The sequence below is a fragment of the Borreliella americana genome, from assembly GCF_021043605.1.
GTDB classification, from domain to species: domain Bacteria; phylum Spirochaetota; class Spirochaetia; order Borreliales; family Borreliaceae; genus Borreliella; species Borreliella americana.
Map to the genome: position 1 here is coordinate 1 of NZ_JAJNFB010000011.1, position 42,005 is coordinate 42,005.

40 protein-coding genes and 2 pseudogenes are annotated in these 42,005 nt (G+C 27.8%); 18 read left to right on the forward strand and 24 right to left on the reverse strand.

The window, feature by feature from the left end:
* Nucleotides 1-36: 36 nt before the first annotated feature.
* Both LRB30_RS05925 and LRB30_RS03845 read left to right on the forward strand, forming a co-directional pair.
* Nucleotides 37-553 (forward strand): annotated as a pseudogene (locus LRB30_RS05925) (UTP--glucose-1-phosphate uridylyltransferase); the annotation flags it as partial.
* Between the two features lie 242 nt (nucleotides 554-795).
* Nucleotides 796-1,569, forward strand: coding sequence for an OspD family protein (locus LRB30_RS03845; protein WP_231014544.1), 774 nt, complete (start codon nucleotides 796-798; stop codon nucleotides 1,567-1,569).
* A gap of 288 nt (nucleotides 1,570-1,857) precedes the next feature.
* Here the strand turns inward: LRB30_RS03845 and LRB30_RS03850 are convergent, their stop codons facing one another.
* Nucleotides 1,858-2,070 carry a hypothetical protein gene (locus tag LRB30_RS03850; RefSeq protein WP_231014543.1) on the reverse strand — a complete coding sequence of 71 codons (213 nt, stop codon included), beginning with the start codon at nucleotides 2,068-2,070 and terminating at the stop codon, nucleotides 1,858-1,860.
* Nucleotides 2,071-2,301: 231 nt separating this feature from the next.
* Here LRB30_RS03850 and LRB30_RS03855 point away from each other — a divergent pair.
* A pseudogene (locus tag LRB30_RS03855) lies at nucleotides 2,302-3,180 on the forward strand (S2/P23 family protein).
* A 973-nt stretch (nucleotides 3,181-4,153) separates the two neighbouring features.
* Nucleotides 4,154-4,732, forward strand: a complete 579-nt coding sequence (locus tag LRB30_RS03860; protein WP_231019607.1) for a hypothetical protein — start codon at nucleotides 4,154-4,156, stop codon at nucleotides 4,730-4,732.
* A 71-nt stretch (nucleotides 4,733-4,803) separates the two neighbouring features.
* On the opposite strand, the gene LRB30_RS03865 is transcribed toward LRB30_RS03860, so the two are convergent.
* Both LRB30_RS03865 and LRB30_RS03870 read right to left on the reverse strand, forming a co-directional pair.
* Nucleotides 4,804-5,832: a glycoside hydrolase family 3 N-terminal domain-containing protein gene (locus LRB30_RS03865; protein WP_231014695.1), complete on the reverse strand. Its 1,029-nt coding sequence runs from the start codon at nucleotides 5,830-5,832 to the stop codon at nucleotides 4,804-4,806.
* The gene (locus LRB30_RS03870) at nucleotides 5,820-7,286 is read right to left on the reverse strand and encodes a UTP--glucose-1-phosphate uridylyltransferase (protein WP_231019623.1); all 1,467 of its coding nucleotides are present in this window, start codon (nucleotides 7,284-7,286) and stop codon (nucleotides 5,820-5,822) included. The genes LRB30_RS03865 and LRB30_RS03870 overlap by 13 nt, the downstream gene beginning before the upstream one ends.
* A gap of 148 nt (nucleotides 7,287-7,434) precedes the next feature.
* On the opposite strand from LRB30_RS03870, the gene LRB30_RS03875 reads away from it, so the two are divergent.
* Nucleotides 7,435-9,228 (forward strand): phosphoglucomutase, encoded by a 1,794-nt coding sequence (locus LRB30_RS03875; RefSeq protein ID WP_231014545.1) that lies wholly within the window; start codon nucleotides 7,435-7,437, stop codon nucleotides 9,226-9,228.
* Nucleotides 9,229-9,290: 62 nt separating this feature from the next.
* Here the strand turns inward: LRB30_RS03875 and trpS are convergent, their stop codons facing one another.
* From trpS to LRB30_RS03890, 3 genes are read right to left on the reverse strand one after another with little or no spacing between them, the layout of a single operon-like run.
* Nucleotides 9,291-10,346, reverse strand: a complete 1,056-nt coding sequence (gene trpS, locus LRB30_RS03880; RefSeq protein ID WP_231019642.1) for a tryptophan--tRNA ligase — start codon at nucleotides 10,344-10,346, stop codon at nucleotides 9,291-9,293.
* 1 nt (nucleotide 10,347) lies between these two features.
* Nucleotides 10,348-11,436, reverse strand: a complete 1,089-nt coding sequence (locus LRB30_RS03885; RefSeq protein ID WP_231019650.1) for an AI-2E family transporter — start codon at nucleotides 11,434-11,436, stop codon at nucleotides 10,348-10,350.
* Between the two features lie 60 nt (nucleotides 11,437-11,496).
* Entirely contained in the window at nucleotides 11,497-12,354 is an 858-nt protein-coding gene (locus tag LRB30_RS03890) for an HAD family hydrolase (RefSeq protein ID WP_231019652.1), read from the reverse strand.
* Between the two features lie 104 nt (nucleotides 12,355-12,458).
* Between LRB30_RS03890 and cdaA the strand changes: the two genes are divergently transcribed.
* The 7 genes from cdaA to priA are packed head-to-tail and all read left to right on the forward strand — an operon-like array spanning nucleotide 12,459 to nucleotide 18,772.
* Complete coding sequence (gene cdaA, locus LRB30_RS03895; protein ID WP_231013945.1) at nucleotides 12,459-13,229, forward strand: diadenylate cyclase CdaA; 771 nt, start codon at nucleotides 12,459-12,461, stop codon at nucleotides 13,227-13,229.
* A gap of 4 nt (nucleotides 13,230-13,233) precedes the next feature.
* Nucleotides 13,234-14,238 carry a YbbR-like domain-containing protein gene (locus tag LRB30_RS03900; RefSeq protein WP_231013943.1) on the forward strand — a complete coding sequence of 335 codons (1,005 nt, stop codon included), beginning with the start codon at nucleotides 13,234-13,236 and terminating at the stop codon, nucleotides 14,236-14,238.
* On the forward strand, nucleotides 14,235-14,609 hold the full coding sequence (locus LRB30_RS03905) for a holo-ACP synthase (RefSeq protein WP_231019662.1): 375 nt from the start codon (nucleotides 14,235-14,237) through the stop codon (nucleotides 14,607-14,609). The genes LRB30_RS03900 and LRB30_RS03905 overlap by 4 nt, the downstream gene beginning before the upstream one ends.
* 3 nt (nucleotides 14,610-14,612) lie before the next feature.
* Nucleotides 14,613-15,452 (forward strand): DUF2225 domain-containing protein, encoded by an 840-nt coding sequence (locus LRB30_RS03910; protein ID WP_231013940.1) that lies wholly within the window; start codon nucleotides 14,613-14,615, stop codon nucleotides 15,450-15,452.
* Nucleotides 15,453-16,193: a tRNA pseudouridine(38-40) synthase TruA gene (truA, locus tag LRB30_RS03915; RefSeq protein WP_231013938.1), complete on the forward strand. Its 741-nt coding sequence runs from the start codon at nucleotides 15,453-15,455 to the stop codon at nucleotides 16,191-16,193.
* Nucleotides 16,186-16,785, forward strand: a complete 600-nt coding sequence (locus LRB30_RS03920; RefSeq protein ID WP_231019664.1) for a uracil-DNA glycosylase family protein — start codon at nucleotides 16,186-16,188, stop codon at nucleotides 16,783-16,785. The genes truA and LRB30_RS03920 overlap by 8 nt, the downstream gene beginning before the upstream one ends.
* The gene (gene priA / locus LRB30_RS03925; RefSeq protein ID WP_231019671.1) at nucleotides 16,778-18,772 is read left to right on the forward strand and encodes a replication restart helicase PriA; all 1,995 of its coding nucleotides are present in this window, start codon (nucleotides 16,778-16,780) and stop codon (nucleotides 18,770-18,772) included. The genes LRB30_RS03920 and priA overlap by 8 nt, the downstream gene beginning before the upstream one ends.
* On the opposite strand, the gene udk is transcribed toward priA, so the two are convergent.
* Both udk and LRB30_RS03935 read right to left on the reverse strand, forming a co-directional pair.
* Nucleotides 18,769-19,389 carry a uridine kinase gene (gene udk, locus LRB30_RS03930; protein ID WP_231013935.1) on the reverse strand — a complete coding sequence of 207 codons (621 nt, stop codon included), beginning with the start codon at nucleotides 19,387-19,389 and terminating at the stop codon, nucleotides 18,769-18,771. The genes priA and udk overlap by 4 nt on opposite strands.
* On the reverse strand, nucleotides 19,389-19,763 hold the full coding sequence (locus LRB30_RS03935) for a rhodanese-like domain-containing protein (protein WP_231013934.1): 375 nt from the start codon (nucleotides 19,761-19,763) through the stop codon (nucleotides 19,389-19,391). Before LRB30_RS03935 ends, udk begins: the two co-directional genes overlap by 1 nt.
* Nucleotides 19,764-19,891: 128 nt before the next feature.
* Here LRB30_RS03935 and LRB30_RS03940 point away from each other — a divergent pair, with 128 nt between their 5' ends.
* A complete protein-coding gene (locus LRB30_RS03940; RefSeq protein WP_231013933.1) occupies nucleotides 19,892-20,857 on the forward strand; it encodes a YitT family protein in 966 nt (321 codons plus the stop codon).
* Here LRB30_RS03940 and LRB30_RS03945 read toward each other — a convergent pair.
* The 6 genes from LRB30_RS03945 to ruvA all read right to left on the reverse strand — a co-directional run bounded on the left by LRB30_RS03945 (nucleotide 20,854) and on the right by ruvA (nucleotide 26,799).
* Nucleotides 20,854-21,834, reverse strand: a complete 981-nt coding sequence (locus tag LRB30_RS03945) for an RluA family pseudouridine synthase (protein WP_231013932.1) — start codon at nucleotides 21,832-21,834, stop codon at nucleotides 20,854-20,856. The two genes, LRB30_RS03940 and LRB30_RS03945, sit on opposite strands and share 4 nt — an antisense overlap.
* Before the next feature lie 4 nt (nucleotides 21,835-21,838).
* Nucleotides 21,839-22,351, reverse strand: coding sequence for a hypothetical protein (locus LRB30_RS03950; protein WP_231013930.1), 513 nt, complete (start codon nucleotides 22,349-22,351; stop codon nucleotides 21,839-21,841).
* 7 nt (nucleotides 22,352-22,358) lie between these two features.
* A complete protein-coding gene (locus tag LRB30_RS03955) occupies nucleotides 22,359-24,026 on the reverse strand; it encodes a diphosphate--fructose-6-phosphate 1-phosphotransferase (RefSeq protein WP_231013929.1) in 1,668 nt (555 codons plus the stop codon).
* A 71-nt stretch (nucleotides 24,027-24,097) separates the two neighbouring features.
* Nucleotides 24,098-25,138 carry a tRNA preQ1(34) S-adenosylmethionine ribosyltransferase-isomerase QueA gene (gene queA / locus LRB30_RS03960; protein ID WP_231013928.1) on the reverse strand — a complete coding sequence of 347 codons (1,041 nt, stop codon included), beginning with the start codon at nucleotides 25,136-25,138 and terminating at the stop codon, nucleotides 24,098-24,100.
* A complete protein-coding gene (ruvB, locus tag LRB30_RS03965) occupies nucleotides 25,113-26,159 on the reverse strand; it encodes a Holliday junction branch migration DNA helicase RuvB (protein WP_231013927.1) in 1,047 nt (348 codons plus the stop codon). Before ruvB ends, queA begins: the two co-directional genes overlap by 26 nt.
* A gap of 46 nt (nucleotides 26,160-26,205) precedes the next feature.
* Entirely contained in the window at nucleotides 26,206-26,799 is a 594-nt protein-coding gene (ruvA, locus tag LRB30_RS03970) for a Holliday junction branch migration protein RuvA (RefSeq protein WP_231013926.1), read from the reverse strand.
* A 79-nt stretch (nucleotides 26,800-26,878) separates the two neighbouring features.
* On the opposite strand from ruvA, the gene LRB30_RS03975 reads away from it, so the two are divergent.
* Nucleotides 26,879-28,018 (forward strand): PQQ-dependent sugar dehydrogenase, encoded by a 1,140-nt coding sequence (locus LRB30_RS03975; RefSeq protein WP_231013925.1) that lies wholly within the window; start codon nucleotides 26,879-26,881, stop codon nucleotides 28,016-28,018.
* A 6-nt stretch (nucleotides 28,019-28,024) separates the two neighbouring features.
* Here LRB30_RS03975 and LRB30_RS03980 read toward each other — a convergent pair whose 3' ends face one another.
* Nucleotides 28,025-28,756: a YebC/PmpR family DNA-binding transcriptional regulator gene (locus LRB30_RS03980; RefSeq protein ID WP_231013924.1), complete on the reverse strand. Its 732-nt coding sequence runs from the start codon at nucleotides 28,754-28,756 to the stop codon at nucleotides 28,025-28,027.
* Nucleotides 28,757-29,662: a bifunctional 5,10-methylenetetrahydrofolate dehydrogenase/5,10-methenyltetrahydrofolate cyclohydrolase gene (locus LRB30_RS03985; RefSeq protein WP_231013923.1), complete on the reverse strand. Its 906-nt coding sequence runs from the start codon at nucleotides 29,660-29,662 to the stop codon at nucleotides 28,757-28,759.
* Nucleotides 29,663-29,811: 149 nt separating this feature from the next.
* On the opposite strand from LRB30_RS03985, the gene LRB30_RS03990 reads away from it, so the two are divergent.
* Together LRB30_RS03990 and bamB are read left to right on the forward strand one after the other, a co-directional pair.
* Nucleotides 29,812-30,450 (forward strand): BB0027 family outer member beta-barrel protein, encoded by a 639-nt coding sequence (locus LRB30_RS03990; RefSeq protein WP_231019673.1) that lies wholly within the window; start codon nucleotides 29,812-29,814, stop codon nucleotides 30,448-30,450.
* Between the two features lie 7 nt (nucleotides 30,451-30,457).
* A complete protein-coding gene (gene bamB / locus LRB30_RS03995; protein WP_231013920.1) occupies nucleotides 30,458-31,507 on the forward strand; it encodes an outer membrane protein assembly factor BamB in 1,050 nt (349 codons plus the stop codon).
* Here the strand turns inward: bamB and LRB30_RS04000 are convergent.
* From LRB30_RS04000 to LRB30_RS04010, 3 genes are read right to left on the reverse strand one after another with little or no spacing between them, the layout of a single operon-like run.
* Nucleotides 31,493-31,924 carry a DUF188 domain-containing protein gene (locus LRB30_RS04000; protein WP_231013918.1) on the reverse strand — a complete coding sequence of 144 codons (432 nt, stop codon included), beginning with the start codon at nucleotides 31,922-31,924 and terminating at the stop codon, nucleotides 31,493-31,495. The two genes, bamB and LRB30_RS04000, sit on opposite strands and share 15 nt — an antisense overlap.
* The gene (gene lepB, locus LRB30_RS04005; RefSeq protein ID WP_231013917.1) at nucleotides 31,914-32,549 is read right to left on the reverse strand and encodes a signal peptidase I; all 636 of its coding nucleotides are present in this window, start codon (nucleotides 32,547-32,549) and stop codon (nucleotides 31,914-31,916) included. The genes LRB30_RS04000 and lepB overlap by 11 nt, the downstream gene beginning before the upstream one ends.
* 1 nt (nucleotide 32,550) lies before the next feature.
* A complete protein-coding gene (locus tag LRB30_RS04010) occupies nucleotides 32,551-33,531 on the reverse strand; it encodes a S26 family signal peptidase (RefSeq protein WP_231013916.1) in 981 nt (326 codons plus the stop codon).
* A 70-nt stretch (nucleotides 33,532-33,601) separates the two neighbouring features.
* On the opposite strand from LRB30_RS04010, the gene LRB30_RS04015 reads away from it, so the two are divergent.
* Both LRB30_RS04015 and smpB read left to right on the forward strand, forming a co-directional pair.
* A complete protein-coding gene (locus LRB30_RS04015; RefSeq protein WP_231013915.1) occupies nucleotides 33,602-35,077 on the forward strand; it encodes an SUMF1/EgtB/PvdO family nonheme iron enzyme in 1,476 nt (491 codons plus the stop codon).
* Nucleotides 35,078-35,079: 2 nt separating this feature from the next.
* Nucleotides 35,080-35,532, forward strand: coding sequence for an SsrA-binding protein SmpB (gene smpB / locus LRB30_RS04020; protein ID WP_231019685.1), 453 nt, complete (start codon nucleotides 35,080-35,082; stop codon nucleotides 35,530-35,532).
* A 69-nt stretch (nucleotides 35,533-35,601) separates the two neighbouring features.
* On the opposite strand, the gene LRB30_RS04025 is transcribed toward smpB, so the two are convergent.
* The 5 genes from LRB30_RS04025 to LRB30_RS04045 form a co-directional block, all read right to left on the reverse strand.
* Nucleotides 35,602-36,141: a P13 family porin gene (locus tag LRB30_RS04025; RefSeq protein WP_231014586.1), complete on the reverse strand. Its 540-nt coding sequence runs from the start codon at nucleotides 36,139-36,141 to the stop codon at nucleotides 35,602-35,604.
* 67 nt (nucleotides 36,142-36,208) lie between these two features.
* Nucleotides 36,209-38,089 (reverse strand): DNA topoisomerase IV subunit A, encoded by a 1,881-nt coding sequence (locus LRB30_RS04030; protein ID WP_231019696.1) that lies wholly within the window; start codon nucleotides 38,087-38,089, stop codon nucleotides 36,209-36,211.
* Between the two features lies 1 nt (nucleotide 38,090).
* Nucleotides 38,091-39,890, reverse strand: a complete 1,800-nt coding sequence (locus tag LRB30_RS04035; RefSeq protein ID WP_231014588.1) for a DNA topoisomerase IV subunit B — start codon at nucleotides 39,888-39,890, stop codon at nucleotides 38,091-38,093.
* 20 nt (nucleotides 39,891-39,910) lie between these two features.
* A complete protein-coding gene (locus tag LRB30_RS04040) occupies nucleotides 39,911-40,648 on the reverse strand; it encodes a 1-acyl-sn-glycerol-3-phosphate acyltransferase (protein WP_231014589.1) in 738 nt (245 codons plus the stop codon).
* Between the two features lie 8 nt (nucleotides 40,649-40,656).
* The coding region (locus LRB30_RS04045) for a pallilysin-related adhesin (protein WP_231019706.1) at nucleotides 40,657-42,005 on the reverse strand (1,349 nt) is incomplete at its 5' end.

Below are 42,005 nucleotides of genomic sequence, written 5' to 3' on the forward strand. Positions count from 1 at the left end.
AGGTTTAGTTGAAGATAGTTGAAGATAAGATAATTTAAAAAATATTTTTGTGATTTTTATAAATTTTATCACCCCCTTAAGAAGGTGATTGTTATATTTTTCCTTCTTAGATCTTGAAAATTTAGGACTAATTCTTTTTCCATATATTTCTTTTAGAATCTTAAATGGTGACTTTGCAATATAAGTTATGTTGATTTAGCTAAAAACAGGGCATTAAATGAAGATTTATATATGCTGTATGAATCTAAAATACTTGAATTTAAAGAAAAATTTGGAGAATTTCCAAAGGGATAACACCAGCTTATATTAACAAAGATGGTAGTTTTGGATTTTTATTTTTGGCTTTGAAAATTAGGCACCTTTTAATCGTTGTTAAAAAGGTGTGAGGCATGAATCTTTTATGGTAGAAGATTGAGCTCTCAATATTTCAAATGACTAGTTACAAAACGGATAAATTTATTTCAAAATTTTTGGATGATTTATTTGCAGATAATTTGATTAAAAGTGAATTTTTGCAACTTTTAAAAAAGAAGATATTTTTTCGGTTGTTCAGATGAAATAATATAAGAAATGCCTATTAGAATTATAGAACAAGATAAAGAGATTAGTAAATATGTTTGCTTTGTTATCAAAAGATTATGGTTTGCTGCGTGAGTGTCTCGCTATTGTTTTCTTAGACTTAGTTAGCCAAGATAAATAAAAATTAGACAAATAATATTAATTATATTTTAATATAAATTATTATCTTATATATGATATAATGTAATACGTTATGTTTATTATAGGAGTATGAATATGGAAAAATTAATAAAAATACTACTGTCAAGTTTATTTTTATTGCTCTCAATATCTTGTGTTCATGATAAACAAGAATTATCATCAACATCTGATTTAAATAATCAAAAAGGACATTTAGATAATGAAGGCGTAAATTCAAAAGATTACGAATCAAAAAAACAGAGTATATTAAGTGAGTTAAATCAGTTATTAGGACAAACTATAAATTCACTACAAGTAGCCAAACATATAACAGATAATTTAAATGTATTAGATGGGGAAAATAAAGTTGTAGAAACAGTTATAAGTGCAGTTAATTTAATTTCATCTGCTGCAAGTCAGGTAAAAGGTGCAACAAAAAATATGCATGATTTAGCTCAAATGGCAGAAATAGATTTAGAAAAAATAAAGAAATCCAGTGATAAAGCAATACTTGCATCTAACGTTGCAAAAGAAGCATATAACCTTAATAAAGCAGCAGAACAAAACATGCGAAAACTATATAAAGAACAAGAAGAGCAACTAAAAACACAAAAAGCCGAACCAGATTCTAATGAAATAAGACAAACTAAAGCTGATGTAGAAATAGCTTGGAAATCTACAGTAAAAGCAAAAGATGGGCTAATTGATGTAGAAAATGCAATCAAAGAAGCATTGGATAAAATAAAGACAGAAACTACGAACAACACAAAGCTTGCAGATATAAAAGAAGTGGCGGAGTTAACATTACAAATAGCTAAGAATGCAAAGGAAATAGCGCAAGAAGTTGCAACCTTGTTAAATAATACTTAAATAAATAAAAGAGAGATGGAAAAGGAAGAAAGAACAATTTGTACTAGCTTATCCTTCCTCTAGCTCTTGTGTTTTTATACAACTTTTTTTTAAAAGGCAAATCTGCTAAAATTAATTACTTTTGTCGGCTTTAGGACATCTGATTAGAACAGATGAAATTAGGCCTCGATTTTATTGATATTTTTACTTCTTCTGGAGGAATAAAAAAGGATTAACGTTATTTTATTTTAGATTTTGCCTTCAAATTAAGAATAAAAGTATAAATAGAACTATACGTTGATCATAAGACTAAGGTTTTTTGAGCTTGTAGATGTTTATAGGTTTTCTTGCGGTTTTATCTAACTCTATTTTTTTTTGCACTTTGGATTCTAATGTTTCCATTCTTTTTTTAAGTTCTTCTAAAGTTTTTACTATTTTTTTTTGATTGACTTCTAAAATTTTGATTTTTTCGATAAAACTGGGTTTTATAATACATACCTCAGTATTTTGACTGTAGATCATAAAAAAATATTTTCAACTTGATTGAATAACTTCGGTGTCTTAGTATTGAGTATTCAAATTCTTAACTTTTTACGAAATTGCTAACGGTTAACATAATATCTCAAAAAACTTGGGTAAGAAAGTGTTATTAATTAATGCTCCACAAAATCTTTTGTCTTTTATTTAAAAATATTTCTGATATAATGAAAAATATTTTATAAATTTTTGAAATCAAGTTAATGGAGAGGTCTCATGAAAAAAGACATACGTATTTTGAATATATTTTTATATATATCATTATTTTATTTTTATTCGTGTTTTTTAATACCTCCACCTCCAAAATCTTCAAAAATAATCAGTATCAAAACCGAAATTTTTGATTTTAAGACAGTTGGAGAAAGGATTGAAGAATATAATAACAAAAATATTAAAGAAGGTGATAAAAATACCTGCTTTAATTCAAGAGAGTCTGAATCAAGCAAAATAAAAGAAGGAGAGGTGTTTGAATTTCTTACAGGGCGTTATGTTACATGGGCAAAATCTGCCAATTTAAATGATATAAAAGATAAGCACAACAGCCTAATTAAAGATCTTGAGGGACTTAAGTACTCTTATATTTTTTCACCTATCCGGTTCAAAACTCTTTCATGGTTTAGCTATAGTCATACTACTTATAGCATTAATGACAATAATTATAAAATATTTGGTCAAGAAATACCTATAGACAAGATAATAGCATTCGAGTCAACTGAAGAATTCGAAAAAAAATATGAAGTTATAAATCTAAAATTAGATTCTGAGGAATCAAATGTTAATTTTGAACAATATAGAACTGGTTTTGCTAAAATCCGCTTAAAAGAGGTTTCTAAGGAACCTTAATACATTTATTCATATAATTTTGGAGTTTTTGACAATTCTTTAACTCACCATTTTAAACTCTTTTACGACAAAAGTAAATGTAACTATATGCTTGCATATCTTACTATAAAAGATAAACAAACTAACGAAAATAAAACTTACGAAATAATACTAAATCTAAAGCTATTTAATGACACTATAAAATTATTATTTGCCAAGTATTCAAATTTATCGAACTATAAATTAAAACTTCCTATTATCGATCTTGAATAAAAAAAAGATCGTAAGAAAAGTAAAAAATTATAATTAATAAAACAAAAAACAAAGAAAAGCAAAGGCAAAAATAACAGAAACAATAAACATGGGTTTTCAATAACTTTGGGTCAACCAGTTAAGATCCCCCCATTACCAGACATCACATATCATCGTGTATATGTACACCAACTTTTAATATTTTGAGTTATATTTTAATACTAGTTGTTTAACTTTAGGAGCGGCAATTGTTGAATAAAAAATCTACTATCATATTTGCAGTTATTGTATTGATTCAAATGTTGATAAGTTGTAATTCATTGTATAAAAAAGATGCCAAAGATTTTCAAAAGATAGATACCGTTTTCAATAGTAATGCCATGTACGAAACTAAAATAGATATACCACCAATTATAACTAAACGAATTATACTAATTGAAAAATTTCCAAGGAATCGCAAATTATATTGATATCCTCCATATATATACGGTTGCTTTTTTTGCTTTTATATTTCATTACGGCTTCAATATATAATTTGGAAAAGGTGTTAGCCATAATAAATCAAAGGTAAAATCAGCTAGATCTATTGAAGAAGCTAAAACTTGCTAGAGGTGGTGCAAGATTTGTTTCAAACAGGCCAACATATATACCAAACTTGGTGGGAGTATGTTGTCTAGCAAGTTTGGTCAATATAAGTTGATAAAGAATAATAACCCCCCCTGCCCCGATAAGACGAAAATCTGCGTAAACTTGAGGCTAAAATTTTGCAGAAGCAGAAAAGGTTGCCAGATTACAAAAAAGCGAAAGGAATACAATGGGATTCAGAATGGCCAAGTAGATACACAAAAAAAAATAAAAAAAAAGGAATTGAAATAAAAAGCCAATCAATTCAATCAATCGAAACTAATAACTAATTATTACTTAGAAATTAGAAATTAGCAGTACTTTTCATTATTTGTTGGTTTGTATATAATTATATACAAACCAACAAATAATGAAAAGTACTGCTAATTTCTTAATCTTTTTATTAATATGTAGTGTTAATTTATTTTGTTTTCAAAACAAATTAACTACTTTTAGCTGGAAATTCCCCAAAGAGGATATAATAAAAAAAAAAATGAGAATAGGCATAATTTATCATAATTATATAAATCCTATCTTTTACAATGAAAACTACAAATACATTGCATTTATCGGAATATTGACATCTTATAATGAATGGATTGAAATACAATTCATCCCTATAAATTTTTTTACTATCCCAACAAATAAAAATTTTATTTCAAATGCTTATTTCAATTTAGCTTTCACTATTTACATTGCTAAATATTCAATTTTAACTGATACACTTAATATAAAATTCCTTATTGGAACACAAGTTGATTTAACCCTAAGAACTACTATATTTATAGGAAAAACAACCAATGCATTTCTCTATCCAATTCTTCCCCTAATTGCCTTCAAATTTGAAATTGATTTCATACCTAATAATTATAGTATTTATTATAAATTATCAACTTCTTTTAAAGAATTCGTTCTTTTAGATCTAGGAATTTCTATATTTATACCATAAATTATTTATGGTATTATGATAATTTAATGCAAATTGCAAAAGACACAAAACAAATCTTTAAAACAATTTCACTAAGGAATAAGGACCACATTGATACCCGAACTTAAAGACTTTTTAATAGCATTTTCAATATTAGAAAAACTTCTTGTAATTGCTCCCATATCATAAGAATCTGTCATCATTATACTAGTAATATTTAAATTTTCTCTTATAATATTAACAATATTTTTAGACATGCTAGTTATATCTTTAGAAATTTTAGGAACATTTACATGCCCAATCATAATAAATTTAGCAGCTCTACCAAAAACAAATGGAACAAAATTATTTAACATTAAAAAGCTTTTACTATAAGGCAAAAATGCTAAATATTTATGTGTATCTATGATTGTTCCCCCTAATCCAGGAAAATGTTTGATGGCCGAAAATACTCCATGATTCTGCATTCCATCAATAAAAGCTTCTACCATAAGTCCGATATTATAAGCAGAATATCCTCCGAATGTCCTATTTAATAAAGGAATATGTGGTGCAAATTTTATATCGGCAACTGGAGCCATATTTAAATTAATACCTAGTCTACGCAATTGCTTAGCAAGAACTTCACCAATTTTATAAATAAGATGCAAATCTTTAACACCTCCCACATGCTCCATAGCTGGAAAATTATAAACCCCCATTTTTTTATTTTCACCAGCCCTACTAACTATCCCTCCCTCCTCATCAATAGCAATAAAAATATTACGGCCAATATGACTCTTTATTGTACTAATCAATTCTTTTGTCTGCTGAGCATCTTTTAAATTTTCTCTAAATAAAATTATACCAATCGGATTAATCTTTTTTATTCTATTAATATCATCAACATTAAGCCCTTGAACATTCTTTAAATTTGTTAGATTTCTAATCCCAATAAATAAGTTTCTATCTTTTAAAATAGTTTGAAAATCTGATTCACCCAAAAATTTTATTAAATCTATAAGATCTGATTTATCCTTGTTAAAATATTCATAATCTATTTCCGGCAAAGATCCTATTGCAAATAAATTTAACCAAAAAAAGCTAAAAAATAAAAAATATAAAGTTTTCAAAAAGTCCATTTATATAACCCACAAAGTAAACCATAATCTTTTGATAACAAATCAGAAAGAACGCTATAATTCTTAGTAAAATTATCGACCTTCTTCTTACAATAATATCCGCATCTATCTTCAAGATCACTATTAAGCAACATATCAATAAATAATTTCGCAGGAATAAATCTTTTATTTCTATCAACCGTTAAAATTAATGGATTTTCCATTAATTTTAACACTTCCCACGTTATTTGCTCAACCGAAATATATTTACCAATTTCTTTATCTTGCTTTACAATTCTAATGGGCATTTTTTCTATTATTTCATCAATATTTTTTATCAAATACTCTAAATTAAAAAGTCCAGTTGCACAATTAAATAATAGTCTATTTCCCTTATTTTCAAACTCTTGTACAATATCTGAAGAAATCCCCCCTCCAATATCAACACAAGTTAAACGATTCTCACCATTTACTGCCAATACCCCCCCCTTAAAATCTGCCTTGCTTTTAAAACTAAATTCAAACCCAGAAGAATAATTGGTCAAAGCCATTACAGCAAGTGCTTTAAAATTAATTGTAAATCCTATATTATCAACATTACCGATATATACAAATCTTTTACCAGATTCATAAAGCTTCAAATAAATATCTTTTAAAATTTTAAAATTTTGACCATGACCAGCAGGCAAGGCCAAAATAGAATTAGCATTTTTATTATTTTTAAGAGTAAAATATTGATAATTAGAGTTATTCAGTTTTTCATAACAATAAACTAAAGGTTGAACAGCTGTGAAAACATCTTCTTTTTTAAGATTACAAAAATTTACACTTTTAATCAAATTATCTGCAAATAAATCATCCAAAAATTTTGAAATAAATTTATCCGTTTTGTAACTAGTCATTTGAAATATTGAAGGCTTGATCATTTTGCCATAAACAGATTCATATCTTTTAGCAACCATTAAAAGATGCCTAATTTTCAAAGACAAAAATGAAAATCCAAAACTACCATCTTTGTTAATATAAGCTGGTGTTATCCCCTTTGGAAATTCTCCAAATTTTTCTTTAAATTCAAGTATTTTAGATTCATACAGCATATATAAATCTTCATTTAATGCCCTGTTTTTAGCTAAATCAAAATAACTTGTTGCAGAGCCCCCATTTAAGATTCCAAAAGAAAGGTATGGAAAAAGCATTAAACCTAAATTTTCAAGATCATATGAAGAAAAAATATAACAATCACCTTCTTCTGATTGCAAAAATTTAGAAAGATCATGAAAATATTTTTTTAAATTATCTTCAACCAAGCCTTTGTCGAACTTAAACCTCAAAATTTTATCCGAAATATTCAAAATATTTTTATGGTTATCGCAAGGAAAATATTTAATGGATTCAAAAGTATTAGGACAAATCTCACCGGAATTAAGTTTTTCAAGTATCATTTCAGAAAAAATTTCATCAACTTTAACATTCATCAGTTAAAACCAAAACCCTTAAAAAAAGCTTATTAATATAAGCAAAAAAATAAATTTTTGAGTATAATAAAATAAGTGACCATATTATTGCTATAATTATTTAATTATAGCAATAATATGGCTAGAATATCAATGAGAAGAAATTTACATGTTTAAACAATATTCACTTAACATGAAAAATTTTAAAAAAGCTTTTAATGAGATGATATTTTCTCCTTCAGGATTTAGAAAAGTTTTTGCAAAATCAAAAAATGAAGATTCAACAGAAACTGAAATAAATAATGAAGATAAAGCGCTAATAGCGCTAATAATCTTCACAATATCAAATTATTTCAAAAATGAATCTAAGCCCTATATTGGATTGGGATTAGATTCAAGACCAACTGGCAACATTATTGCAGAAATAACAATAAAAATATTAATAACAAACAAAGCAAAGATTAGGTTTTTTGGAATACTTCCAATAACTGAAATTTTAGCTTATACAAAAAACAACAAAGATTCAAAAGGATTTATTTACATTTCCGCAAGCCATAATCCAACAGGGTACAATGGAATAAAAATGGGATTAAACGATGGCGGTGTACTAAATTCTGCAAAAGCCCATGAAATAATACAACAAATTAAAAACAATAGCCAAAATGAAAAGCTAATAAACCATTTGGTTAACACTCTAAACAAATTTGATAAAGATAAATCTCATTTAGAGCATTATAATAAAATAATAAAATTAGAAAGAAAAAATAAAAACCAATCTTATGAGGCTTATAAAGCATTAATACACGAAATAGAATATGAAAACAATATTAACAATAAAAATATTGAAATTTTAAAGAAAAGAATAATAAAAAATCCAATTGGAATAATAGCAGAAATGAACGGAAGTTCCAGAATTAATTCAATAGATAAAGAATTGATAGGATCTTTGGGATTGAAAGTAGAATTATATAATGACGAAATAGGTATTTTTAAGCACAATATTATTCCTGAAGGAAAATCTTTAAATGAATGTAAAAAGCTGCTACAAAATAAATATATACAAGACAATTCTTTTGAGCTAGGATACGTACCAGATTGTGATGGAGATAGGGGCAATTTAGTGTTTATAGATAAAGCCACAAACACCGCAAATATCATCGAAGCACAAAAAATATTTGCACTTGTAGTAATTTCAGAGCTTAGCTATCTTTATTACATAGGAATAAAAAATAACATAGCAATAGTAACCAATGATGCAACATCTCTAAATATTGAAAAAATTGCAAATTTTTTCAACGCCAAAGTTTATAGAGTAGAGGTTGGAGAAGCTAATATAACAGAAATGGCAGATGATTTAAGGGCCCAGGGATTGATTGTAAAAATCTCAGGAGAGGGATCAAATGGAGGCTGCATAATCCATCCTTCAAGGGTAAGAGACCCAATTACTACGATACTTAGTATCGTAAAATTATTAAAAATGAAAGAACTTTACCAAATATGGTGTAAATTGTCCAAAAACCACTATAAAGAAAAATACGACTTAAAAGATATTTTAAATACAACAAATTTCTATAGTAATGTAATAGTATCATCCAAGAAAGCCAATTTAACAAATCTAAAAATAGAAAATCAAGAAATTTTAAAAAGCAATTATGAAAATCTATTGATTAAAGAGATAAAGAGCAATAAATTATTTCAAGAATTATCAATAGTTGATTATGAAATCATTAACTATGAAGGGAAAAAACAACCTAAGATTAGAACAGGAGATTCTTCGGGCGGATTAAAGGTATTGCTAAAAACCAATAAAGAAATTGTTGCAACCTTATGGATGAGAATCTCAAAGACAGAACCAGTAACAAGAGTACTCAGCGAAGTTATTTATACAAAAAGAAACATTTTGTTCAAACTACTAGAATTTAACAAAAGACTAATAAAAAAGGCAAACTTTCCTAATAATTAATATTGTTTGATTTAAATAATAAGTTAATCACTAATATAAGTCTAGCATAAAATCAATAATTTTTATTCTTCATTTTTTAATTTTTTCTCAGCACTATATTTTATTCCATTCCAAGTTTTTGAAAGTCCTATTAAATCCTTAACATCTTTTACTACTTTATTTGCAATAAACCTTGCCTTGCTAGTACCATCAAAAATAATTTCATCAATGTAATCTTTTTTTTTGGCTTCATAAAAACTTCTTTTCTCTCTTATTGGTTTTAAAAAGCTATTCAAAGCTAAAAACAATTTTTTCTTAACCTCAACATCACCTACTTTACCCTTCTTATACCTACTTTTAAGATCTTCAACTTCTTCATGATTACTATTAAAAAAGCTATGATATATAAAAACGGGATTGCCTTCAACATTACCAGGAATGTCCGCCCTTATTCTATTTGGATCTGTATACATAGACATAATTTTTTTTTCTAATAAATTTTCATCATCATTTAAAAAAATTGCATTATTAAGACTCTTACTCATTTTACTTTTGCCGTAAATACCCACCAAAGGACGAAAATCTGTGAAAACAGATTCGGGTATTGGGAAAAAATTATTTTTGTACAAATGGTTAAACCTTCTTGCAAGCTCTCTTGCAAATTCAATATGAGATTCATTATCACGCCCAACGGGAACTAAATTTGCCTTTGTCATTAAAATATCTGCGCTCATAAGAACAGGATACCCCAAAAGACCATAAGGAATTTCTTTAAGTCCAGCCGCAATGCTCATGTCTTTTATACTTGGAATCCTTTGCAAGCGCGCAACAGTAACAATCATTGAAAATATTAAATGAAGCTCAAAAAGCTCAGGTATGGCTGATTGCAGATATATACTAACCTTATCGGGATTAATTCCACAAGCAAGATAATCTAAAACCATTTCTCTAACGTTATAAGGTATTGTATTGATGCTCTTCAAGTCAGGCTTTGTAGTCAAAGTATGTAAATCGGCTATAATAAAATATGTTTCATACTCTTCTTGAAATTTTAACCGATTTACTACAGATCCCACATAGTGTCCTAAATGAAGAGCGCCAGTAGGCCTATCTCCCGTAAGCATAACCTTTCTTTTCAAATTAAATCTCCTTACCTTTACCCGAAATATGGCCAATATTACTTAAAATCTCAGAGCCACCTAAAAATACAGAAAAAGACTTAAGCCAACTCACATTGTCAACTATTACCTTTACAATAACAGTAAAAGGATAAGATATTAAAAGACCAACGATACCCCAAAGCCATCCCCAAAAAAACAAAAAACATAAGAGCAAAAATGGTGAAATATCAAGTCTTTTACCCTGCATTTTTGGCTCAAGAATATTTCCAATCAACATTTGAATAGAAGTATTATATATAAAAATATAAAGTACTATGTTTAAATTCGGATAAAATTGAATTAAAGATGTTATTACAATAAAAAACACAGCTAATATGGACCCAATGCTGGGAATAAAATTGAAAACAAAGGAAAGAACTGCCCAAACAAGAGGAAAATCTTGCCCAAACAAAGTTAATCCAATAAATACTAAAATGCCTGTTAAGCAACTCACAAGAATTTTTATTCCCAAATATTTGCCAATTTGGTTATTAATGGTATCTAAAGCCCCAATAAATCTAGTAGATACTGGCTTTTTAAAAGCTTTATCAAGTTTAATTTCAAAAACATGTATTTCTGAAAGCATAAAATACAACAACAAAAAAACTACTACTAAACTGCTTGTAAATCCGATAATCTCATTATAAGCTCTTGTTAGAAATGGATAAATGTACTCAGAGAAATTCATATTATTAATAACAGAACTATCAATTTTATATCTACCAAGCACATCTTTCATAATAAATGCTAATTGATTTTGATAGTAGGGTAATTGCTTCATTAAAACAGTAACGCTGTAATAAACAAAACTAAAAATCAAATAAGAAAAAGAAAATAATAAAAAAAATATAATAAAAACTATTAAAAATTTTGGAACTTTGAATCTTGCTAAAAAAGTATAAACGGGATAAACCAAAAATCCCAACACTATGGAAATAGCTAAAGGTTTAAATACGGCTTCTGCTATTTTAAAAGCCCCAATAAATATTAAAACTATGACAATACAATAAAAAACAGATTCCACTCTCCAAGGTTTTAACCCTTGATTTGTATTTAAATCTTCAAGCATATTACCCTCTTTTAGTTTTTTTACTGTTTCTGTTAACTAAACAAAAGTAAGCTATGTGAATCATGCGCTCAAGCAAATTTTCTCCATTATCCAATTATACAATTTAGTACCCTTACTATAATTAGCCTCAGCAAAATCTCCAACTCTATTCTCATAAAATAATTTTTTTGCATTTTTATCATTTCCATGATACACCGTCAAAGTATTTCCAAAATGTTTCAAAATATTATTTAAGATCTCAAATGCCGGAATATCGCTAAATCCATCTGCAATGTAAAATATATTTTTAAAAGGAATTTGTCTTTTACTCTTTGGCACTCTTTCATTAATCTTCTCATAAGACCCTTTATTGATTTCAAAAATCACTCTGGTTTTTATTGTATGATCTACAAAGTAGCAAACACTGTTTAAAATCTTATTTTTAGAAAATTTATCATCTCTGAGCTCGTAAAAAGGCATTAAATAAGAATCTATAAACTCACATGCCCACACTTTGCTCACATAAGGCGCAATTTTGCTTCCCAAAATCATTTGCCTAAACCCGCTTGAAACAATGTAAATTTTAACCTGCGAATTATTATTTTCCAACTTTTTATTTATTTCAGATATTTCATCAAATAAACCAATAACCCCTTCAAAAAATCTCAACTTAGCACCCAAATTAAATAATACTCTATTATCTAGATTTTCAAAAAATCCTTCCCTTACGTAGGTTAAAAAATGGGATAAATATATCATTTCATTAGAAATTATATTATAACCATTTTGCCTATAAACATACTCTAAACCTTCAACTTTTCTCCAAAAGGAACAAGAATCAACACAATACTCATCAAATAGTACTTGCTGCATATTACCATAAATAAGAGTATTATCAAAATCAAATATTAAGGCTATAATATTTTCCCTTTCATTCATAAACAATTTAATTTAAATAATTACAAACTGTGCTTATTTGTATATTTTATATTATACTAATATAGGTTAATAAGTATAGTGTTTTCATATTGAGTAGAAAATTTATGATAGACATAAATGATTTAAATCAAATAAAAGATACTTTTTCAAGAATCTTAGATCTAAGCTTAATTAGCATCCTAGTATACTACATATATAAAAACGTAATCAATTCTTATTCTACAAATCTATTAAAAGGAATGTTAATCATCATTTCTATAGGAATTGTCTCATATTATTTAAATCTCTATACTATTAGTTGGCTGTTAAATTATATAGCCAATATATTACCAATAGCAATAGTCATACTTTTTAATCAAGAAATAAAAAAAATAATAATGCAAATTGGAAATTTCAATTTAGCCTTTAAGCTCTCAAATAAAAAAGAAGAAACTTTGAAAGTTATTTCTGAAATCTTAAAAGCAGTCAAACACCTATCTGAAAACAAATCTGGCAGCCTGATATGCATTGAAAAAAAAATACAGTTGGAACAAATAATAAACAAAGGAACTAAAATTGATGCGCTAATATCTAGTGAACTGCTAATATCACTATTTGAACGCGAAACTCCCCTTCACGACGGAGCCGTAATAATTAGTAAAAATAAATTAAAATATGCAGGCTCATTTTTACCATTATCTAATGTTGATTCTATTAGCAAAGCATTTGGAACAAGGCATAGAGCAGGACTTGGAATTTCTGAAAACTCCGATGCAATAACAATAATAACCTCCGAAGAAACTGGGTCTATTTCTATTACAATCAATGCAAAATTGGAATACAATTTAAGCTTAAATGAAATTAGAAATAAGTTAAATCTCGAACTAATAGAGTAAAATAATGAAAATAGGCAAAAAAATAATAAATATAATAAAGTTGCTATTTGATGATTGGCAAAACAAAGCTATTTCCATTTTAATAGCTATTCTAATGCTTGTGGCATTTAATTTCAATAAAATAGAATCAATAACAACTGAAAAAGAATTCAAAATTGCCTTAAATGATCAAATAGCTCTTGGAAAAATTCCAGAATTTAGTAAAGTCAAGATTACAATAAAAGTCAACAAAGATGACTTAAAATACCTTGATCTTAATAAAATAATATTATTTATTGAAGCATCGAACATAAAGATTCCTGGAAACTATAAACTACCAATAAAAATAAAAAATCTTAACTCAATACACATTGCAGAATATAAGCTTTCAAAAACAAATGTGTTGCTAAATCTTGATAACAAAGTCTCTAAATTAGTTAAAATAGAACCTAAGTTTAAACTTATAGAAAAAGATAGCAAGGGGGAATATTTTATTGCAAAATACAATATATTACCTGAGAATTTATTAGTATATGGACCTGAACAAGAGCTCAAAAAAATAAACACCATTCAAACCAACGTAAAAGAATTTGACACAAGAACCTTATTTGTATCAGATTATCTTGAAGTAGTTCCACCAAACCCTCTAGTTATGTTTGAAAAAAGTCATGTAGTGGTAAATATTTACTTAAACAAAAAATATTCAAATACAACAATAAAATCTCCTAATCTTATTTTTAATAATCTTAAAAATGGCCTTGAAATTAAAGATAAAGAAAAAATAATAAACCCAGAAAATAAAATGTTTGTAAAAATAAAAACAAGACTTTCTGAAAAACAAATTAAAGCTCACATAAACAATCAAAATATAAGCTTTGCTTTTGATTTAGCAGATATAAAAACTCCCGGGACTTATAACATTGCTACAAATATCATTCTTAAAGAGAATATCAATGAAACAGAAATATATGATTATGAACCCAAAAAAATAAAACTAGAAATAATTGAAAGCTCAGAGGCCAAACCATGAAATCAATAGGATGTGATATAATAAAGGTAGAAAGATTTAAAAATTTCTTAGAAAATAAAAAAAAAATGGAGAGGTTCTTTACACATAACGAAATTGAAAATTTTAAATTAAAAGGGGGTAGCATTATAGAAAGTTTAGCTGGAAAATTTGCAGCTAAAGAATCTTTAATCAAAGCATTAAGTCCGCTGTTGCAATATAAAATAAATTATACCCTTAAAGATATTGAGGTAATAAAATCCTTAAAAGGAAATGTGGGGTTTTGTTTGCATAATGAGGTTGAAAAATTTGCAATAAAGATGAATTTAAAGCTATACCTAACAATATCCCATGAAAAGGAGTACGCTATTGCATTTGCAATAGTAGAAAATTAATTCATGAAAAAAATATCATATTTTACAAAAGAAAAAATCGAATGTTCTTTATGCTCTTTTAAATTTCAAAAAGAAGAATTTTTTACTGGAAGCAGCAGATTAATAGCTGGCGAGTTGAAAATTGATCTAAAAAGAGAATATATAAAAAACGACAAATATGGCAACATTTATCCTAGAATATATTCTATAACAGTATGCCCAAAATGTTACTTTGCAGCATTCCCAAGCGAATTTAATTCAATCCCTAAAAACAAGAAAGAAATTTTGCAAAATAAAAAATCCGAAAGAAAAAAAATAAATGAGATTTTTGACAACATGATCAACTTCAGTAAACCCAGAACATTAAAAGAAGGAGCTGCAAGCTATATTCTTGCCATGCTATGTTATGAGCATCTGGAAAAGAATTATAACCCCACATTAAATCAAGCAAAATCGGCAATAAGAGCTGCTTGGACATTTGGAGACCTTGAAAAAGAAGAACCAAACAAAAACTACAATTATCTTCAGAAAATATTTTACCACAAAGCTGCATATCTTTATAAACTAGTTATTGAAAAAGATAAAGACAATTCAGAACCTGTTAGTGCATCAACCATATTTGGCCCAGATACAGATAAAAATTATGGCTATGATAGTGTACTATACTTATCCGGTCTTCTAGAATACTTTTATGGAAATAAAGACAATAAAGAATACAGATATAAACAATTAAACGACATAAAAACCACTCTTTCTAAAATAGCAGGCATGGGTAAATTTTCAAAAGAAAAGCCTTCAATACTTTTAGATAAAATCAAAGAAGTTTACTTTAAAATATCAAAGGAAATGAAAACTCTTAAGTAAATGAAAAAAATATTAGCCGAAATCGCTTACGACGGATCTATATACCATGGATTTCAAATACAACCAACAAAGCCTACAGTTCAAGGAGAAATTGAAAAAGCTCTAATGAAAATCAACAAAAAAAAAGTAAAAATTCATTCATCCGGAAGAACAGATAAAGGCGTTCATGCAAAAAGGCAAATAATAACTTTTAATATAATCATTAATATTCAGCTAAACAATCTAAAAAAAGCACTAAATGCAATCTTATCAAAAAACAGTATAAAAATACTAAAGCTTAAGTATGTGAAAAATTCATTTCATCCACGTTTTAACGCTCAAAAAAGAAAATATAGCTATTTTATACTAAACAGCGATAACTACTATCCCTGGGAAGGCTATCGAGCTCACTATGTAAATAAAAAACTAAACATAAACAATTTAAACCAAATGGCTAAAACATTGATTGGAAACCATGATTTTACCACATTTTCATGCATAAAAGATGAAAGCAAATCTAAATTTAGGCATATACATTGTGCCAAATTTAAAAAAAGAGGAAAATATATTATTTTCGAAATAATAGGATCTTCTTTTTTGTGGAAAATGGTAAGATCAATAATAGGCACAATGTTGGACATTGAAATAAAAAAAGAATCAATTTCTACTTTTGAAACAATACTAAAATCAAAAAATAGAAACCTTGTAAGAACAACTGCGCCTGCAAATGCTTTATTTTTAGAAAGAGTTTACTATGAATAATAGTATTTTAACTAAAAAACTTTTTTTTCTTAAAATATTGACAAATAATATCGAAGGCAAAATTACAGAAAATTTTGAAGAAATAAACAATGAAATTAAACAAAAAATAGAAAAGGCTAAAAACACTAAAATTTATCAAAAAAACGAAAATATCAAAAAACCTACAAAAGTACCTTTAGAAAACAAAAATTCAACAAACATATTGTTAAACAATAGTTTACAAGAAAAAAGTATCAACGATCATATCATAATATATGTAAACAAAAACTATCTCAACGAGCCTTCAAAAGACATTATAACAAAATGGTTCAAAAGCATAAACATATACAATTATAAAATAATAGATACTATTGAATCACTTAACTTAGAAATCAGCAACAAAAATCCTAAAGCAATTTTATCTTGCGAAGAAATAGATTTTTTCTTAAATCAACCACTAAGAATTCAAATTGTAAGAGGAATAGAGCTAAGATTTAAAGGCATTCCATTGGTTTTCACATATCTTCCTGCAAATCAAATAAAAAATCCAGAATTAAAAAAAGAAATATGGCAAGATTTAAAAATAATAAAAGGCATAATAAAATATGGTTGAACGTTATCATTCAACTTATTACTATGAAATCGCAATAAATATTCCGTTAAATAAACTTTTTTTTTACAGATTTAACTTAAATCTAGAAATTGGAATAAGAGTAATGGTTAATTTTAATGGCTCCAATAAAATTGGAATAATTATTAAAAAATATTTTGAAAACGAATTTAATGGAAAATTTGAATTCAAAATAAAAGAAATTATTAAAATAATAGATACAACTAAAATAATAACAGAACATAGCATTAATTTAGCACATTGGATTAGTAAAAAAACATTTTCGGGATTTGGAGAAACTTTATTCTTTGGGTTGCCCAAAAATTCAAACACTAAAAAAAATCAAACATTACCTTCAATAAATGAGCTAATAAATGAGCATTCGGATCATAAAAAATGCCTTCAGCTAAACAGCGAACAACAAAATATTTTCAAAGAAATTATCGAGGCAGAAAAAACTAATGTTTTTTATCTTTTTGGAATACCTGGATCTGGAAAAACTGAAATATTTATCAAACTGTGCGAATACTATTTAGCACTAGAACAACAAGTACTTTTTTTGATTCCTGAAATATCATTGGGATATCAAATAATAAAAAGAATAAAATACGCATTAAATATGCACCATAAAATTTATGAATATAACTCTAAAGTTACAAATTCTAATAAAAATTTAATATGGAATAAAGTTAAAAATGGAGAAAGTTTGGTTGTCATTGGAATCAAAAGTGTTTTAATGCTGCCTTTCACTAAATTAAAATTAATAATTATGGACGAAGAACACGAAACTACATACAAATCTGAAAATATTCCAAGATTCCACTCAAGACACATATCATTTTTTTTACAAAAAAAATTTAATGCTAAATTTGTTATGGGAAGCGCAACACCTTCTCTTGAAGCATACCATGCAATGAAAAATAACCAAATAAAAAAAATAATAATGCAAAACAAATTCTCTCAAAGCAAAATAGAAGCTATAAAAATAATAAATATGAAAAAAGAACCTAGCACAATTTCATCAGAGCTATTATACAGTATACAAAAAAGTTTAAATGAAAAAAGACAAGCTTTGATTTTCATTAATAAAAGAGGATATCTAAAAAATCTAGAATGCAACGAATGTGGGCATACAATTTGTTGTCCAAATTGCTCATTTGGCTTGATTTACCATAAAAAAGAAAACAAACTTTTATGCCACTATTGTAGTTATAAAACAAAAACAGCAAGCCATTGCCCTCAATGTGAATCAAAAGACATTAAATACAAAACTTATGGAATTCAACTTGTTGAAAAAGAATTAAAAAAATTTTTGCCAAATGCAAAAATTGCAAGAATAGATTCTGATATTGCAAAAATAGAAAATATAGATTCAATAAAAAAGTTCGAAAATAAAGAAATAGACATACTTGTTGGAACACAAATCATTGCAAAAGGATTCAATTTTGAAAATATAAAAACACTAGGTATAATCAACGCAGACATTGGGATGGGACTGCCTGATTTTAGAAGTAGTGAAAGAATTTTTACAACACTCTCACAAATTATGGGAAGAGCTGCAAGATTCAAAAATGACAACACAATTATTATACAAACAAAAAATCCTAATTATTATGCCATAAAATATGCTTATAAAAGCCAATATGAACAATTTTACGAACAAGAACTAGATATAAGAAAAAAATTGAACTACCCTCCGTTTAACAAAATTATTAGAATAATATTTAGAAGCAAAAATGAAGAATCGGTTAAACAAAAATGTTGGGAATTTTTTGAAAAATCTAAAGAATTTTTGCAAGAAGGAATTGAACACTTGGGCCCATCAGAAGCTATTATGAAGAAAATATCTAAAAATTACAGATATAATATAATATACTTATCAAAATCCTACAGCCTGCTTGAAAAACTAGTTAACAAGACAAGAGAAAAGGTAAAAATGACAAATACTGTTTATATTGAAATAGATTATTACCCAATATCATTAATTTAGATAAAATCTAATCCCTCTTTACTTAAAGACTTAAGAAACGTTGAAAGCACATAAAGTGCTTTATCATTGTGACCTCCCTCAGGAATAATAAGATCAGCATATTCTTTTGTAGGCTCAATAAATCTATAATAACCCCATCTAGTGGTATTTAAATACTGATCAATCACCGACTCTACAGTACGTCCTCTTTTGGAAACATCTCTTCTTAAGCGCCTAATAAATCTAATATCATTTGGAGTATCAATATATATTTTAAGATCTATTAAATTTCTTATTCTCTCTTCAACAAAAATCATAATACCCTCAACAATAACAACAGGGGTTGGAACAACCAAAACCGTTTTAAGCTGTCTTTTGTGATTAATAAAATCGTAAAGGGGCATATCTATTGGACTATTTTCTTTTAAATTTTTTAAATGCTCATAAAACAAATTATTATCAAAAGCATCCGGATGATCAAAATTTACCTTAGAAAATTCATGTTCATAATCACCCACACTCTTATAATAATTATCTTGAGAAATAAGGACAAATTCTGGAATAAACTCACTAATCTTGCTTACAACCGTAGTTTTTCCGCTTCCAGAACCACCAGATATCCCAATAATCTTAGCCATCAACCAACTTCTTTTTTTTTAGCTTGTGGCATGTCTTTCAAGGTACCAGCAACAAACACATTCTTAAATCCCATGCTTTTTAAAACTTTTTTAGCCTCGTAAGACTTATTAAAGCTTTTACCATAAACAATTATTTGAGAATCAAAATCGCCTAATTTATCCTTTTTAGCAAATAAATTATTAAAAGGAATGTTAATTGATTTTAAATAATGAGATTTATTATATTCTTTAGGAGATCGAATATCCAAAATTTTTGCTCCATTTTGGATTTTTTCCAACAAAAACATATTAGCTCTTTTCATCCTAAGAATAATAAAAAACCAAATATAAAAAAAAAGCACAACTATTAATACTACAAATCTTGCATAATTCATCGCCATAGTTTCATGAACATGATATCAAAAAAAATAAAAAAAGTGAATCAAATTGTTTTTTTTGCAAAATTAATATAGAATTCAAGTAAATTACTAGCTTGTAGCTTAAAAGTAACTCTAGCATTAAAATGAAAAAGAAAAAAAAGATACGTTGTCGTAGAATTAAAAAAAAACTCAAACTATTATTAATAATACTAATAAAAAAATTAAAGACTATAACTAAAAATCCTAAATTAATATTTGATAGCACAATGCAAATAACTTTAGGCTCTGCATTAATGGCAATTTCCACCAATGTTTTGTATATTCCTCATGGACTTCTTAGTGGGGGAATTGGAGGCATTTCATTAATGCTACATTATCTGTTAAGCTTCAATTTGGGATGGACAATATTTGCATTAAACATACCATTATTTCTTATTGGAATAAAATTTTTAAACATAACATTTATAATTCAAAGTTGGATTTCAATGGGATTATATTCTATTATAATAAACTACTCCCAGTTTTTACAAAATAAAATACATCTTAACGATATGATGCTTGTATCAATATTAGCTGGACTTATTTCTGGACTTGGGCTTGGGCTAATCTTTAAGGGCAAAGGATCTTCAGGGGGATCAGATATAATTGCTATGATTATTAAAGAAAAATATTCAATAAGTATTGGAACAACAAACTTCATAGTTAATTTGATGGTATTAATACTTGCAACCTTTTTCTTTAATATTGAAATCGCCCTTTATACACTAATAGCATCATTTGTAACATCTATAATGACAGACAAAACAAGCACTGGATTTGGCAATCAAAAAGCAATATTAATCATTTCGGATAAAGGAAAAGAAATAGCTTATCTTCTTACAAACAAGTTAAAATTAGGCGCTACATTAATAGACGGAAAAGGAGCTTGGGCAGGAACAGAAAAAACTATAGTATTTATAGTAGTTCCAATAATGCGTTTATCAAGAATTAAATATATATCACAAAAAGTTGATCCAAATTGTTTCATTACTGTTATTAACACTAATGAAATCACTGGAGGCAAAATAATAACTGATCCAATATCATTAAAACAAGAAATTTCAAATTAAAAATCTCTTAAGAAGAGAACCAAATTATCAATAATCAAATTCAATTCATCGCTCTTGTAAAAATTTGACAAAAAAATAACAAATCTTTTAGGAAATTCAGAAATGAATTTACTAAAAGAATTTTTTCCAATATCAATTTCAAGCTTATAAGAATGAAGCATCAACGTGATTTTTTTTAAACTGCCGTCTACTCTGCCATAAACTTCATCTCCCAATATTGGAAAATTAAGATATCTCATATGAACTCTCAATTGATGCGTACGGCCAGTTTTAGGCTTTAAAGCTAAAAGAGAATATTCCCCAAAATTGAGCAACAACCTATATTCTGTTAATGCTTTTTTACCCCTATCTTTAGAAACACTAAATTTTTTCCTATTGTGTTTATCTCTATCTATAAAAGATTCAATACTTCCAAAAAAACTATTAAAATTACCCTTAACAATTGCAATGTAAACTTTATTTGTCCTTTTGTCTTTAAACTGCTGAGCTAAAAAGCTTAACGTGCTAATGTTTTTTGCACAAATTAGAACTCCGGAGGTATCTTTATCTAATCTATGAACAATTCCGGGTCTAATTTTTTCTTCATTAAAATTAATTTTCAAGCTTTTTACATGATATAAAAGAAAATTTACAACAGTATCATTCCAATGCGAAATTCCAGGATGACTCAAAATTCCTTGTGGTTTATTCAAAACAACAACATTAGAATCTTCATAAATTATAGCAATAGGGATATTACTCGGCCTAAGGTAATCAATTTGATTGCCTTCCTCGTCAAATTCAATTAGTATTTCATCATCTTTAAAAACAGGCTTGGACAATTTTATTTTCAAAAATTTTCCATTACTCTTTTTAAACGCCTCTACATTTCTTCTTTTAATCTGGCTTCTAGTAAAAACTTCCAAATTGCTTGATAGGTAAAGATCCAATCTTAGAGCATTTTCTTTAACAGTAAATTCTTTTTTTAGTCTTATCATATAATTAAAGAAAATAATCAATCAAAGCAATAGTTAGTGCAACTATTGCACTAATAGAAGCGGATACAATAAATTTTTTATAAATCTCATCTTTTGAAAAACTAGGACCATTTGAAAAAGGATATGGAGCGTAATTTGAATTCATTCCGCTATAAAAATAATAGCTCACATCAAAAAAAAACAAACTTAAAAATAAAACTATTGGAAAAGACCCAATACTAATAGCTGAAAACCTAAACAAATCTTTTGCTGATTTTGACTCAAGATCATTCTCAAGATTTAAAGCTTTATTCTCTTGAATATTTTTATAAAGAAAAGAATCGTCATTATCAGCAACAGACATATTATTATTTTTTTGATGAGAAATAAAATTGCCACTGGAAGTTAATTTATCTTGCAATGGCAAACTCTTAGCAATACTTAACTTTAAATAATTAAAATTGGGCTTGAAATAATCAAGTGAATTTGAATAAACATTCAAAACACTAAAGAATAACAACAAGCTTCTAATAAGCATAAACTTTCTACTTTACTGATTCTAACTTTAAAGTCTCAGTTATTTCATCAACAATCTCAGAAGAACCAAAATACTGCACAGGACCTGGACATAAATATAAATTATTCAAAGCCCACTTATCACGATTTTTAACAAACTCTTTAAATGGCCTTCCTTCTAAATCAACTAGAGTTTTTTTTATAACAGGCTTTTTCTCTCCATACCTTTCTTCCATGTTCATCAACATTGTTAGAGGCACTCCTCCTGCAATCCAGTGTGTTGGTTTCAAATTTAAATTTTTTATACAAGACATATAGCCTGTAAGGCCATTTAAAATAAGAACAACAGCATTATATCCCAAACTATAACAATAATCACTATCAAAATTAGAAGGAAAAGCACTTCTACCTTCATAGCCAAAGAAATGATCAACTGGAGTAAAACTCCCCTTATATTCTCCCCTTTTTTTCAACTCATTTAATCTTGATTGAACCATTTCAATAAACAATTTTTCAGTAGGAACTCTTGAAACATTAAAATTCCCATGAGGATCTCTTTCCAAAATTGAATTCACAAGTTCAAATTGAATAAACAAAGGCAAAGACAAATAAACTCCCTTCATATAATCACTAAGCTTGGCAACAAAAACTTCTTTCATTCCTTCAATATTAAGCCCCTTAAACTCACCTTCATTTTTATCAAAAATATCACATAATTCAACCATTAAAGACTTAACTTCTGGAATAAACTCAATAAGCCCTTCAGGAACTACAACTATTCCAAAATTATCTCCATTTAAAGATCTCTTTAAAATAACAAACACCATTTCATCAACAATTTCAGACAAAGTCTTCTTTTTAGCCAAAACCTCCTCAGACACAATGCAAATGTTTGGATGAGTTTTTAAAGCACATTCTAAAGCAACATGAGATGCACTCCTACCCATAAGTTTGACAAAATGCCAATGTTTTTTAGTTGACATGGCATCTCTACATAAATTACCTATCATCTCGGAATAAATTTTTGTAGCAGAATCAAACCCAAATGAAATTTCAACATGATAATTCTTAAGATCAGCATCAATTGTCTTTGGAACTCCAATAACTTGAATATTCTCTCCTTTCTTTTTGAAATACTCAGCAAGAATAGCAGCATTGGTATTTGAATCATCACCACCAATAATAATAATTGCATTAAGATTGTTTTCTTTGGCAACAAATAAGACTTTCTTATAATGTTCTTCCGTTTCTATTTTTGTTCTTCCAGAAGATACAATATCAAACCCCCCGGTATTTCTATAAGAATTTACTAAACTTTCAGTAAGTTCAATTTTGTCATTTTCCAAAAGGCCTAAAGGCCCCCCTTTAAACCCAAAAATCTTTGAATTTGGATTAAATTTTTTTATTGCATCAAAAACGCCAGATATAACATTATGCCCCCCAGGAGCAGGCCCCCCAGAAAGAATAATTCCAATATTTAAAGCTTTTGAAAAAGACAAACTGGACTTTCTCTCGGTAAAACTTACAATTGGCAACCCATAAGTATTCTTAAAAAATTCTTTTAACGCCTGTCTATCTTGAATTGCTTCGGTCTTTTCTCCATAAACTAAACTAATATTATTAAAATCTTCTTTTAAAATATTTGGCAATTTAGGAACATACTTTTGCCTTTCTTGTTTAAAAAGAGAAGTATTCATACATTTTCCTCCTAATGATTTAAATTAAGCCCTATCATAACTTAAATATTAAAATAATTCACAACTAATATCTATATATGATTTAAAACTAACATAGCATCACCATAAGAAAAAAATTTATAACCTGTATTTATAGCTTCTTCATAAGAACTAAACACAAAATCTTTGCCTGCAAATGAAGCGACCAACATCAAAAGAGTAGATTGTGGTGTGTGGAAATTTGTAAAAAGCATGTCAACAAACTTGAAACAATAGTTCTTGCCAGGATAAATAAAAAGATTTGTACTTTGCTGACCTGTTTTAAACTTCTTAAGTTTATTATCATAAGATGACTCTAAAGCCCTAAGAGTTGTAGTACCAATTGATAAAATTTTTTTACCAAGAAATTTTGCATTCTCCAATCTATTAGCCACACAATCTTTTATTAAAAAAGTTTCAAAATGCATATTGTGTTCTTCAACTTTTTTTGATCTTACGGGAAGAAAAGTACCAAGCCCCACATGAAGAGTAATAAAATCATATTCAATATTGTTCTTTTCAAAAATAGAAAACAAATCTCTGCTGAAGTGCAACCCTGCAGTCGCAGAAGCTGCAGAGCCAATATATTTAGAATAAACAGTTTGATACCGATCTTCATCTATTTTCTCATAATCTCTTTTAATGTAAGGAGGTATGGGAACAAAGCCATGTTTTTCAAAATAATCTTCTCCAATATCAACATCAAATTTTAAAACAATCTCACTACTATTTTTTGACAAAATTTCACCTATTATTCCTTCAGGAAATTTGTAAAGATTGCCAACAATTTGCTTTTTAGACTTAGAAATAAGCGCAGTAAACACATTAGTGTCAATTCTATCTAAAATTAAAAATTCAATATTACTGCCCATCTCTGATTCTGCATACATTCTTGATTTTCTAACTTTTGAATTATTAAAAATAATAAAAGTATCACTATTTATATATTTTAAAATATTGTTTACAGAATCTTCATGGTAAATTTTTTGCAATTTAGGATCTAGTACCATTAGCCTTGAAGATCCTCTTTTTTCACTTGGATATTGAGCTATTAAAGAATAGGGCAAATTAAAATGAAACTCTTTGGTTCTCATTAATACCATCCTCTTTCATCTCTAAGTTTAAGTGAAGATACGCAAACTCAGTAGCTTTACGACCTCTGTGAGTTCTACTGATAAATCCCTTCATAATTAAATAAGGCTCATAAAAGTCTTCAAGAGAATCTGCCGTTTCCCCTACAGAAATAGCTAAAGTATCAACACCTACAGGTCCTCCATTAAATTTCAATATTAAACTTCTTAAAATATTTCTATCTTGCTCATCAAGGCCTTCTCCATCAATTCTAAGCATTTCAAGCCCAATTGAAACAATATCACTTGTAATAACCAAACTTCCAGTTACTTGAGCAATATCTCTTATTCGTCTTAGCAATCTATTTGCTATTCGAGGAGTCCCTCTTGAACTTCTTGCAAGAAGAAAAGCAGCATCCTCTTCTATTTCAATATTTAAAATAACAGAATTTCTCTTTATTATCTCAACAAGCTCTATTTCGCTGTAAAGTTCAAATCTTGCAGTAATTCCAAATCTCGCATAAAGTGGAGATGTTACTTTTCCCGGTTTAGTAGTAGCTCCAATCAATGTGAATTTTGGAAGTGGCATTCGAACGGTTCTTGCATTAGCTCCTTGCCCTATTACCCAATCCAGCTCATAATCTTCCATGGCAATACAAAGCATTTCTTCTATTATTGGCCTGAGCCTATGTATTTCATCAATAAATAAAACACTCTTCTCATCAAGACCTGTTAAAATACCAATAATATCTTTGGGTTTGTCAAAAGCTGGCGCTGAAGTAATCTTAATCGAAGCATTCATCTCAAAGGCAATGATACTTGCAAGAGTAGTTTTCCCAAGACCCGGTGGGCCACTTAAAAACACATGATCTAGGGCTTCATCTCTCTCTTTAGAAGCTCTTATAAAAATGCTAAGGGTTTCTTTAACATTAACCTGACCTTTAAAATCTTCAAAAACTTTAGGCCTAAGCTCATTTTCACTCTTATCATATAAATAATTTTCATTAGAGCTTAAAAAGCTTATACTACTATTTTCGTCTTTCATAAACACACCCCTTAAAACCTATTTTATAACCACAAAAAACTAACAATTAATTCGAAATTCTTTTTAAAACCTCCTTAAATAAAAACTGCTCCTTTTCAGAATCTTTTAAATTTGAAAATTCAGCTAAATTGAAAGCCTCTCTAATCTTGCTATTAACAATTTTTCTATCAAATCCCATACTAACAATTGATTCTTCTAATTCTTTAAATCTAAAAAGACTGGTAGATTCAAGCTCACTATTAATCAAAAGCTTGCCTTGAAGATGTAAAAACATTTTACCAGCCATTTTTTTGCCAATGCCTTTGATTTTAGAAACAAGTTCAACATCCTCTCTATCAATAGCCTCCTTAAACTCATTATACCTTATATTGGATAACACTCTTAAAGCGGCTCTTGGGCCTATTCCGCTTACTCCAATAAGCCCTTTAAAGATCTCCCTTTCATCTGAATTTAAAAATCCAAAAAGTTTTAACTCATTTTCTCTCGTATAAAGATAAGTAAATAATTCAACTTTGTCTGACAAATTAAAATTATCAAGGCAAAATGCACTAACTGAAAGTTCAAATTCAAAAACAGTAGTCAGTAAAACTAAACTAGATTCTTTTTTTTCTATAACTTTACCATGAATCTTATTTATCATATAATTAAATTATAAATTATATTACACAGAAACATCCAACAATTTAAAACAAAAGCCTTAAGTATAAAAAGGACACTAAATGAAAAATCAATTTTTAAATAGCTATTTTCAATTACTTACAACTATTTTCTTAATCTCATCTATAACTATGAAAGCAGAAGAAACAACAAGCACACTAAAAGTTCCCAATGGATTTAAAGTCGAATTTTTTTTAAACAATACAATTGAAAAACCTAGAGGAATCACAAGCGATCAAGAAGGAAACATATTCATAGGATCTGGGAGCACTTTTGCATACCTTGTAACAAAAAACAAAAAAATTTATACCATAGCAAAAACCCTACAAAAACCCATTGGTATTGCTTATTGGAATAATAAACTCTATATATCTTCTGTCGATAAAATATATGTAGTTGAAAATGTAAAAGAAGAAATTAATAAAAGCATAAAATCAAATAAAGAATATACATGGAAAATGCAAATTTTTACACTTTTACCAAAAAATAATACCAAAATGCACTCAGGACGCTACATTAAAGTGGATCCTAAAAATAACAAATTAATGGTAAACATAGGATCCCAACACAATGTTAAAATTCCTCCAAAAAAAGAAGCAATAATCCTTAGCATCGATTTAAAAACAAAAAAAGAAGAAATAGTGGCTTTTGGAGTGAGAAACTCAGTTGGGTTTGATTTTCATCCAATTAGCAATGAAATATATTTTAGCGAAAATGGCCAAGACGGATTAGGAGACGACATTCCCCCAGATGAAATAAACGTAATAAACAAATATAAAGAACATTTTGGATTTCCCTATGTGTTTGGGAAAAATCAAAAAAATTACGGTTTTTATAACAAAGCACCCAAAAACACTAAGTTTAGCCCATCTATTTACGAACTTCCCGCACATGTCGCTCCACTTGGAATACACTTTTACCGAGGAAATAACTTTCCAAAAGAATATATAAATAAATTATTCATAGCAGAACACGGCTCATGGAACAGATCTTCTCCTGTTGGCTACAAAATAACAACACTGGACATCGATTCTAAAACCAGAACAGCAAAAAAATATAAGACTTTTTTATATGGGTTTTTAAAGCACAACAACTCTAAATTTGGACGCCCTGTTGATATAATCACATATTATGATGGTTCAATTCTTTTTACAGATGATTTTGGAAATAAAATATACAGAGTTTATTACGAAAAGATTTAAATAAAATCAACTTAATTCTTCTGGAATTTCCAAATTATGAATTACCTCCTGAACATCATCAAAATCTTCAAGCTTTTCAACAAGAAGAATTATTTTTTCTGCTTGCTCTTTGTTTAAAGAAATTTTATTTTCAGGAATTAAAGCTATCTCTGCCACCTCTTCTTTAAATTTAGTTTTTAAAAAAGATAAAACTTTGTCAAAATCTTCAGAACTTGTTATAACTTCTGCCTCATTATTTGAAACTAAAATATCTTCAGCACCAACTTCTAATGCAAATTCCATTATTTCATCCTCAAGATATTTTTCTAAACTGTAAACAATAAGACCCTTTCTGTAAAACATATATGAGACTGACCCTGGAGTACCAAGGGATCCTCCACCTTTTGCAAGAACACTTTTTACATCGCTAAAGGTTCTGTTTTTATTGTCTGTTAAGCACTTAATCATTAAAGCTACCCCGTAAAGAGCATAAGCTTCATAAGTTATTTCAAAATATTCAACCCCTTCATTACTGCCAACACCCTTTTTTATTGCCTTTTCAATATTATCTTTTGGCATATTGGCAACCTTAGCCTTATTAACAGCTACCCTTAGTCTCGGATTAGATTCAATATCCCCACCTCCTATTTTAGCTGCAATAGTTATTTCTCTTATTAGCTTTGTAAAAATTTTATTACGCTTTGCATCAAGAGCACCTTTTTTCCTCTTTATTGTTGACCATTTACTGTGTCCAGACATTTACACCTCCACCAATTTTTCTAACCGATCTAAAATGTCAAACATCTTATTATTAATCAAATGAGCCTTAATTGTATTAAACATTAACATAAGAACCGTAACAGGACCTATTCCCCCCTTAACAGGAGTAATAAATTTAACACACTCTTTAATATTATCAAAATCTGTATCGCCTGAAAGAATTTTTCCGTTATCAGTCTCAATTTCAGAAATACCAATATCAATAACATAAGGCTTTCCGCTCAACATGCTTTTATCTATTAACCTAGGCTTACCAACAGCAGAAATAACAATATCTGCCTGTCTCAAATAAACATCTAAATAAATGCTCTTGCTGTGACAAGTAATAACAGTTGCATCATAAGGTTTTGATGAGAGTAATATTGCAATGGGCCTTCCTACAAGAGGACTTCTACCAACCACAACAACAGTTTTTCCCAATGTTTTTATTCCTTCATCTCGCAAAATCTTTAATACAGCAAGAGCTGTACAAGGAATAAATCCTTTTTTATCGCCCAAAATCATTTTTCCTAAATTAACAAAAGATAAGCCATCAACATCTTTTGAATAAACTATACCATTTAAAATAGAATTTAAATCCATGCCTTTCAAAAGGGGTAATTGAACAATAATTCCATCTGTACTTAAATTTTTATTTTCTCTATCAATTACTTTTAAAATATCGCTTTGAACAGAGTTTGTAGAAAATTTAATTACTTCAACATTCAAGCCAATCTCTTTTGCAACTCGACTTTTAATTGAAACATAAAGCTTGCTTGCAGGATCATCATTTGCCAAAATAACTTTTAATGAAATTTTATCTATCAAGCCATGCTGCTTTAAGAATTCTTTGAGCATTAAATAATACTTATTCGCAAAATCTTTCCCATTAAACACAGTATTCAAAATATGCCCCTTAAACCTAACAATATTACCTTAATATTATACTTAGATTGTTAATATAAGAAAAGCCAAACGACCAAATTTCAAATTGTAATTAAATTTATTTTCAACTATAATAAACAAGGATAATAATTTTAAAAGAATGGAGAATAATGAGAAAGCATCTTTTTATAACGCTAATTACAATCTTGCTAATTGGTGTAAATACAAAAAAAATCACAGCTGCAGTCAATATTGATAGGCATACAAACTCCACTTTGGGTATAGATTTAAGTGTTGGAATTCCTATTTTTTACAACGACTTATCAAAAGCCTATCCTACCAATTTATATCCAGGAGGTATTGGGGCAATAAAATACCAATACCATATTTTAAACAATTTAGCAATTGGACTTGAACTAAGATATATGTTTAACTTTGATATCAACCATTCTTTTAACATATTAAATCCAGATTCAAGTGTAGGTAAAATTTTTTATAGTGTGCCTATTACATTTTCAATAAATTATATATTTGATATAGGAGAATTATTTCAAATTCCAGTCTTCACAAATATAGGGTTTTCTCTTAATACATATGGAGATAGAAATAATAATATTACAAATTTAAGAACTTTTGATGCGCTCCCTACAATCTCTTTTGGATCTGGAATTTTATGGAACTTTAACTATAAATGGGCTTTTGGGGCAACAGCATCTTGGTGGATGATGTTTGAATTTGGGAATTCTGCCAAAATGGCACATTTTGCACTTGTATCATTATCAGTTACAGTAAATGTAAATAAATTGTAGGATAAAAATGAAACAAAAATATGAAAACTATTTTAAAAAAAAAATAATTTTAAACCTATTAATATTTTTACTACTAGCATGCTCAAGCGAATCCATATTTTCCCAATTAGGAAATCTGCAAAAAATAAAACATGAATACAATATTTTGGGCAGTTCAAGTCCAAGAGGAATTTCTCTAGTAGGAGAAACCCTATACATTGCAGCCATGCATTTATTTAAAAAAGAAAACGGCAAGATTGAAAAAATTGATTTGAGCAATTCTTATGAATTTATAAACGACATTGTAAATATATCTGGAAAAACCTATCTTTTGGCGCAAAACAAACAAGAAGAACTAGAAGTTTGCGAGCTAAATGGAAAAGATTGGACATTGAAATTCAAAAAACCACTAAAAGCATATAAATTTTTAAAATCCGTGGGAAGAAATGGCGTAAAAAACGCATATATTTTAGCTATAGACAAAAATAATCATGAAAAAATTTTTGATCTACAAGGAGCTGACAAAACGCCATCACAAGCTACTGAAAATGACAAATTTTATCAAATATCAAATGAAGACAACTTAATTATAGGAAATTCACTTAAAATATGGCAAATAAATAACAATACATACACAAGCATAGACTATCAACAAGCCAAAGAAATAATGCCTATCATTAAAACAAGCATTAGGGGTTCTTCTGAAATTTTAGTAATAACTGGTGGTTATAATAATTTAGATACAAAATTTAAAGTGTACTCAAGTGCAAATAATTACACAACACCAATATTTATTCAAAACGAAGTAGGCAAATTTAGCAGCTACTTTGCAAGAGAATTTAATGATGCAATATTAATCGGAAGTAATAATGGATTTGCAGAATTTACAAAAAATAAAGAAGGGATTTTTGCTTTACAAGCGCCCTCAAAATCCGTAGAACCTGGAGCTTATAACGGATCTCAGCTAAGCAAAACAGGTCTTAATGATATTATTCCTGTATCAAACAACACAATTTACATATTAACTCAGGGTAAAGGTTTGTGGAAGTTGGAAAACAGAAAATTAACTAAAGAATAAAGAATAAAAATTCGTTATAAATTTTTCATATCTAGATTTATTAAAATCTCCATCATAATATTTTTTAATCTTAATTTTCAAATTGAAATTAATCTTAGATCTGAAATATAAATAATTTATATTATTTATATCAAAAATTTGGCCTTCATCATTCATAACTTTAATCCCAAGATCTAAAAGGAGTTTGGCAAAAAAAATATCTCGAGTAATCACAAGACTACGTCTATCTGCTAAATTCAAAATAAATGAATCAACATTGTCTACCACCTCTAAAGCAACATTTTCTGTTTTTTCCAAACTTAAAAACTTATTAGAAACTACAATAAGCTTTGATTTATTGTACAATATAAACTTTTGTAAAAATTTTATTATCTTAAAATTACAAGAATCAGCATCAACAAAAATTTTACTTAACAATCTTATAGTCCACTACCTTAAGAGCCAAAAAAGAAACAATAGCATTTTTATTAATAGGTCCAAATATTCTAGAATCATTTAAAACACTTAAATTGTCATTTAATAAAAAAAATTCATTTTTTTTCAAAGTAAAACATTTAATCACTTCGTCTGTATTAAAAAAATTATTCAATTTGTAATAGCTAACCAAATTACCATTCAAATAAAAAAAATTTGTATCCTTTTTATTTACCAGTACATTCAAACCCCTAACATAAACAGAATCGCCTTGAACAGCCGCTATTCTTGATATTTTATAGCTTGCTCTTTTAAAGATTTTATTTAAAAAAAAGAAATCTTTTATTAAAGTTAACAAAAAATTATTACGTAACCTAAAATCCTCATAAAGAACAATATCATTCATTTTCAAAGGAATAAAAAAAGAAGTTATATGTGTTGCTACAAAAAACAAACTAGCATTTTTTGTTATTGTTGGCAACATCTCATTACTTCTAATCATAAAAATTTGCAAAGCAAACTTTGTAAAAAAAAAATTTAAAATTAAAAATGTTAAAACATATTTTAAAAAAACTTTTCTTTGTTTTTTCCTTAAAAGCCTTTGTTCGAAAGTTAAATATGGGGCCACTTTAAATAAATCCTACTCTAGAAAATGGAAGATATATTATCAAGGTTCTTCCAAGCACTTTATTCTTATTAATTACTCCAAAAAATCGACCATCATGAGAATTATCTCTATTGTCTCCAATTGGTAAAATATATCGATCAGGAACATAAATGCCACAATCTCTTATTATAGCTTTTTCCATATAATAATCAACATAAGGCATAAAAGCAGCTAAATACTTGTATTCCAATCTTTCAAACTCAAACCTATCAATCATTCTAACATCAAAAAAGGAAAAATCGGGAGTTCTACTTAAATTTATATTTAACTGGCTCAGAGCAACAAACATAGCAAAATCACCATAAATTCCATAGTCCTCATTTGCCACAATTTTTTTAATTTTAAAATCTTTATCAACCAAATCCCAATAAGAATCTTCTAAAATAAAATTTTCTTCGCCTTCTCTTCTAATATAAGCTTTGCCGTTATTAAATCTAACAATTTTACCATCTGCAAACGCACCCCTTTTCACAAGAAATCTAACATTAGGATTACCATATTCATCTCTATCAAGATCAATAAAAGATAGTGTTAACATGTAAAGTATTCTTTGAAAGATATCAAAAAAAACGCCCTTGGATTTATACTCCGGATTTTCAAAAATAATAATATCAGATTCTTCTGGGACTTTAAAACCATTAATCTTAAACAAACCCGGTAAAAGCTCGGGACCGTAAGAAAATTTATCTACAAATAAAAAATCCCCTATTTGAAGAGTATTTTCCATTGATCCTGATGGTATTTTATAAGCTTGAACAAAATATTGATTTATTACCAACACAAAAATTGCTGCTGCTACAAAATCAAACAAAAAGTTAAGCAAAAAACCTCGTTTCTTAGCCCTTAATTTGCAAAAATATTTCTTTCTTTTTCTATATGTCAAATATTTCTCAACAATGTGTACCAAAAAAGATGCGAATTTATCCAAACTTCTTAAATACATATCTAACCCTCAAGAATTAAATCATACAAAATATTGACACTTATTTAAATACTTTTCTATACTTTAAAAGATGAAAAATGTTAACGAGAATTCAAATATTGAGCTTTTTGAAGTTAAATTAAAACCAATTCTAGGAATAGCGCCCAAGGTTTACGTATTTCTTACAACAATAATATTGCTTTTAAGTTTGGTATCAATTTTAATAATCATACCTAAGTTTAAAAATCCAGGAGCATACTTAAAAATAAATTCTAATATTGCAAACACTTACATATATTTAAACGAAAAATATATTGGCAAAACTCCATTTAACAAATATGTAAATGCCACCGAAGGAATTATTAGAGCAAAGAGGATGGGATTTAAAACTTACGAACAAAAGATAAAAATTAACAATAAATTTTTTGGAAGCTACAGTTTGCAAATAAATTTAGAACTGGTTGATCCTAAAAAGATCATTAAACAAAGACAAAAAGAGCTCTCTATAATGGTGAAAATAAAAAATATTAATGAAAACACAAAGCTAATTCCTGTTTTTTCATTAATATCTAGTGAACTCAAAGAACATCCCAAATGCATTAAAAAATTTCTAAAAGATTCCATACCTTACTTAAATTCAATAGAAATGTTTAAAGATTTTCTAAATTCATATAAAATTGTATATTCAATAGGCCAAATCAATGGCAATCAAGAAGAAATATGGAACTCTTTGAAAACAAATTTTAATTTAGAAAATAGGGCTATCTTTTGGTTTTTAGAAAATTTAGATAAAGATTTAAAAATGCTAACAAAAAATGAACCTTGGGTTAAAACATTGGCCAAAAGCCTAGACAATGAAAATATTCAATTAATTTCTAAAAATGAAAAAATCAATATAAAATTACCTGGATTTAAAAAAATAAATTCAAATAAAATTGAAAAAATTCAAAATTATGAATTAGATTCATTAGATTTAAAAAATATTTCACTAAGATCTACCTATAGTATAAAAGAATTTCTTATTCAAGAACAAAATGTTACAAAATATGAGTATCAAGATTTTTTAAAAGAAAATCCAAAATGGGCATTAAATAACAAAGAAAATTTAATTAAAGAACAACTTGTAGATGAAAATTATCTTAAAAATTTTAATCAAATAGGCTTAAATGAAGCTATCACAGGAATATCTTATTTCTCAGCAATAGAATACGCCAACTGGTACTCTAAAAAACTTCCCGCAGGATTCAAAGCAAGACTGCCCATATCACAAGAATGGGAACTGTACCAAAAAGAACCAAACGAAAAACCATTAAATATTAATGAAATATCAAAAAAAGTTGGATTTTGGAATTTAATGCAAAATTCATCTTTTAATGATATTGCAATATTCAAAAATGAAAAAAATTTTTATAATGAAAATTCAAATTTTTACTCATTGATAACAGAAATTAGAACATACTCTTATCAAAATAATAATAATTTACTCAATCCATCAACTAAAGCCTCTTTTTTAAAAAATTGGAGTTCTCCAAACATTGGTTTTAGGTTGATTGTATCAAAGGAATAAATTTGAACACAAACACTTTGCTTCTTGAAAACAAAAAAGCAAAATTTAACTACTTTATTGAAGAAAAAATAAGCTGTGGAATAGTGCTAAAAGGAACTGAAGTAAAATCAATAAAGGCAAAAAAATTATCATTTAACAATAGCTTTGCAAGCATAAAAAAAGAAGAATTGTGGCTTGAAAACTTGCATGTATCAAAATATAAAGAAGGAAATATCTTTAATCATGATGAATTAAGACCTAGGAAACTTCTAATCAAAAAAAGAGAATTACAAAAGCTAAAAAAATTTAAAGAAAAAGAGGGATATACTTTAATTCCTATTGGTTTTTATTTAAAAAAATCAATAATTAAAGTAGAAGTTGGAATATGTAAAGGTAAAAAATTGTATGATAAAAGAGAAATACTAAAACAAAAAAGCATAAAAAAAGATCTTAGTAGAGAAATAAAATACAAGTAAAAACTCTTTTAATGACAATGAGCAATCACAATACAGAATTGCAATCACTCATTTTTATAATAAATAAAATTAATAGCTTTTTTTGAAAGATAGTTCAAACCCAAGAGCACTGGCTTGACTCATCGCAACATCAAAACTAGGCTCAAATCCTCCTAAAGCTATATTAAGGCTATTTTTCAGCTTCTTATTATAACTATTAGCAAATGTAAATGGAAGAATAATTTCTGTCAATCTTGTAACAGCCATAGTAACCACACCTGCTAACATAACTCCTTTACCCCAAGTCCATTGAAAATCAGCTTTTTTAGCGCCACCATCAAGAGCTTTGATATCCAAATAAGCTCCTGTAAGTATAAGCCCTATACCAACCGCATCAAATCCAAGAATAAGAGAACCTCCAAGAATATCTCCTTGAGCAAAGGAGCCTATTCCAAACCCTAAGAAAAGGTTCAATAAAAATGGCACAATAGGATCTTGCTTGCTAGTTTCATAAACCAAAAGTTTTTCTCCAGCGTTCATACCAAACGCACCACTCTTAGAATCATTAACTTGAGCAAAGCTAGAAAAAACACAAAAGGCTGCCAAAACAAAAATTAAAAGTTTATTCATAAAAACCCCTTTATTAAAACTGGTACTATGGTAGCATATTAATGAAATTTAAAAAAGGTTTTTAAAATTATTTGAACTTAACTTTTTTCAAATTTTTACTTGAAATTCGCTTCCCAATAGAGCTTCTTGATTTGACCATAAAATTATCAATTTCAATTCTTTTAACAATATCTTTATTTGTTGAAAATTCTACAAATTCGGGATTCAATGAAAAATCTACAAATTCATCATTTTCTCCTAAAAATTCATAAACCTTATCTGTAATAAATTTATCTATTTTAAACCTCTTAACATAATAAAAATTGTCAAGCCTATTAAAATAAATTATTGAAAATATTTGCTCTTTTGAATTATTTATATCATAAACTAAAGCACAGACATTCTTTTTATCTATAAATGTCTTGTCTTCAATATTTTTAAGAACATAACTATTTTCTCTAAAAACTAATATTTTATCATAATAACTAGCATTCCCAATAAATTCACCATCAAAAAGACTTGTCCCTACAAAACCTTCTGCCAAGTTTAAATAAACCTTCATATTCTTTGTAGCTATTTCTTTTACATTTTTTGATTTGATTAAAGAAATTTCGGTCTTTCTTTGATGCTCTTTAGAATACTTTGCAAGTAATAAATCAATAAAATTTATTGAATATCCTCTTATTGAAGAAATATTACTATTTATATTCTTTAATTCTTTATTTAAAATTTTAATATCCTTGAAATTCTTATCAATATCAAATAGACTTATTTTTCTAATTGGAATTTTAAGCAAATTTTCAACATCTTCTTTTAATACTTCCCTTGAAAAAGATTCTTTGTATCTTGAAACCTCTGACAATATTATACTTACAATATTTTCTTCTTTAGAAATTGTTTCAAGAAGTTTATAAATCTTTTTTTCAATAAAAATTTGCTCTAGTGTTTTAGAAAATATTTTTTCAAGAATCTTGCTTTTCTGCAATTCAAGTTCCATTTTTAAAATTTTTTGAAGATGATCAGCATGAAACTTGATAAGATCTTTAATAGTATAAACAACAGGATATCTCTCACTAAGCAACAATAAATTAACAGAAATTGATATCTGACAATTTGTATAATGATACAACTTTTCAATCACTTCACTTGCATAAACACCCCGAGGTAAAGATAGCTCTATAGTCACATTCTCAGCAGTAAAGTCATTAATGCTTGAAACTTTAATATAATTTTTTCTAATTGCTTTCTCGATCGAAGATATCAAGCTCTCAGTAGTCTCACCAAAGGGCAATTCCCTTATTACAATTGTTTTTTCATCTATGGTATCAATTTTAGCTCTAACTAAAACTTTGCCGTTACCATCAGCGTATTCATTAACATCAACTATTCCTCCTGTTGGAAAATCAGGATAAATATCATAACTTTCTCCAAGAAGCTCACTCTTTACTGCATTTAAAATTTCATTAAAATTGTGAGGCAATATTTTAGCTGCCATTCCAACAGCAATCCCCTCACTTCCTTGAATTAAAATAACAGGAATTTTGGCAGGATAAAGCAACGGTTCATTATTCCTTCCATCATAAGAAGATTCATAACTTGTTATCTCCTTGCTATAAAGAACATCAAAAGCCAAAGGGGTTAGTCTACATTCAATATACCTAGAAGCAGAAGCGGGATCGCCTGTAAACAAATTACCAAAATTGCCCTGCTTTTCAATAAATAGATCCTTGTTGGCAATATTAACAAGAGCCTCATAAATTGATGTGTCGCCGTGGGGATGGTATTTCATTGTATTACCAACAACATTTGCAACTTTATGAAAGTTGCCATCATGCATTTCGAAAAGAGAGTGTATAATTCTCCTTTGAACTGGCTTAAACCCATCAACAACACTAGCAATAGCACGATCTTTAATAACATAAGATGAATATTGCAAAAAATTATCTTTAAGTACAGTTCTAATATCCATATTAAATCAAATTCTCCATAATAAAATTTCGCCTCTCAGGAGTGTTTTGCCCCATATAAAAACCCAATTTTTCTTTTATCTCTTTAATATTAAAAAGATCCACCTTTGTTAGCTTAATGCTATTAATATCAATAAAACCTTTAAATTCATTTGGAGAAATTTCCCCAAGACCCTTAAACCTTGTCACTTCATATCCTCCCCTAAGCTCAAGAATGGCTTTTTGCTTTTCTTCCTCAGAATAACAATAGATTGTGATTTTTTTGTTTCTAACCCTAAAAAGAGGAGTTTCTAAAATATACATGTGCCCATTTAAAATTAAATCCTCAAAAAAAGTCAAGAAAAAAGTTAACAACAAATTCCTAATATGAAATCCATCAAAATCTGCATCGGTTGCTATTATAACCTTATTGTATCTTAAATTTTCAATTGATTCTTCAATACCAAGAGCTACCATCATGTTATAAAGCTCTTCATTTTTGTATATTTCAGATTTATTCTTTTCAAACATATTTTGAGGTTTTCCCCTAAGAGAAAATATGGCCTGAGTATAAACATCTCTACAAGACACCATTGAACCTGTTGCAGAATCCCCCTCTGTTAAGAAGATCATGGTTTGTTCTGACTGCTTGCTGCTGTCATTAAAATGAAATTTACAATCCTTAAGTTTAGGGATTTTAAAAGATATTTTTTTTGCTCTCTCTCTTGCCTCTTTTCTTACACTACTTAATTCTTTTCTGAGTCGCTCATTCTCAACTATCTTTTTCTCAATCAATTTTGCAAGTACTTTATCTTTATATAAAATTTCAGAAATTATCTTTTGCACTTCCTTTGCAACATTCCCTCTAGTCTCAATATTTCCAAGCTTATTCTTAGTTTGACTTTCAAATATTGGATCTTTAATTTTAACAGAAAGAGTTGCAACAAGCCCCTCCCTAATATCTGTTGGGGAATACGTTTTTTTAAGAAAATCGTTAATAGCTCTTACAAAGCCCTCTCTAAAACCAGTCTGATGAGTACCCCCATCATTGGTATATTGCCCATTAACAAATGAAAAATAGGTCTCCCCATAATTATTTGTATGGGAAAAAGCAAATTCTAAAGTTTTACTAGAATAGTAAACAATATCATAAAGCAAATCATCACTTTTAATTTCTGAATTCAAAAAATCTAAAAGACCATTTTTAGATTCAAAAATTTGATCATTATAGTTTATTATAAGTCCCTTATTCAAACAAGCATAATGGAAAAATCTTCTTTTGAGAAAATCTTCACTATAAGAATATTTCCCAAATATTTCTGAATCTGCTAAAAACTCAACATAAGTACCATCTTTATCAGAAGATTTTATTTCTCTAGATTCCAATAATTTTCCCTTAGAAAACAAAGCCTCAAAAGATTTACCATTTCTTGTCGATCTTACTAAAAACTTTGAACTTAAGGCATTAACTGCTTTAGTTCCAACCCCATTAAGCCCTACAGAAAATTGAAAAACATCATCATTATACTTGGCTCCAGTATTAATAACTGAAACGCTTTCAATAACTTTTCCAAGAGGAATTCCTCTTCCATAATCCCTAATAGAAATAAGATTATCTTCTTTTTTTATAAAAATTTCATTTCCGCAACCCATAATAAACTCATCAATTGAATTGTCTATTATCTCTTTAATTAAAACATAAATACCATCATCAATATTAGAGCCATCTCCCAAACGTCCAATATACATACCAGATCTTAATCTAATATGCTCAAGAGAAGATAGGGTAATTATTTTACTTTCATCATAATTTTGAGTCTTCATCTAAATCCTTGCTTTATAAATTAAATTTTAATAGTTTCAAGCTTTTTAACTATTTGATCTCTAATAATACTAGTGAGATTCTCTTTTTCATATTCATTTAATTTTAAAACATCTATCAAGGGATGGACATGAATATAAATAGATAGCCCAGAATTAAAAATAATATTTTTAATAAAAAAGTTATTAGTATTATAAAGAGTAACAGGAAGAATTGATGTTCCTGTCTTTAATGCCATCTTAATTGCACCTTTTTTAAAAACCTTAGTATCCCCCCCTCTATTTCTAGTCCCTTCGGGAAAAATTCCAATAGATCTACCCTCTCTCATAACCCTTATTGCCTTAACCTCAGCAGCAGCAGCAGATCTTATACTCTTTCTATTAACAAAAATAACACCCATAACAATCAAAACAATATTCACAAAAGGAACCCTAAGCAGCGTATGTTTTGCCAATATTACAAACGGACAGTCAAAAGTATAAATAAAAATTAAAGGATCCATAGCCGCAATATGATTTCCCATTATTATTACATTGTTTTTTTTAGGAATATTCTCAGAACCCGTAATAATAATTTTAATTCCAGCAAGCCATAAACTAATCTTAATGCAAGCTCGCATCACAATAAAACTAAGTCTAACAACATGCCGTTCAAGTAAGAAAACTTTATAAACCAAGTAAAAGGGAAATAAAAAAAAAATTAAAATCAAAAAAAACAATAACACATTAAAATAAGTTATAATACTTCTTAATATTTTCATAAAAACTATTATCCTATTTTTTCTATCCGCTCAAGCTTTAATTTTTGCCCTTTAACTAAGCTTACATCATCTTTTAAAATTTTAATAGGATTTAAAATGATTGTAGAAAATTTTTGCTTTTGAACAACTCTTTCGTTATACTCAAGAAAAAAAGATTCGACAAGCTTGTAACTACCCATGTCAATCTCATATTCAAGAACAAAATTATTTTTTAAAGGAAAAATATTAAAAATGCCATGATAAATTTTATTCTCATCAATATAAGTTAAATGGGGATAAGAAAAGTCATAAATTTTATCTTTATACACGTAATTTCCATTAGGAATAAAATAAATATCATTGCCTCTTTTTTTAATGTTTAAGACATTCTCATCAAACCTCTTAAATGCACCCGCAAATCCACTATTATCATAAGAATTCGTACTGGTGTCAATTTTGACTTCAATGTTTTCTTTATCCACAATTTTTATCCAAAAGTTGTAAACTATTAAATCTGAAAAAAGAGACTTTGCGCTAACATTAAGAGTGTTGTAAGCAGGTTTTGAAATATATTCAATCTTTGCAACTTCTTGAGAATTTTTTCTAAAAAGATTAATCTCGTTTGATTGCTTTTCAAAAGATAAGAATAAAACTTCCTCAATATCTTTGCCATGCTTTTTATTATAGTCATGTACATCATACCAAACTCCATGCAAAAATTTATAAACTTCATCTTTGCTTAAATTTTTTAAAGTTTTATAAATATTATTATCGATTTTACCAACTTTTTCATTCACAGAAGAAAGATAATATCTACCCTGAACATGAGAATATTCATATTTTTCAATCTTACTAATTATTAAATCTTCCCCCACTTTTTCATATTTTTCTAAAGAAATAGGATAGCTTTCTCTTGATCTATTTTCTTCATAAGCCGAAGATCTTGCATACTTGTTGATAAGAACAGTACCATTAACTTTGTCAAAAAATATAGGTTTATAAGAAGATACATCATTTAAAACAGATTTTTGAAAAACATATAAAACAGATTTATCTTTTAAAAATCCCTGAACAACTATATTAAAATCATAATCACCTGTAATATCTTCAAGATACATGTTATAAGAATTTTTTGGATCAATATCTATTTGAGTTTTAAAAAGAATCTTTCCGACTTTAGCTTTAGGATCAAAACCAATAATAAACAAATACGCATTAAGATTTGAAAAATTTTGGGCTAAAACTACTTGTTCAAAATAAACATCTAAATTTAAATTTTCCTGCTGAACTAAAAGAATTTTATAACCTTTTAAATCTATAATATCCCCAAAAAAATCTTCCATTTTATTAACTTCTAAAACATTGGAATTTGGATTAT

Bases quoted from the DNA above. Each gene is read 5' to 3' on its own strand.
- LRB30_RS03870 (WP_231019623.1), bottom strand. From the start codon at position 7,286: ATGAATGTTAAAGTTGATGAAATTTTTTCTGAAATGATACTTGAAAAA.
- LRB30_RS03940 (WP_231013933.1), top strand. From the start codon at position 19,892: ATGAAAAAGAAAAAAAAGATACGTTGTCGTAGAATTAAAAAAAAACTC.
- LRB30_RS03975 (WP_231013925.1), top strand. From the start codon at position 26,879: ATGAAAAATCAATTTTTAAATAGCTATTTTCAATTACTTACAACTATT.
- udk (WP_231013935.1), bottom strand. From the start codon at position 19,389: ATGGCTAAGATTATTGGGATATCTGGTGGTTCTGGAAGCGGAAAAACT.
- priA (WP_231019671.1), top strand. From the start codon at position 16,778: ATGGTTGAACGTTATCATTCAACTTATTACTATGAAATCGCAATAAAT.
- truA (WP_231013938.1), top strand. From the start codon at position 15,453: ATGAAAAAAATATTAGCCGAAATCGCTTACGACGGATCTATATACCAT.
- LRB30_RS04040 (WP_231014589.1), bottom strand. From the start codon at position 40,648: ATGAAAATATTAAGAAGTATTATAACTTATTTTAATGTGTTATTGTTT.
- LRB30_RS03935 (WP_231013934.1), bottom strand. From the start codon at position 19,763: ATGAATTATGCAAGATTTGTAGTATTAATAGTTGTGCTTTTTTTTTAT.
- LRB30_RS03885 (WP_231019650.1), bottom strand. From the start codon at position 11,436: ATGCTTGAAGATTTAAATACAAATCAAGGGTTAAAACCTTGGAGAGTG.
- LRB30_RS03945 (WP_231013932.1), bottom strand. From the start codon at position 21,834: ATGATAAGACTAAAAAAAGAATTTACTGTTAAAGAAAATGCTCTAAGA.
- LRB30_RS04010 (WP_231013916.1), bottom strand. From the start codon at position 33,531: ATGTATTTAAGAAGTTTGGATAAATTCGCATCTTTTTTGGTACACATT.
- queA (WP_231013928.1), bottom strand. From the start codon at position 25,138: ATGAGAACCAAAGAGTTTCATTTTAATTTGCCCTATTCTTTAATAGCT.
- LRB30_RS04035 (WP_231014588.1), bottom strand. From the start codon at position 39,890: ATGAAGACTCAAAATTATGATGAAAGTAAAATAATTACCCTATCTTCT.
- LRB30_RS03920 (WP_231019664.1), top strand. From the start codon at position 16,186: ATGAATAATAGTATTTTAACTAAAAAACTTTTTTTTCTTAAAATATTG.
- LRB30_RS03890 (WP_231019652.1), bottom strand. From the start codon at position 12,354: ATGAATGAAAGGGAAAATATTATAGCCTTAATATTTGATTTTGATAAT.
- LRB30_RS03910 (WP_231013940.1), top strand. From the start codon at position 14,613: ATGAAAAAAATATCATATTTTACAAAAGAAAAAATCGAATGTTCTTTA.
- LRB30_RS04015 (WP_231013915.1), top strand. From the start codon at position 33,602: ATGAAAAATGTTAACGAGAATTCAAATATTGAGCTTTTTGAAGTTAAA.
- LRB30_RS03955 (WP_231013929.1), bottom strand. From the start codon at position 24,026: ATGAATACTTCTCTTTTTAAACAAGAAAGGCAAAAGTATGTTCCTAAA.
- LRB30_RS03900 (WP_231013943.1), top strand. From the start codon at position 13,234: ATGAAAATAGGCAAAAAAATAATAAATATAATAAAGTTGCTATTTGAT.
- ruvA (WP_231013926.1), bottom strand. From the start codon at position 26,799: ATGATAAATAAGATTCATGGTAAAGTTATAGAAAAAAAAGAATCTAGT.
- ruvB (WP_231013927.1), bottom strand. From the start codon at position 26,159: ATGAAAGACGAAAATAGTAGTATAAGCTTTTTAAGCTCTAATGAAAAT.
- LRB30_RS03905 (WP_231019662.1), top strand. From the start codon at position 14,235: ATGAAATCAATAGGATGTGATATAATAAAGGTAGAAAGATTTAAAAAT.
- LRB30_RS04025 (WP_231014586.1), bottom strand. From the start codon at position 36,141: ATGAATAAACTTTTAATTTTTGTTTTGGCAGCCTTTTGTGTTTTTTCT.
- LRB30_RS03875 (WP_231014545.1), top strand. From the start codon at position 7,435: ATGTTTAAACAATATTCACTTAACATGAAAAATTTTAAAAAAGCTTTT.
- LRB30_RS03865 (WP_231014695.1), bottom strand. From the start codon at position 5,832: ATGGACTTTTTGAAAACTTTATATTTTTTATTTTTTAGCTTTTTTTGG.
- LRB30_RS03845 (WP_231014544.1), top strand. From the start codon at position 796: ATGGAAAAATTAATAAAAATACTACTGTCAAGTTTATTTTTATTGCTC.
- LRB30_RS03950 (WP_231013930.1), bottom strand. From the start codon at position 22,351: ATGCTTATTAGAAGCTTGTTGTTATTCTTTAGTGTTTTGAATGTTTAT.
- LRB30_RS04030 (WP_231019696.1), bottom strand. From the start codon at position 38,089: ATGGATATTAGAACTGTACTTAAAGATAATTTTTTGCAATATTCATCT.
- LRB30_RS03850 (WP_231014543.1), bottom strand. From the start codon at position 2,070: ATGATCTACAGTCAAAATACTGAGGTATGTATTATAAAACCCAGTTTT.
- LRB30_RS03990 (WP_231019673.1), top strand. From the start codon at position 29,812: ATGAGAAAGCATCTTTTTATAACGCTAATTACAATCTTGCTAATTGGT.
- bamB (WP_231013920.1), top strand. From the start codon at position 30,458: ATGAAACAAAAATATGAAAACTATTTTAAAAAAAAAATAATTTTAAAC.
- LRB30_RS03860 (WP_231019607.1), top strand. From the start codon at position 4,154: ATGAAAAGTACTGCTAATTTCTTAATCTTTTTATTAATATGTAGTGTT.
- cdaA (WP_231013945.1), top strand. From the start codon at position 12,459: ATGATAGACATAAATGATTTAAATCAAATAAAAGATACTTTTTCAAGA.
- LRB30_RS03980 (WP_231013924.1), bottom strand. From the start codon at position 28,756: ATGTCTGGACACAGTAAATGGTCAACAATAAAGAGGAAAAAAGGTGCT.